This window comes from Rhizobium rhizogenes NBRC 13257 (genome assembly GCF_000696095.1).
GTDB classification, from domain to species: Bacteria; Pseudomonadota; Alphaproteobacteria; order Rhizobiales; family Rhizobiaceae; genus Rhizobium; species Rhizobium rhizogenes.
In genome coordinates this window covers 171503-229173 of the sequence record NZ_BAYX01000004.1, presented here as the reverse complement: position 1 = coordinate 229173, position 57671 = coordinate 171503, and the positions used below count along the sequence as shown (strand labels likewise).

General features: G+C 61.4%; 52 protein-coding genes (2 of these 52 running past the window's edge). 25 read left to right on the top strand and 27 right to left on the bottom strand.

Features of this window, described 5'->3' with window-relative positions; genetic code table 11:
* The 13 genes from RRH01S_RS10535 to RRH01S_RS10475 form a co-directional block, all read right to left on the bottom strand.
* A protein-coding gene (locus tag RRH01S_RS10535; protein WP_042471554.1) for a GNAT family N-acetyltransferase crosses the window boundary here: on the bottom strand, positions 1–92 show its start. 1057 nt of this gene lie to the left of the window's left edge; only the first 92 of its 1149 coding nucleotides appear in the window; the start codon lies at positions 90–92; its stop codon lies beyond the left edge, outside the window.
* On the bottom strand, positions 73–888 hold the full coding sequence (locus RRH01S_RS10530; RefSeq protein WP_034521777.1) for an alpha/beta hydrolase: 816 nt from the start codon (positions 886–888) through the stop codon (positions 73–75). The genes RRH01S_RS10535 and RRH01S_RS10530 overlap by 20 nt, the downstream gene beginning before the upstream one ends.
* Positions 875–1750, bottom strand: coding sequence for a fatty acid desaturase family protein (locus RRH01S_RS10525; protein ID WP_037219016.1), 876 nt, complete (start codon positions 1748–1750; stop codon positions 875–877). Before RRH01S_RS10525 ends, RRH01S_RS10530 begins: the two co-directional genes overlap by 14 nt.
* Positions 1747–2100 carry a DMT family transporter gene (locus tag RRH01S_RS10520; RefSeq protein ID WP_037219018.1) on the bottom strand — a complete coding sequence of 118 codons (354 nt, stop codon included), beginning with the start codon at positions 2098–2100 and terminating at the stop codon, positions 1747–1749. The genes RRH01S_RS10525 and RRH01S_RS10520 overlap by 4 nt, the downstream gene beginning before the upstream one ends.
* A complete protein-coding gene (locus tag RRH01S_RS10515; protein ID WP_007694604.1) occupies positions 2097–3050 on the bottom strand; it encodes an arginase family protein in 954 nt (317 codons plus the stop codon). Before RRH01S_RS10515 ends, RRH01S_RS10520 begins: the two co-directional genes overlap by 4 nt.
* A gap of 4 nt (positions 3051–3054) precedes the next feature.
* The gene (locus RRH01S_RS10510; protein ID WP_042471811.1) at positions 3055–4476 is read right to left on the bottom strand and encodes an aspartate aminotransferase family protein; all 1422 of its coding nucleotides are present in this window, start codon (positions 4474–4476) and stop codon (positions 3055–3057) included.
* A gap of 20 nt (positions 4477–4496) precedes the next feature.
* Positions 4497–5180 (bottom strand): MtnX-like HAD-IB family phosphatase, encoded by a 684-nt coding sequence (locus RRH01S_RS10505; protein ID WP_037219022.1) that lies wholly within the window; start codon positions 5178–5180, stop codon positions 4497–4499.
* Positions 5181–5282: 102 nt separating this feature from the next.
* The gene (locus RRH01S_RS10500; RefSeq protein WP_037219023.1) at positions 5283–6662 is read right to left on the bottom strand and encodes a sensor histidine kinase; all 1380 of its coding nucleotides are present in this window, start codon (positions 6660–6662) and stop codon (positions 5283–5285) included.
* Positions 6659–7315 (bottom strand): response regulator transcription factor, encoded by a 657-nt coding sequence (locus RRH01S_RS10495; protein ID WP_007694608.1) that lies wholly within the window; start codon positions 7313–7315, stop codon positions 6659–6661. The genes RRH01S_RS10500 and RRH01S_RS10495 overlap by 4 nt, the downstream gene beginning before the upstream one ends.
* A gap of 93 nt (positions 7316–7408) precedes the next feature.
* Positions 7409–8215 carry an amidohydrolase family protein gene (locus RRH01S_RS10490; protein WP_037219416.1) on the bottom strand — a complete coding sequence of 269 codons (807 nt, stop codon included), beginning with the start codon at positions 8213–8215 and terminating at the stop codon, positions 7409–7411.
* Positions 8216–8340: 125 nt separating this feature from the next.
* The gene (locus RRH01S_RS10485; protein WP_012652772.1) at positions 8341–9588 is read right to left on the bottom strand and encodes an MFS transporter; all 1248 of its coding nucleotides are present in this window, start codon (positions 9586–9588) and stop codon (positions 8341–8343) included.
* A gap of 58 nt (positions 9589–9646) precedes the next feature.
* Entirely contained in the window at positions 9647–10372 is a 726-nt protein-coding gene (locus RRH01S_RS10480; RefSeq protein WP_042471546.1) for a GntR family transcriptional regulator, read from the bottom strand.
* Positions 10373–10518: 146 nt separating this feature from the next.
* Positions 10519–11376 (bottom strand): LysR family transcriptional regulator, encoded by an 858-nt coding sequence (locus RRH01S_RS10475; protein WP_042471544.1) that lies wholly within the window; start codon positions 11374–11376, stop codon positions 10519–10521.
* 107 nt (positions 11377–11483) lie between these two features.
* On the opposite strand from RRH01S_RS10475, the gene RRH01S_RS10470 reads away from it, so the two are divergent.
* The gene (locus tag RRH01S_RS10470; RefSeq protein ID WP_034521795.1) at positions 11484–11912 is read left to right on the top strand and encodes a VOC family protein; all 429 of its coding nucleotides are present in this window, start codon (positions 11484–11486) and stop codon (positions 11910–11912) included.
* A gap of 2 nt (positions 11913–11914) precedes the next feature.
* Here the strand turns inward: RRH01S_RS10470 and RRH01S_RS10465 are convergent, their stop codons facing one another.
* The gene (locus RRH01S_RS10465) at positions 11915–13333 is read right to left on the bottom strand and encodes an aminotransferase-like domain-containing protein (RefSeq protein ID WP_042471541.1); all 1419 of its coding nucleotides are present in this window, start codon (positions 13331–13333) and stop codon (positions 11915–11917) included.
* A 108-nt stretch (positions 13334–13441) separates the two neighbouring features.
* On the opposite strand from RRH01S_RS10465, the gene RRH01S_RS10460 reads away from it, so the two are divergent.
* The 4 genes from RRH01S_RS10460 (at position 13442) to RRH01S_RS10445 (ending at position 16887) form a co-directional block, all read left to right on the top strand.
* Positions 13442–14305 (top strand): DMT family transporter, encoded by an 864-nt coding sequence (locus tag RRH01S_RS10460; protein ID WP_034521799.1) that lies wholly within the window; start codon positions 13442–13444, stop codon positions 14303–14305.
* Between the two features lie 79 nt (positions 14306–14384).
* Positions 14385–14849: a nuclear transport factor 2 family protein gene (locus tag RRH01S_RS10455; RefSeq protein WP_042471538.1), complete on the top strand. Its 465-nt coding sequence runs from the start codon at positions 14385–14387 to the stop codon at positions 14847–14849.
* 8 nt (positions 14850–14857) lie between these two features.
* Entirely contained in the window at positions 14858–15433 is a 576-nt protein-coding gene (locus tag RRH01S_RS10450) for a TetR/AcrR family transcriptional regulator (protein WP_042471537.1), read from the top strand.
* A gap of 128 nt (positions 15434–15561) precedes the next feature.
* Positions 15562–16887 (top strand): glucoamylase family protein, encoded by a 1326-nt coding sequence (locus tag RRH01S_RS10445; RefSeq protein ID WP_042471533.1) that lies wholly within the window; start codon positions 15562–15564, stop codon positions 16885–16887.
* Positions 16888–16895: 8 nt separating this feature from the next.
* Here the strand turns inward: RRH01S_RS10445 and RRH01S_RS10440 are convergent, their stop codons facing one another.
* On the bottom strand, positions 16896–17339 hold the full coding sequence (locus RRH01S_RS10440) for a MarR family winged helix-turn-helix transcriptional regulator (RefSeq protein ID WP_037219038.1): 444 nt from the start codon (positions 17337–17339) through the stop codon (positions 16896–16898).
* 151 nt (positions 17340–17490) lie between these two features.
* On the opposite strand from RRH01S_RS10440, the gene RRH01S_RS10435 reads away from it, so the two are divergent.
* Positions 17491–18225: an alpha/beta hydrolase gene (locus RRH01S_RS10435; RefSeq protein WP_042471807.1), complete on the top strand. Its 735-nt coding sequence runs from the start codon at positions 17491–17493 to the stop codon at positions 18223–18225.
* Positions 18226–18311: 86 nt separating this feature from the next.
* Here the strand turns inward: RRH01S_RS10435 and RRH01S_RS10430 are convergent, their stop codons facing one another.
* Complete coding sequence (locus RRH01S_RS10430) at positions 18312–19301, bottom strand: Ldh family oxidoreductase (protein ID WP_034521816.1); 990 nt, start codon at positions 19299–19301, stop codon at positions 18312–18314.
* A 253-nt stretch (positions 19302–19554) separates the two neighbouring features.
* Here RRH01S_RS10430 and RRH01S_RS10425 point away from each other — a divergent pair, with 253 nt between their 5' ends.
* The 3 genes from RRH01S_RS10425 (at position 19555) to RRH01S_RS10415 (ending at position 21898) form a co-directional block, all read left to right on the top strand.
* Positions 19555–19791: an Lrp/AsnC ligand binding domain-containing protein gene (locus RRH01S_RS10425; protein ID WP_034522129.1), complete on the top strand. Its 237-nt coding sequence runs from the start codon at positions 19555–19557 to the stop codon at positions 19789–19791.
* Positions 19792–20031: 240 nt separating this feature from the next.
* A complete protein-coding gene (locus tag RRH01S_RS10420; RefSeq protein ID WP_042471530.1) occupies positions 20032–20406 on the top strand; it encodes a VOC family protein in 375 nt (124 codons plus the stop codon).
* A gap of 289 nt (positions 20407–20695) precedes the next feature.
* The gene (locus tag RRH01S_RS10415; RefSeq protein ID WP_037219042.1) at positions 20696–21898 is read left to right on the top strand and encodes a glycosyltransferase family 4 protein; all 1203 of its coding nucleotides are present in this window, start codon (positions 20696–20698) and stop codon (positions 21896–21898) included.
* Here the strand turns inward: RRH01S_RS10415 and RRH01S_RS10410 are convergent.
* A complete protein-coding gene (locus RRH01S_RS10410) occupies positions 21865–22719 on the bottom strand; it encodes a glycosyltransferase family 2 protein (RefSeq protein ID WP_034521822.1) in 855 nt (284 codons plus the stop codon). The two genes, RRH01S_RS10415 and RRH01S_RS10410, sit on opposite strands and share 34 nt — an antisense overlap.
* Before the next feature lie 188 nt (positions 22720–22907).
* Here RRH01S_RS10410 and RRH01S_RS10405 point away from each other — a divergent pair, with 188 nt between their 5' ends.
* The 4 genes from RRH01S_RS10405 (at position 22908) to RRH01S_RS10390 (ending at position 28360) form a co-directional block, all read left to right on the top strand.
* Positions 22908–24422, top strand: a complete 1515-nt coding sequence (locus RRH01S_RS10405) for a lipopolysaccharide biosynthesis protein (protein ID WP_042471525.1) — start codon at positions 22908–22910, stop codon at positions 24420–24422.
* Between the two features lie 10 nt (positions 24423–24432).
* A complete protein-coding gene (locus tag RRH01S_RS10400) occupies positions 24433–26223 on the top strand; it encodes an alpha/beta hydrolase family protein (protein ID WP_042471804.1) in 1791 nt (596 codons plus the stop codon).
* Between the two features lie 63 nt (positions 26224–26286).
* Positions 26287–26955 (top strand): response regulator, encoded by a 669-nt coding sequence (locus tag RRH01S_RS10395; RefSeq protein WP_007694635.1) that lies wholly within the window; start codon positions 26287–26289, stop codon positions 26953–26955.
* Complete coding sequence (locus tag RRH01S_RS10390; RefSeq protein ID WP_041722850.1) at positions 26945–28360, top strand: sensor histidine kinase; 1416 nt, start codon at positions 26945–26947, stop codon at positions 28358–28360. Before RRH01S_RS10395 ends, RRH01S_RS10390 begins: the two co-directional genes overlap by 11 nt.
* Positions 28361–28400: 40 nt before the next feature.
* Here the strand turns inward: RRH01S_RS10390 and RRH01S_RS10385 are convergent, their stop codons facing one another.
* The 4 genes from RRH01S_RS10385 to RRH01S_RS10370 all read right to left on the bottom strand — a co-directional run bounded on the left by RRH01S_RS10385 (position 28401) and on the right by RRH01S_RS10370 (position 32203).
* Positions 28401–29114: a DNA helicase gene (locus tag RRH01S_RS10385; RefSeq protein ID WP_042471520.1), complete on the bottom strand. Its 714-nt coding sequence runs from the start codon at positions 29112–29114 to the stop codon at positions 28401–28403.
* A 270-nt stretch (positions 29115–29384) separates the two neighbouring features.
* Entirely contained in the window at positions 29385–30266 is an 882-nt protein-coding gene (locus tag RRH01S_RS10380; RefSeq protein ID WP_012652784.1) for an ABC transporter permease, read from the bottom strand.
* Positions 30267–30280: 14 nt separating this feature from the next.
* Entirely contained in the window at positions 30281–31099 is an 819-nt protein-coding gene (locus tag RRH01S_RS10375; protein ID WP_007694401.1) for an ABC transporter ATP-binding protein, read from the bottom strand.
* A gap of 90 nt (positions 31100–31189) precedes the next feature.
* On the bottom strand, positions 31190–32203 hold the full coding sequence (locus RRH01S_RS10370) for an ABC transporter substrate-binding protein (protein WP_007694402.1): 1014 nt from the start codon (positions 32201–32203) through the stop codon (positions 31190–31192).
* Positions 32204–32458: 255 nt separating this feature from the next.
* On the opposite strand from RRH01S_RS10370, the gene RRH01S_RS10365 reads away from it, so the two are divergent.
* The 7 genes from RRH01S_RS10365 to RRH01S_RS10335 all read left to right on the top strand — a co-directional run bounded on the left by RRH01S_RS10365 (position 32459) and on the right by RRH01S_RS10335 (position 38341).
* Positions 32459–32767, top strand: a complete 309-nt coding sequence (locus RRH01S_RS10365) for a hypothetical protein (RefSeq protein WP_042471517.1) — start codon at positions 32459–32461, stop codon at positions 32765–32767.
* A 191-nt stretch (positions 32768–32958) separates the two neighbouring features.
* Positions 32959–33417, top strand: coding sequence for a helix-turn-helix domain-containing protein (locus tag RRH01S_RS10360; RefSeq protein ID WP_042471514.1), 459 nt, complete (start codon positions 32959–32961; stop codon positions 33415–33417).
* Between the two features lie 320 nt (positions 33418–33737).
* A complete protein-coding gene (locus RRH01S_RS10355; protein ID WP_042471511.1) occupies positions 33738–35690 on the top strand; it encodes an AfsR/SARP family transcriptional regulator in 1953 nt (650 codons plus the stop codon).
* A gap of 70 nt (positions 35691–35760) precedes the next feature.
* Positions 35761–35979 carry a hypothetical protein gene (locus tag RRH01S_RS10350; RefSeq protein ID WP_042471509.1) on the top strand — a complete coding sequence of 73 codons (219 nt, stop codon included), beginning with the start codon at positions 35761–35763 and terminating at the stop codon, positions 35977–35979.
* 43 nt (positions 35980–36022) lie between these two features.
* A complete protein-coding gene (locus tag RRH01S_RS10345; RefSeq protein WP_042471802.1) occupies positions 36023–37243 on the top strand; it encodes a YcaO-like family protein in 1221 nt (406 codons plus the stop codon).
* Positions 37240–37965: a TfuA-like protein gene (locus RRH01S_RS10340; RefSeq protein ID WP_042471507.1), complete on the top strand. Its 726-nt coding sequence runs from the start codon at positions 37240–37242 to the stop codon at positions 37963–37965. Before RRH01S_RS10345 ends, RRH01S_RS10340 begins: the two co-directional genes overlap by 4 nt.
* A gap of 133 nt (positions 37966–38098) precedes the next feature.
* A complete protein-coding gene (locus RRH01S_RS10335) occupies positions 38099–38341 on the top strand; it encodes a hypothetical protein (protein ID WP_007694417.1) in 243 nt (80 codons plus the stop codon).
* A gap of 91 nt (positions 38342–38432) precedes the next feature.
* On the opposite strand, the gene RRH01S_RS10330 is transcribed toward RRH01S_RS10335, so the two are convergent.
* Positions 38433–39113, bottom strand: coding sequence for a TetR/AcrR family transcriptional regulator (locus RRH01S_RS10330; protein WP_007694419.1), 681 nt, complete (start codon positions 39111–39113; stop codon positions 38433–38435).
* Positions 39114–39210: 97 nt separating this feature from the next.
* On the opposite strand from RRH01S_RS10330, the gene RRH01S_RS10325 reads away from it, so the two are divergent.
* Both RRH01S_RS10325 and RRH01S_RS10320 read left to right on the top strand, forming a co-directional pair.
* Positions 39211–40512, top strand: coding sequence for an efflux RND transporter periplasmic adaptor subunit (locus tag RRH01S_RS10325; protein ID WP_131597834.1), 1302 nt, complete (start codon positions 39211–39213; stop codon positions 40510–40512).
* 8 nt (positions 40513–40520) lie between these two features.
* Complete coding sequence (locus tag RRH01S_RS10320) at positions 40521–43658, top strand: efflux RND transporter permease subunit (protein ID WP_042471499.1); 3138 nt, start codon at positions 40521–40523, stop codon at positions 43656–43658.
* A 182-nt stretch (positions 43659–43840) separates the two neighbouring features.
* On the opposite strand, the gene RRH01S_RS10315 is transcribed toward RRH01S_RS10320, so the two are convergent.
* The 4 genes from RRH01S_RS10315 to RRH01S_RS10300 form a co-directional block, all read right to left on the bottom strand.
* Entirely contained in the window at positions 43841–46948 is a 3108-nt protein-coding gene (locus tag RRH01S_RS10315; RefSeq protein ID WP_042471496.1) for an efflux RND transporter permease subunit, read from the bottom strand.
* Positions 46945–50064: an efflux RND transporter permease subunit gene (locus tag RRH01S_RS10310; RefSeq protein WP_042471493.1), complete on the bottom strand. Its 3120-nt coding sequence runs from the start codon at positions 50062–50064 to the stop codon at positions 46945–46947. The genes RRH01S_RS10315 and RRH01S_RS10310 overlap by 4 nt, the downstream gene beginning before the upstream one ends.
* Positions 50061–51536: an efflux RND transporter periplasmic adaptor subunit gene (locus tag RRH01S_RS10305; RefSeq protein WP_042471489.1), complete on the bottom strand. Its 1476-nt coding sequence runs from the start codon at positions 51534–51536 to the stop codon at positions 50061–50063. Before RRH01S_RS10305 ends, RRH01S_RS10310 begins: the two co-directional genes overlap by 4 nt.
* A 237-nt stretch (positions 51537–51773) precedes the next feature.
* The gene (locus RRH01S_RS10300; RefSeq protein ID WP_042471485.1) at positions 51774–52883 is read right to left on the bottom strand and encodes an RHE_PE00001 family protein; all 1110 of its coding nucleotides are present in this window, start codon (positions 52881–52883) and stop codon (positions 51774–51776) included.
* Between the two features lie 173 nt (positions 52884–53056).
* Between RRH01S_RS10300 and RRH01S_RS10295 the strand changes: the two genes are divergently transcribed.
* From RRH01S_RS10295 to RRH01S_RS10285, 3 genes are all read left to right on the top strand, one after another.
* Positions 53057–55555, top strand: a complete 2499-nt coding sequence (locus RRH01S_RS10295; RefSeq protein WP_042471482.1) for a heavy metal translocating P-type ATPase — start codon at positions 53057–53059, stop codon at positions 55553–55555.
* Between the two features lie 11 nt (positions 55556–55566).
* Entirely contained in the window at positions 55567–55953 is a 387-nt protein-coding gene (gene cueR, locus RRH01S_RS10290) for a Cu(I)-responsive transcriptional regulator (protein WP_012652795.1), read from the top strand.
* Positions 55954–56168: 215 nt separating this feature from the next.
* Positions 56169–56909, top strand: a complete 741-nt coding sequence (locus RRH01S_RS10285) for a glyoxalase superfamily protein (protein WP_042471479.1) — start codon at positions 56169–56171, stop codon at positions 56907–56909.
* Between the two features lie 67 nt (positions 56910–56976).
* Here RRH01S_RS10285 and RRH01S_RS10280 read toward each other — a convergent pair whose 3' ends face one another.
* On the bottom strand, positions 56977–57671 hold the 3' portion of the coding sequence (locus RRH01S_RS10280; protein WP_042471474.1) for an acetyl-CoA C-acyltransferase. 496 nt of this gene lie beyond the right edge of the window; the window shows 695 of its 1191 coding nt (coding positions 497–1191); its start codon lies beyond the right edge, outside the window — the gene reads right to left on this strand; its stop codon occupies positions 56977–56979.

Genomic DNA, 57671 nt, shown 5'->3' with positions numbered 1-57671 from the left:
GCATCGCAGCCGACAGCGCGGATGCTGAAATGCACCTCGGCGACAGGATCCCGGTCCGGCACGGGGAAATATCTAGGCAAGGGCTTGAGCATGGCTTGCCTCGAAAAAGTCGGCGGTAAAATCCGCCACCTGGCGATGCTGACGGTCGACATGGATCATGTGGTAGCTGTCCTTGATCCATCTGAGTTCGTGCGGACCGCCGATGTGATCGGAAATGTAACGCGCATGCTTCGGGCTGCTGAGGTCGTCATCCTCGGCATGCAGGATCAGCGTCGGCGTCTTCATCTGCGGCAGCCGGCCCCTCAGGGTCTTGCCCAGCCGATGCATTTCGACCAGCCCCTTGCCGGGAAATGTTTCAAGAACGCCCTCCCCGGACATATTCCCGATCAGCCGGCGCATGCGCTCGTCCTTGATCCCGAGGGATGCGGTCTCGCGGAAATTGAGACGGTCGAGAAAGGGAATGCGCGACAGCCAGCTGATCTGCGAGGACAAAAGCGGATAGTAGAAGGGCACATCCCAGCCGTCATAGTGAAAACAGGGGGAATAGATCGCCACGGCGCGGATCGTCTCCGGCTGGCGTTCGGCCGCCAGCATCGACAGCTTGCCGCCAACGCAGATACCGGCGGCGAAGACCTCTTGCGCTCTTTCCGCGAGCACCAAAGATGCCTGTACGACGCTTTCCAGCCAGTCCTCCCATCGCGAGCGCCGCAGCGTGCCCGCATCCACCCCATGGCCGGCCAGCAATGGCGCATAGACGCTGTAGCCCTTGCGGTTGAGGTGGCGCGCGACCAGCTTCATCTCGGCCGGAGCCCCGGTCAGCCCATGGATCAGGAGGACACCTTTTCCATTGGTGCCCTCCAGATAAAAGCTCAACTCATCGGCTTTCATGAGAAAGCTCCGCCTGCCGGTTCTCCTTGGCCATGAAGCCGAGGGCGTGGCAGGTGCTGATCACATGCGTACCGGCCTTTTCCTGCTCTTCCTTGATCTGCTCGTGCAAGGTCGGCAGTTTCGTCCAGTGGGTCTTCGGGCGGTAGTGATGTTCGGCATGATAGCCGTTGCCGAACCACAGCCAGTTGTAGAACGGTTTGTGGCTGCTGACGCCCCAGGCGATCGGCTCGTCCGGGTCGCCGTGCAGATGCTCGTAGTAGCCGTTCAGCGACGACAGACAGTTGCCGAGATAATAGAAGGGCACGAAGAACAGTACGGCCTTCCAGTCATAGATCAACGCGATCGCGGCGAGGCCCAGGAAGAAGAACAGCTCGAACCGACCCCATTTCGCATCGAAGGGACGGCGGCGGGCGATAGCCTCGTGAATGTCGCCAAGGCTGTCGCGAAAGAAGCTCAGGAAGGTGTAAGACCACACATTCTCCGGCTCGCCATTGCGGCCGTGGCGGTAGATCGACAGCATGTCGATCGTCTCGCCCTTATCATCCGGCCGGTCGCTGTTGCCGGAGTGATGGCGCATATGCACCCAATGATAATAGGTCTGCGAGAAGCCGATCGCGACAGATTCCAGCAGGCTGAAGGCATAGTTCATCCAGCGCGGCTTGAAGTAGGGCGTGTGGATGAAATTATGGGATATGCTGTTGATGTTCCAGGAGATCGACACGGCATAGAGGCAGCCGAGAACCGCCGAGAGCCACAAGGGTCGGCTTTCGAAGCCGACGATCAGGTAGACATCGAAGGCGAGATGCGCCACGGCGGCCAGAACCGGCGCCACATCCCATCTGGTATGAGCAAAGATTTTCATAGTCCGGTTACTCCCACGCAAGCCACGCCGGCGGTCACGAGGAACACGCCCGTCGCGTGGCGTAGGTTGATATTTTCTTTGAAGATCACGGCGCCGGCGAACACGATGACCACGTAGCTCAGCGCCATCAGCGGAAAGGCTATGGTGAGGGGAACGCGTTCGAGCACGGCGGTCCAGGCGAATAGCTCGACCGCCCAGAAGAGGATACCGAGCCATGTGACCGGCTTTGTGAGCGCGACCAGCAATGCGCTTTCGTTCGCCGATTGCTTGAAGCAGACCTCGCGCGCCGTTTCCGCCAGCACGCAGAAAAGGATGAGACCAAGTATCGGAAAGGTCAGGCTGCCACTCATGCCATGTACTCCGCCAGCACTTCGAGCAGCGCGTGATTTGCAGCGCTGTTGATGTTTCTGGTCGTCTCGACCTTCGGCCGGATGCGCGGCTGATCGATGAAGATCTCGGCCCGCTTCATCAGCTTGGTCCGAAGATCGCCGGCATAGCTCGGCGCGGAATAATCGCCGATGACATCCGCGCCGATGATACGATGCCGGCTACCAATTTCACTGATCAACGCCAGGAGATAGGGGAGCCGCATGCGGCCTTGATCCCAGTTGGTGACGGCATCGTCGGCGGCAAGCACATCCTTGTCGATCGTCAGATAGACGGCCTCGGTGCGAATCCGGCTCAGCATCCGGTCGATGAAATTGTCCTCACCGATCGCGGCGATGGATTTCCAGTGCAGCGCGCCCTTGTCCTGCCGATAGCTGGCGCCGCTGCCGTAGTCGGCAAGCACTCGGCTCGGCGGATGTTCGTAGGGGTAGAGTTCCAGCTTGCCTTCACCGAGCCAATGCAGATTGGCGCCCTTGCGCTCCGGGCTGCGGAGATCCCGGCTGCAAACGCCGATGGTGATGACCTTCTGGATATGACGATGGGCAAGAGCGCTGTTGACCCAGGATCCGCAATGCATGCCGCCTTCGAAGGTGACCCAGTCCGGATGATTGTCGAAATGGATGAGGGTCGTGGCAACAGGCTGTCGCTCCAGCGCTCCTTCGAGAAGCAGGGCTGTCACATGATGAAAATCGCCCGAGCCCATGAAGCAGAGCTGCGGATCCTTGCCGAGCGTCGGGGTGCTCTTGGCGATATCGCGGGCGAGCTCGGCAAGAGCATTCTGCCGACCCCAGAGCCGGACCGCTTGGCCGGCTCCCTTGTCGAAATACTGATGCGCGCCCGCAAGCTTGCAGGCGCGCACGAAATCGGGCTGCAGCTCCAACGCATCATCGAGATGAAGAAGAAGGAGCTGCACCGTCTTATCTCCGGGCTGCGCGCGTCAGAAGCTGGTCGAGCAGGGCAAGCGCCAGATCGATCTCCTCACGCGTGATAAGCAGGTTGGGCGCGAAGGTGATGACATTCTTGTGGTAGCCGCCGACGTCGAGCACGAGGCCGTACATCTTGGCGCCGACCTGCAGGTCGCCCTTCATGCCTTCGTCGCAAAGCCAATCCATCGTCGCCTTGTCCGGCGTGTAGCTGTCGTCCTTGCAGATTTCCATCCTGAGCGCGAGGCCGAGCCCGTCGACTTCGCCGACAATGGCATGACGCTGCTGCAACTGCTTCAGCCCGTCGAGGAAATAGGCGCCCTTGGCCATGATGGCGGTGCCAAAATCCTCTTCTTCCAACATTTTCATCGTTTCGAGAGCCACAGCGGTCCCCATCGGATTGCTGGCGAAAGTGGAATGCGTGGAGCCGGGCGGGAAGATGGTCGGGTTGATCATCTCCTCCCGTGCCCAGACGCCTGAAAGCGGGTTGAGCCCGTTGGTGACCGCCTTGCCGAAGACGAGAATGTCCGGCGAAACGCCGAAATGCTCGATCGACCAGAGCTTGCCGGTGCGATAGACGCCCATCTGGATTTCGTCGACGACGAGCAGAATGCCGTGTTCGTCCAGCACCTTCTTCAGCTCGACGAAGAAGTTCATCGGCGGAATGACATAGCCGCCCGTGCCCTGGATCGGCTCGATATAGAAGGCGGCATATTCCGACTTTCCGGCCTTCGGATCCCAGACGCCATTATATTCGCTCTCGAACAGACGGGCGAACTTCTGGACGCAATAATGCCCATACTCCTCCTTCGACATGCCCTTCGGGCCACGGAAGTGATAGGGGAACTCGACGAACTGCGCCCGGTCGCCGAAATGGCCGTAACGACGGCGATAGCGATAGCTCGAAGTGATCGCGGAGGCGCCGAGGGTACGGCCGTGATAGCCGCCTTCGAAGGCGAACATCAGGCTCTTGCCGCCGGTATAATTGCGCACCAGCTTCAGCGAATCTTCAACCGCCTGCGAGCCGCCGACGTTGAAGTGAACCCGGCCCTTGTGCCCGAACTTGCGCTCGGCATCCTGGGCGATCATCGCCGCAAGCTCCACCTTTTCGCGGTGCAGATACTGCGAGGCAACCTGCGGCAGCCGGTCAAGCTGGCGATGCGCGGCGTTGTTCAGACGCTCGTTGCGATAGCCGAAATTGACGGCGGAGTACCACATCTGCAGATCGAGGAACGGCGTCCCGGACCGATCGTAGACGAAGGAGCCTTCGCATTCTTCGAAGAATTTCGGTTTTGCCGTGTAGTGGACGGTATCGCCGTGGGAGCAATAGGCCTCCTCGAGGATACGCAGCTCCTCTTCGGACTTGATCGGCAATTGCGTCTCGCCACTGAAGGCTTCGGCTACATTGGTTTTCATTAGATGCCTCTTGGTCTTGTTCATGCGGTCTTGGAATGCAGCGGCGCGCGCTGTCCGCGCGTGACGCTGGGAAGAACGGCTTTCATTTTCGGAAGCAGGTCGGTGAAGGTTTCGAAGGCGACATAGGGAATGCCGCGGTCTTCGCAGTAGTCGATCAGCTTGGCTTTCGCGAAGACGAGATCGACCTTGTCGGACACGCAGAAATCGCTTCGCCCGTCACCGATGTAGATCTGCAGATCGGGGCTCTTGACGACCCGGCATTTGCAGACGCCGGACCCGGATAGACAGCCGCTTGCCGTCGGCGATGGGAAGAGAGAATAGGATTCCCGGTCATCGGCAAGGCAATAGCTCAGCACGTTGGCAACGATCGGTATGTCGCCAATGCCATGGCGCGCCAGGATATGACGAATGAAATAATCGACACCGTCGCTGACGATGGTAACAGGCAGATCGCTGCCGCGGCAGTACGCCAGGAACTCTTCAAAGCCGGGATCGATGGACGCCGTGTCCAGCAGGGCGTCGATATCCCGCCTGCTCGCCTGGACGAGGGCGATCTGGCGGCGCATGCACTCGCCCGACCCCATCAGCCCCTGCTTCCACTGGCGCTCTATATCTTCCCACTCGGGATCGGCGAAACGGGATAACACCATATCCGTCGCGTCTTCGATGGATATGGTTCCATCAAAATCGCAAAACACCTGCATGAAACGCCCTTTCGCCTTGTCCTTGGGTTGCGTTTAACAACCGTGGATGAGCCAGGCATGAGGGGAGAATGATGCGAAAATGAAATCGTGGTAAAGTTGACTCTATTCCGTCTTGGGCAATCGCAGGTCGACTCGCAACCCTGTGCCCCAGCGCGGGGTCGACAGCTCTATCGCGGCGGCAAGCCGGTCCGCCGTATCGGCGACGATTGCCAGGCCGAGCCCGGCGCCCTCGGTATGCAGCGTATCGATCCGGTAGAAGCGCTGGAAGACGGCTTCGCGTTCGTCGGGCGGAATACCCGGCCCGCTATCGCTGATCGATATCAGCCAGAGCTCGCTTCCGGCGGTGATCATGACCTCGATCCTGCCGGCGACCGGTGTGTATTTGATGGCGTTGTCCAAGAGGTTGCTGACCATCATGCGCAGCAGCGATTCATCCGTCTTGACCTGCGCCGCCTCGTCGCCCTCCAGTACGACATCGAGCTGCCGGCTGTTGATGATGTTGCCGAACTCCGCCAGCACCGACGCCACCATATGGTAAAGCGGCACCGGCGTCGGATTGAGAGGATGATGGCTGACCCTGGCAAGTCGCAACAATTGCTCGATCAGATGGATGGCGCGGTTGTTGCTGGCCACGAGATCGGCGACGATCGCCTGCCGCTCCTGCTCGCTGTCGCTATTGCCCAGCATCTGCAGTAACAGCTTCACGCTGGCCTGCGGGGTGCGTAGTTGATGTGCCGCGAGATCGGAGAAACGCCGCTCGAGCGTCAGGGAATGGCCAAGCTTCTCGAGAAGCTGGTTGATCGAGCGGCCGAGCGGCAACAGGTCCCGTGGCAGGCCTTCGACGGGAATCGCCGAGAGATCATCGGGCGAGCGGGTGCGGATCTGACGCACCAATCCGTGGATCGTCCGTAGACCACTGTTGATGCCGAGCCAAATGAGAAAACCGATGACCGGCACCAGCACCAGCAGCGGAAAGAAGAGATTGAGCAGGATGTTGGAAACCAGCGTTTCGCGAAGGGCGATCTTTTCGCCGACCTCCATCACGATCGTCGAATTCGGTATCGGCAGCGAATAGACGCGCCATTCCTCGCCGCGATAGGTGATGGTGGTGAAGCCAACCTTCTGCTGCGGCACATCCGACAGGAACGCCGTGCTGCTGTAGAAGCGGATATGGCCGTCGTCCCAGGCACGGAACATATGGGCATCGGCATAGTCGTCAGCGTCCTCGTTGAAGGCGAGCTGATTGTCCATGTTGAAATCGATATCGTCGATCTGCCTCGGGGCGCGGTCGGGCTCCCTTTCCAGCGGCCGGCGCAGCAGGCCCCAGATGATATTCGCGTCGTTTATAAGCTGGGCATCGTAGATATTGTCGATTTCGCGCGTCGCGCTGTTGAACGCGAAGGCGCCGACTACAACGATCGTCACCACCACGACCGGCGCGATCCTGAGGAAAAGCTTGCGGGTAAGTGTGGAATTGCTCATCGCTCGATCATGTAGCCAACGCCGCGGATCGACTTGATGAAATCGCTGCCGAGCTTCTTGCGCAGATTGTAGATCGTCACCTCGATCGTGTTGCTCTCGACCGTGCTTTCGGCATCGTAAAGTGCATATTCAATATCGTTCTTGGTCACATATCGGCCGCTGCGCTCCATCAGAAGCTTCAGCAGGTGGAATTCCTTGGCCGTGGTGTGAACCTGCACATCACCCTTGCGGGCAACCATCGCCGAGGGGTCGACCTCGATATCGCCACAGCGGATGACGCTTTCTGTTCGTCCGTCGCGACGGCGGATCAGCGCGCGCATGCGGGCCAGCAGCTCATCGAGATCGAACGGCTTGACCAGATAATCATCGGCGCCCTCGTCGAGCCCCTCGACCTTCTGGCGCACGGCATCGAGCGCCGTCAGCAGCAGGACCGGCACCGAATTGCCCCTCTGCCGAATGCCTCTCAAGACCTCCATGCCACTGAGCCGCGGCAGGTTGATATCAAGCACGATTGCCGCGAAATCCGAATGCTGGGCAGCTTCCAGACCGGACTCGCCGTCGCGCATCCAGTCGACGCCGTAGGCGTGCTTCTCCAGGGCCTTCTTCAGGGATGACCCCAGAATATTGTCGTCTTCAACTAGCAGAACACGCACGGTCGATCTCGCTTCGCCGATGGGAATTATGCACCCGATGTGAACCGCAATTGGAGCGGCCTTGTGGCAAAGCCATCGAGCTTGCGCACCGGCTCAATACTTGAACAGATTTCGCGGCATAGCAAGAATCCGGCTTTTTTCGCCCTCGTCTGTCGCCAGCTCGCCCAAAAAAGCCAGGTTGCCGGCATAGGTCTGCGCCGCCTCATGCTGTGTATGCGGCCAGTCGCTGCCCCACATGAGGTGGTCCAGACCAAAGGCATGACGCAGCAGGGGATAGGCCTGCCGGGCGAAATCTCTGCCTTCCAGTCCATTGCGATAGGAAGCGGAGAGCTTGACGTAGACGCGTCCCGAGGCGCCGAGCGACAATAGGGCGAGGAAGCCCGGATCGGCAATGCCGAGCTTGGGATCGGGCAGGCCGAAATGGTCGACGACCACGTTCATCCCATTGTCCACCAACATTCGTGCGAGCGGCACGAGGTCGGCTGCGTTGCGCTGGATCTCGATCTGCCAGTCGAGCGACTTCAGTTTCGCGAGCAAATCCCGCCATTCCTGTGCGGAAAAATCCGGCAGGGCCTGCCCAACGAGGTTGAGACGGATACCAACCACACCGGCTTCGTCATAAGCGACGAGCTGCTCCAGCGAGGTGCCGGGGTCGATCACCACAATGCCGCGCAGTCGGCCGTTCGCCGCTTTCAGGCAATCGAGAAGATAAGAATTGTCGGTTCCGAGGAAGCTCGGCTGCACGAGCACGCCATGGGTCAGCCCGTTCTCGTCGAGCTGATGCAGATAGGCATCCAGGGGGGCATCGTACTCCGGCGCGTAGCGCCTGCCCGGCGCCAGCTTCAGCCTGCGGTCAAAGACATGCGCGTGGGTATCGATACGAAAGGAGGATACAGTCATGATGTTGATCGCTATGCAGCCCGGACCCATGAAGACCATGGATCCGGGGCCATCGAGAAGCAAGCCACGGCGGCGGTGACTGAGCTTTCAATCATGGTGGTATCTCGCGACATTCGGTTGCAAGCCTATGATTGCGCCGAGGAGGAGGGCTGTTCGAATACTTTGCCCCGCGTTTCCGGCAGCATGAACACGGCAACCAGCACCAGGGAATAGGCGAAGGCTGCATCGATGCCAATGGCCGGACCGAGCCCGATCCTGTCGCTCAGATACCCGACGAGCAGCGGGAACCCGGCGGAGACAATCCTGCCGAAATTATAGCAGAAGCCCACCCCGGTTCCGCGAACGCCGGCGGGGTAAAGCTCGCTGAAAAGTGCGGCCATACTCGCCGGAATACCGGCCGAGAAGAACCCGAGAGGAAAACCCAGAATCAGCATCTGCCAGTTCGACAGCGGTGCGAAGATGTAAATCAGAACCGTCGCCACGCAGGCACCGGCAAAAAGGGTCACATTGACGCGCCGGCCCAGCCGGTCGCTGAGCATTCCACTGACAATGCAGCCGCAAAAGAAGGCAACGATGATCACGGCGAGATAGGCGCTGGAGCCGAGCACCGAAAGCTGACGGACCTCGCGAAGATAAGTCGGCAAGAAGGTCGTGAGCGCCGCATAGCCGCCATGTGCCCCTGTACCGAAAAGCGCGCCGATCAGGGTGAAACGCAGCACGTCCGGACGAAAGATACCGGCAACCGTCTGCCAGAACGGCGGCTGGTCGGCTTTCGCCGTTGCCCTCCGCGGCTCCGGAATGCCGCGGCGAATGAAGATGATCAAAAGCGCCGGCAGCAGCCCCAACGCGAAGAGCAGGCGCCATGCGATCTCATGCTCGACAAAGGTGAAGACGATGGCGGACAGCAGAACCGCCACCCCCCAACCAACCGCCCACGCACTCTGGACTGCGGCAAGCGCCCTGCCCCGATTTTCCGGCCGGATGATCTCGGCCATCAGCACCGCACCGCAGGCCCATTCCGCACCAAAGCCGAGGCCCTGTATCGCCTTCAGCACCAGAAGCTGGTTATAGCTTGTGACAAAGGCGCAGGCGAAAGTGGCAAGCGCGAAGGTCGCGACCGTGATCTGCAATGCCTTGACCCGACCGAAACGGTCGCCAAGCGCGCCACCGAACCAGCCGCCGATGGCGCCGAAAAACAGGGTAATCGAGCTGAGGAGACCGGCATCGGCTTTCGTGATGTCGAAAGCGACGATAAGCGCCGGAATGGCCAAGCTGAACATCTGAACGTCGAGCGCATCGAGCCCCCAGCCCCCGAAACTCGCCCAGAACGTCTTGCGTTCCACCGGCGAGCACTCCTTGTACCAATTAGACATTATTCTCCTCCCCGCGCCTTGTTCCAGCGCGCCAGTTCATGTTCCTAAAGATTGCAGATCAGCGTATGTCGACGTGATAGCGGAAGCGGTCGGCGGGACCGCGTGAACGCCGCCATTCAAGGGGTCGTCGCTCCAGATCGAAGGCTACGCGTTCGATGACGACCAGAGGCGATCCCGGTTCCAGCCCCAGCAGGCGCGCCTGAAGCGGCGGCGCGATCTCGACGGTCAGCGTTTCCTCCGCCGATACGACCACCTGCTCGCAACGTTCCTCATAAAGCGGATAGAGAAGATCGCCGAATTCGGACGTATCGATTGTCAGCAGCGCTTCGAAGCGTGACCTCTCCAGCCAGATTTCTTCCGCCAGCAACGGAACGCCGCCGATGAGACGAAGGCGTGAAAGGGAAATGACAGGATCTCCCTCGCGCAGGCGCAGTGCCGAGGCAACGGCCGAGGGCGCAGCGATACTTTCACGCCGAAGAATGCGGCTCTCGGGCACGCGGCGCTCGCCGCTCTCCGACTGGAAACGGAAAAACCGGAAAAGCGAGGAGTTGAAGCGAGCACGCCGCACATAGGTGCCCCGCCCCTGGTGACGTTCGACGACGCCGTCGGCCACGAGCTGATCGATCGCCTTGCGGACTGTGCCCACGGCGACGCCGTAGGTTGCTGAAAGTTCCGCCTCGGACGGAATCGATTCGCCAGGCCGCCATTCCTGACGATTGATCCTCGCGGCGAGATCGTCGCGCAGGCGTTGATAGCGGGGAAGTCTGTCATCTAAAGAGGTCATACAGTCATATAGATGACTAAATGACATGTTGTCAATTCAGTAGCGTTGACGCTGGATATGACGAATCAAACGAAACCCGCACTCGATCGACTCCCTGATGCGGAAATGCAGGGAGCGACTTGAAAAATAGCTCTATCTGAAAAGAGTCAGAACACGGCTGCGGTTAGACAATCGGCGAGATGCGCGGTCACCGGCTGATCCGCCTGTGGTTTCAATATGCCGATCTCCCGGTAAAAGGTCCTGTCGGCCAGCGACACCACGCGGACCGACGGCGGAAGAGGCAAATTCCCCTCGGTCATCGGCAACAGCGCCACACCAAGTCCCTGTCCAACCAAGGCCGCCATCGCGGATATGTCATCGATCTCCACCGATTCCCTAGCCGTGACGGATAAGGACCGCAGGAATCGGTCGACCTGCCGGCCGCCGAACGAGCTGCGCTCATAGCGAATGAACGGTTGCTCCTGCAGCAGGGCCAGCCAGTCGTCGCCTTCGATCCAGCTCGGGACCGCCAGCACATACGGTTCACGCAACAAGGGTTGCCAAACGAAATCCTTCGGTATGCCGAAAGAGGGTTTGATGACTACGGCGAGGTCGAGTTCGCCCGCATCGAGCAGATCGAGCAAATGAAGGGAAATCCCCGGTACGATATGAATATGGTGTTTCGGAAATCGATCGCGAAACGGCACAAGTGCGCGGGCAAGAACGGTTGACTGGACGGAGGCGATAGCGCCAATACTGAGGCGCCCGCCGCTATCCTCATCCGCCGGATCAGCGATCGCCTCGAATTTCGCGATGATGTCCTTCGCCCGCTCAAGCGTTCTCAGCCCGGCGGCATTCAGCGTTGCCGAGCGGCCTGTTCTCTCGAACAGCTGAACGCCGAGCTTTTCTTCCAGCCGCTTCATCTGGCCGCTGACCGCCGCCTGCGTCAGCCCGATCCGATCACCTGCGGCGGCAAAGGTTCCGAAGCGGGCAATCGCCACCAGCGTTTTAAGTTCCGAAATCACGATTGATAATTTTTCCTGTCTCTCAGACTCATTATATATCGTTTTTCATCAGAAAGAATGTTTCTTATAGGTCGCCGCATGGAATTTCACCTCAATGGAGATGAGCAATGACCACGGCACCCCTTCACCCTTTCCATCTTGCCTTTCCCGTCAACGACCTCGCGGCTGCGCGTGCCTTCTATGGTGGCCTCCTCGGCTGCTCCGAAGGCCGGAGCTCTCCCGACTGGATCGATTTCAACTTTTATGGGCACCAGGTCGTTGCCCATCTGGCCCCGCAGGAGACCGGTGAAGTCACAGCAAACGCTGTCGATGGTCATGGCGTTCCGGTACGCCATTTCGGTGTCGTTCTGTCGATGGAAGAATGGGAAGCCGCAGCGGAGAGGCTGACCAAGGCGAATATCGAATTCGTCATCAAACCCTATATCCGTTTCCGGGGCGAACCCGGCGAGCAGGCAACCATGTTCTTCAAGGATCCGAGCGGCAATGCCGTCGAATTGAAGGCGTTTGCCGACATCAACAGCCTGTTTGCCAAATAAGGCTAAGCGCGGCGACGCAAAGTCCGCATCGCCGCCGCCAGCACATCGAAAATCCTTGGATCGGCGGATTGCGCGACGTTGAAGCGCAGGAAGCTGCCGGCCGTATCCATCAGGCTGAAGGCGTTGCCGGGGGCGAGTATGACGCCCTCGGCGAGGCAGGCACGGGCGATATCGGCCGCCTCGATCCCCTCCGGCAGCCGGCACCAGAGGAACATGCCTGCTTGCGGCTTCAGCCAGGGGACAATGCCGATCGCCTCCAGGCGCGCGGCAGTCTCGCTCGTCGTCTTGGCAAGCCGTGCCCTGAGCGCCTCCATATGCTTGCGGTAACTGCCGTCCTTCAACGCCGAAAACAAAAGTTCTGCCGCAAGCTGGCCGCTGCTGAAGCTGGTGGCGACCTTCAGGTCGACAAGGCCATCGATCCAATCCGGCCGCGCGGCGATGAAGCCGCAACGCACCGAGGCCGACAAGGTCTTGGAGAAGCTGCCGATATGGATCACCCGGTCGAGCCCGTCATAGGCGGCGAGCCGCGGCGCCGGCATCTGCTCGAAATCGGCGAAAATATCGTCCTCGACAATGATGAGGTCGGATGCATCCGCCAGCTTCAGCAGGCGATGCGCCGTTACCGGCGACAAGGTCGCGCCCGTCGGATTGTGGACGGCGGAATTGGTGATGTAGAGGCGCGGCCTGTGCTTTTCGAGCGCCTCGCCGAACAACGCGATATCCGGTCCTGTCGGCGTAAAGGGCACGCCGACGACATTGGCCCGATGCGCGCGCAACAGCGCATGAAAATTGAAATAGCAGGGATCGTCGACCAGGACGGTGTCACCGGGCTCGAGCAGGAAGCGGCAGATGAGATCGATCGCCTGCGTGCCGGACTCCGTCAGCAAGATCTGATCGGGCGATGCGGCAATGCCGTGTTCAGTCATGCGCCGCGCCAGAAGCTGGCGCAAGGGCGGCAAGCCAAGCTGCGTTCCATAGTCGGTGAGAACACCGCCTTCCGTGCGCGCCAGGTTGCGCATCGCGCGACGTAGCGCCGCCTGTGGCATCCAGGACGGCGGAAGCCAGCCGCAGCCGGGCTTCAGCACATCCTCGCCCACCTCTAGCGATTGCCGCGAAATCCACAGCGGATCGACATCGCGGTCAAGCCGGGGGCCGATCTCGGACAGAGAAAGCGGCGCAAGCGGCCCGCAGACATAAAAGCCGGAACCGGGCCGCGAGCGGATCACGCCCTCAGCCGCCAGGCGCTCATACGCCTCGACCACAGTGGAGACCGACACCTGCATGGTCTTGGCAAAGCTGCGCACCGAAGGAAGCCGCGCGCCGGGCGGAAGGCTCCGTGCGGCGATCCGCTCCGAAATCGCCGCCATCACGCCCTCGATGCGCGTGACGCCACTCCCGTTTGCCGCAATTAAGCCGTTCATCCGTACCACACCTCATACCATAACAGTTCGTACGAATTGTACTGCACCGTCTCTGGAATAGCCAGCCGACTTCGCCGATATCGCGGACGACAAACCAGGAGCATAAACATGGACAAGACAACGAGTGGCTGGATCTATGGACTGACGGGCGTGCTGATCTTCAGCGCCTCGCTGCCGGCAACGCGGGTGGCGGTGATGGATTTCGATCCCGTCTTCCTGACCGTCGCCCGCGCCGCGATCGCCGGCATCCTGGCGCTCTGCCTGCTGTTCGCCTTCCGGGAAAAGCGGCCGGTTCGGGGCGATCTCGTGCCCCTCATCATCGTCGCAATCGGCTGCGTCATCGGCTTTCCGCTGCTGACAGCCCTGGCGCTCAAGCATGTCACCTCGGCCCATTCGATCGTTTTCATCGGATTGCTGCCGCTGGCGACGGCCATATTCGGCGTCTTGCGCGGCGGCGAGCGGCCGCGGCTGGCCTTCTGGATATTTTCAGTGATTGGCAGCGCCATCGTCTGCGGCTACGCGCTCGCGCAGGGCATCTCCGCCTCGCCGGTCGGCGACCTGCTGATGCTCGCGGCAATCCTGGTCTGCGGCCTCGGCTATGCCGAAGGCGCGGTGCTGTCGCGCCGGCTGGGCGGCTGGCAGGTGATTTGTTGGGCACTGGTGCTGTCGCTGCCGGCCATGATTGCGCTTTGCCTCTTCACCATGCCGCAAACCATCGCCGGCATTGGCGGGCCGGCCTGGATTGGCCTGATCTACGTCTCGCTCTTCAGCATGCTGATCGGCTTCATCTTCTGGTATCGCGGGCTGGCGCAAGGCGGCATCGCCGCTGTCGGGCAATTGCAGCTGCTCCAGCCCTTCTTCGGCCTGGCGCTTGCCGCCACCCTGCTGAAGGAGAGCGTCAGCTGGTCCATGTTCGCGGTAACCCTTGGCGTCGTCGCCTGCGTGGTGGGCGCGAAGAAATTCGCGCGATAGCCCTGACCTCAAACATGCTCTTGTTCGACTAGACTGATCAGTCTATAATAAACCTACAAGTATAGTCGAGGAGCAAAACATGGCCATCCCCCTCATACCGCCATTCACCCGCGAAACCGCCATAGCCAAGGTCCGCATGGCCGAGGATGGTTGGAACAGCCGCGATCCGGAGCGCGTCTCGAAGGTCTATACCGAAGACAGCCAATGGCGGAACCGCGCCGAATTTCCGCGCGGCCGCAATGAGATCGTCGAATTCCTTACCCGCAAATGGACGAGAGAGCTCGATTATCGGCTGATCAAGGAATTATGGGCCTTCGATGGCAACCGGATCGCCGTGCGCTTCGCCTATGAATGGCGCGACGACAGCGGCCACTGGTTCCGCTCCTATGGCAACGAGAACTGGGAATTTGACGCCGATGGCCTGATGCAGCGCCGCTTCGCCTCGATCAACGACATGCCGATCAAGGAAGAAGACCGGAAATTCCATTGGCCGCTCGGCCGCCGTCCCGACGATCATCCCGGTCTGTCCGATCTCGGCCTCTGAGGCGGATCATGACACGCACCGTCTTTGAAAAGTCGGACGCCATAGCCTTGGTCGCCGAAGTCTTTCGCGAACTCGGCTACGAGGGCGCGTCGATGAGCAGCATCACGGCACGCACCAAGCTGTCGAAGGGCAGCCTCTATCACTTTTTTCCCGGCGGCAAGGAAGAGATGGCGGCGGAAATCATGGCCAATATCGATGCCTGGTTCGTCACGCAAATGTTCAGGCCGCTCGAGGAAGACGAACCGCGCGCCGCCATTGCCCTGATGTGGGAAACCACCAACACCTATTTCCGCTCCGGCCGCCGCATCTGCCTCATCGGCGCCTTCGCGCTGGACGAAACGCGTGACCGCTTCTCAAGCGCGATCCAGGGCTATTTCAAACGCTGGATCAAGGCGCTTGCCGGCGCCTTGATGAGGGCCGGCGTGGGGGCAGCGGAAGCGCGGGAGCTTGCCGAGGAAGCAGTTGTTGGCATCCAGGGCGCGCTGACGCTTGCGAGAGCCTTGGGGGATGATTCGATTTTCGGGCGGACACTGGGAAGATTGAGGGAGCGGCTGATGGAGCCTCTCGGAAGGAGAGGCCCGTAAATCGGGTACGGAGCCCCAATCTTAAACAATCATCCACAAAAGCGTGGCAGCATTAATCATCTTTGATTTGCAACTGTCCAAGCTCCTGTGCTCAGCAGAAAACGGGAGCGCCGAGGAGATGGATAGAGATGCTGCAACAGACCAACGACACCGATGATGCACTGATCGACCGCCTGCAACGGTCGGCCTTCGACTATTTCATGCTCCACACCAATCCGCAAAACGGGCTGGTGGCGGACACTTCGATCAAGACGAGCCACTGCAGTATTGCCGCCGTCGGCTTTGCGCTTTCGAGCTATCCGGTCGCCGTCGAGCGCGGCTGGATCAGCCGCGCGGATGCGGCGAAGCGAGTGCTGACCGCGCTTGATTTCTTTGCCGAGAGCCAACAGGGCGAGGAACGTGGCGCCACCGGCCATCGGGGCTTCTATTATCACTTCCTTTACATGGAAACCGGCAAGCGCGCCTGGAACAGCGAGCTATCAACCATCGACACCGGCCTGCTGCTGATCGGCGTCCTGACGGCGGCCGCCTATTTCGATGGTTCCAGCCAGGCCGAGAAGAGCATTCGCGGGCAGGCGAAGTTCCTCTATGAGCGTTGCGACTGGAACTGGGCGCTGAACAAGGGCCCGACGATCAGCATGGGCTGGAAGCCGAGCAGCGGCTTCCTGCGCTGGCGCTATCAGGGCTATGACGAGGCGATCTTCCTCTACGTTCTGGCACTTGCCTCCCCGACGCACGCCATCCCCTCTTCCAGCTACGAAGCCTTCGCCTCGACCTACACCTGGATGATGTTCAAGGACACGCCGTTTCTCTATGCGGGACCGCTGTTCATCCACCTGTTCTCGCATGCCTGGATCGATTTCCGTGGGATCAGCGACCGGCATGTCGCCGAGAAGGAAATCGATTACTTCCGCAATACGCAGACGGCGATCGCCGTTCAGCGCGATTACAACGATCGTAACCCTGGCCATTTCGTCGGCTACACCAAGGACATCTGGGGCCTGTCGGCCTGTGACGGACCGAACCCGACCGGTACCAAGCACAGCCGGCGCTATAGCCCGAAAGTTCTGGGCTATGCGGCGCGCGGCGCGCCGCTCGGTCCCGATGACGGTACGATCGCGCCCTGGGGGCCGCTTTCCTGTCTGCCGTTCGACCGCCAGGCGGCACTCGACGGCACCAAGGCCCTGCTTTCAACCTATCCGAACCTGCTCCTCGAAGGTCGCTTCCCCGGCGGCTTCAATCCGAGCGTCAAGGGGTCCGGCCCGGAAGGCTGGGTCGACGACCGCTCGGTCGCCATCGACCAGGGCCTGCTCGTGATGATGATCGAAAACGAACGTACGGGCATGATCTGGAACCTGATGCGCCAATCGCCGATCCTGCGCCGAGGGCTCGACCGCGCCGGCTTTACCGGCGGCTGGCTGGACGAAAAACAGGCAAGGCCCGCGATCGCCTAACGGCCCAGTTAAACCTCCGCCTTGGTCATACCGTCCCGAAGTAGCTGGACCTTGTGGTTGAGATCGATCATCTCCGGCACCGTGAAGCCGGAGCGACGGAGCAGCGTCTCCGTGAGGCAACCCGTCTTTGCGTGAAGCTCGGCCCCCTTCGGGTTCAGGTGCACCTGAACCTGCCTTTCATCCGAAGCATTGCGCCGACGTGTCACAAACCCGGCGCTTTCCAGCCGCTTCACCGCCGGCGTGATCGTGCTTGGCTCCAAGGCCAATCTGTCGGCAATGGCCGAAATGGTCAGGCCGTCAGCCTCCCAAAGCGTGCTCAGCACCAGATATTGCGTGTAGGTAACCCCGAGTTCATCGAGCATCGGCTTGTAGACGCGATGGATGGCGATCGACGTTGCGTAGATCGAGAAACAGAGTTGGCTGTCGAGCGGTAGTGTCGGGGCATCGGTCATCGTCGTCTCCTGGATTCAGCTTGGTCCGCAATCATTATCACAAAAAATGATATCGCGATAAATAAATCGCTTTACAATGGTCGAACCGCGGCGTACTAAAATAATTATCGCGATAATGATTATCGATGACATCAAAAAAGGAGGCAAGCACATGACCAACACCCTGATCGCAAACGCCCTCAATCCCGTCCATGCCGCACCCGTCGGCGCCAAGAACATCGTCCTTGTCCATGGCGGCTTCGTCGATGGTTCCGGCTGGAAAGCCGTCTACGACATTTTGAAGAAGGACGGCTACAATGTCAGCATCGTCCAGAATCCGACCAACTCGCTTGCCGATGACGTGGCCGTCACCAAGCGGACCATTGCGCAGCAGGATGGCCCCGTAGTCCTGGTCGGTCATTCCTACGGCGGCGTCGTCGTCAGCGAAGCCGGCACCGACGAGAAGGTAAAGGCCGTCGTCTATATCGCCGCATTCGCACCCGACAAAGGTGAGTCCGTGTCGTCGCTGATCGCCAATCCGCCAGCTGGCGCAGCCGTGCCTCCGATCCTGCCGCCGGTTGACGGCTACCTGTTCCTCGACAAGGCGAAGTTTGCGGAAGCTTTCGGAGCGGACATCGATCCCGCAACGGCCTCATTCATGGCCGACTCGCAGGTTCCGTGGGGTGTCGAGGCCCTGGCCGGCGCGGTGACCAATCCGGCCTGGAAGAGCAAGCCGAGCTACTATCTGGTCGCAACCGACGACCACATGATCCCGCCGCCCGCACAACGCCTGATGGCCAAACGCGCCGGATCGACTGTCGTGGAAACGGCTGGTAGTCACGCCGTCTACGTTTCCAAGCCGGACGTCGTTGCCGCCCTCATCGAGCAGGCCGCAACCGCCAAGTAATGCCAGGTGAGTATTCGTTCTTTCCAATACCGGAGCGCCCCAGGCGCTCCGGTATTGTCTTGTCCTGACGACCGCCGTCGAGCGCCTCAAAGCCCCTTAATCATCTCGATCACATCGTCCTCGACGGAAATCCCGTTTGCCAGCGCTTCATGCCGCGCCGTCTGGCCACGACGTCCAGGCAGGCGGACATTGGGGTCGCTGGTAATCTCGCCTGCCAGCAGTGCCAGCCGCTTTGCCGTGTCGGCAACGCTCATCGCGGCCGGATTGATGGCGATGATCGTCTGGCCGAGCGCCGGTGGCAAACCCTGGTCGTCAAAAAGCGACGAGGCTTCGAAGGCGTAGTTGGCGCCGGTCAGGCCGGCCGACAGGATCTCCACCATCAATGCCAGCGCAGCACCCTTCGCCTCGCCGGCGGGTATCATCGTGCCGGCCAGCGCCTCCTCGGCATCGGTGGTCGGCTTGCCGTCGCGGTCGAAGGCCCAGTCGTCCGGGATCGCCACGCCCTTCTGCCGCGCGGCCATCACCTTGCCGCGCGCCACCCTCGACAGCGCCAGGTCGATGACGATGGGATCGGCGTCCGGCAAGGGTGCGGCAAAGGCGATCGGGTTGGTGCCGAAGACCGGCGTCTTGCCGCCCCAGGGCGCCATCGAGGCGGGAGCATTGGCGACCATCAGCGCCACCAGCCCCTGATCGGCAAAACGCTCCACCGTCAGCCCCATCACGCCGGCATGATGCGAGCGGCTGATCGCGGCAAGCGCAATCCCCTGTTCGCGGGCAACGATGGTAAGCTCGGCAACCGCAAGATCGAGCGCCGGATAGGCATAGCCGTTGCCGGCATCGATGCGCAGCACGGCAGGATAGGGGCGCGTCAGGTGCGGCTTGGCGAAACCATCGGTCTTGCCGGCTTTCGCCTGCGAAGCATAGGCCGGCACACGGCGCAAGCCATGGCCACCCTGCCCGGCGGCCTCCGCCGCAACAAGCGCAATGGCGACCGCGCGGGCATTCTCCGGGCTAACCCGATTTCGCAGCAACGCCTCCACGACCAGCGTTTCGGCTTCGGCGAGCGACAGATGCATGATGAGAGACCTTGGAATGAATGAGGAGAGCGAGATATTCCTACGCCCTGATCTTTCTTATCGCAATGCAACAACGACCGGCTTCACCGCACGCGACGATGAACCTGCCGGCTGGCGGTCCCTCCCGATTGCGGAAATCATAAAAGCGACATCCGGTGGACAGAGAAAAACTTGCATGGCCATGGGGCTTTCGACCATTATAGAGCAAAGCGTCGGCTACAATCGCGGCCGCGGACAGAAGCAGGATCGTCTCATGAAGCCCATTTTCGTTCAGCTCCAATGCGCCCCCGGCAAGACCTACGAGGTCGCCGACGCCATCTACCAGACGGAGCTGGTCTCGGAACTCTATTCCACCAGCGGTGACTACGACCTGCTGCTGAAGGTCTACATCAAGGACGAGCAGGACATCGGCAAGTTCATCAACGACAACATCGCCAATATCCCCGGCATCGTTCGCTCGCTGACGACGCTGACATTTCGGGCGTTCTAAAAGGCCCAGAAGATGGACGGGCATCGCTTCCGACGCCACACTTTCCACGAATTGTGAGCAAATACCACCAGCCTGTTTCGCAAATGTGAGATCGGTTGGATTGCGCCAACACCGGACATTGCGGCCGGCGCAAAAGTCCAGAAAACAAGTGACACTTTAATTCTGAATTTCGCAACTGACCAATGGCCAGATTAGGTACACCAAGAAGCGGCCCATTGCGTGCCCTACCGGAGATGAAGCATGTTCACCCACGTCATGATCGGCAGCAACGACTTGGAGCGGGCCAGAGCCTTCTACGACGCCACATTCGCTGCACTGGGAGGCAAGCCCGGCGAGATGGATGCTAGGGGCAGGCTGATCTATGCCCACGAGGGCGGTCGGCTGATGATCACGAAACCGATCGACGGCAAGCCGGCGACCGCGGCCAACGGTGGGACTATCGGAATAGCCGCCGCAAGCCAAGACCATGTTCTAGCTTGGCATGAGGCTGGTACCAAGCATGGTGGCACAGCGATCGAGAGCCCGCCCGCAGAGCGTCCGAACGGGTCCTTCGTTGCCTATCTTCGCGATCCGGACGGAAATAAACTCACCGCACGGACTCAGCGGACGAAGTGAGATCGGCGTCAGCAGCGCGTAGTGGACAGCGTGATCGATAAGTTGCCGTTTGTGGCATTTGCTGCATAACACCACACTTTCCGACATGACCCGACAGCGGCAGGCCCACCTGACATTCCCTAAGCAGTCCCGATATTAACCCTCTTTCCCGAAACCGCTTGGCTTTTCGCCCGCGATTAAGTCCTTTTTAACCGTCCGCTGAGCAGCGTTGCGTGCTGATCAACGGATGGCGCTTGCGTGCGCCTGATCGCCGCGGTGGTGCGCGGCCCAAGGATCGAGGGCGGGATCGATGACGTCGGCAATTTCAGATATTCAGGCACAGAAGCCGGGCGGGCCGCTGATCGTCCATGTCGTGCGCCAGTTCCTGCCCAACAAGGGCGGGCTGGAAGATGTGGTTGCCAATCTCTGCCGGCAGCTGATCTGCCGTGGCTACCGCGTCCGCGTCGTGACCTGCAACAGCCTGTTTTCCGATCCGGCCCGCGAACTGGCACCCAGCGAAACCATCGGCGGCATGGAGATCGTCCGCATCCCCTGGTCCGGCTCCAGCCGCTACCCGGTGGCGCCGAAGGTGTTCAAGCATATTGCCGACGCCGACCTCATCCATGTTCATGCCGTCGACTTCTTTTTCGACGCGCTCGCCTGGGGCAAGCTGTTTCATGGCCGCCCGATGGTCGCCACCACCCATGGCGGCTTCTTCCACACGCCGAAATTCGCAGCCATCAAGAAGCTCTGGTTCAACACCGCGACCCGGATCTCGGCGCTTGCCTATGCCGAGCTGATCTGCTGCAGCCAGTCGGACGAACGGCTATTTTCCAGCATTGCCGGACGCCGTGCCCGCCTGATCGAGAACGGTGCCGACGTCGCCAAATTCGCCAATTGCGCAGCGCTGGAAGCCCGCCGCCGCATCGTCACCATCGGCCGCTTCTCGGTCAACAAGCGGCTCGATCGTATGCTGGATGTCATGAGGGTACTGGCCGACCGCGATCCGGACTGGCATCTCGACATCATCGGCGCCGCCTCCGACCTCGATCAGCCGACGCTGGAACAGGAAATTGCCGACCGCGATCTCGGCCGCCATGTGTCGCTGCATGTATCGATCGACAACAGCGCCATCCGCAACATCATTGCCCGCGCCTCGCTCTTCGCTTCCGCTTCGGAATATGAAGGCTTCGGCCTGGTGGCGATCGAGGCAATGAGCGCCGGCCTGCTGCCGGTGCTGCACACGAACGACGCCTATGTCGCGCTGGCCGAGACCCATCCAGCGCTGATGCTCTCCGACTTCTCGGATCCGCAAGCGGCTGCCGATACACTGACCACCGCTTTCGAGCGCCTTGAGACAGATGGCCTCGACTTACGCGAGGAACTGATCCGCGACGCCCGCGCCTATGCGTGGGATGAGGTGGCGGAGCGTTATATCGATGCCTATGCCGAGGCGATGACCCCGAAGGGCGAACGGCATCAGCCGCTGCCCCAGCGCGGCCAGGTGGCATAACCCTCGAGAATACCCATGAGCCAGGCGCGCTTGTAACGCGCCGCATCCGCGTTGAACCGGACAAGCGCCGCCAGCCAGCCGCCGACGGGCCGCAGGAGGCGATAGCCGACATAGACGAGCGGAAAACGCTGCTTGCGCATCAGCGCACCGAAACCGCGCCCATACTTGCGTGCCCGCTCGACCTGACGCGGACCATATTCGTCGGTGACCTGATCGTGGTGGACGATCAATTCCGGAAAGAACATCAGCTGCTTGCCCGTTGCCAGCGCACGCAGCAGAAAATCCGCCTCCTCGCCGCTCTGGAACGGCGTGTCCGAGCCGACCCCGAGGTTTTCGTCGAAGCCGCCAATATCGGCCAGCGCCGCACGGCGAACGAAGATGCCGTTGGAATTGCCGCACTTCAGATAATTCCAGCGCGTTACCGCAAGCGGGACCTCACCCGTCGGGCTGACGGAGGCCATGCCACCGGCGTCGAGCGTGCGGCCGGTGACGATGGCAAGTTCCGGATGCGCGACGAACAGCCGCTCGGCCATCTCGAGCGTATCGGGCTCGTACCAGCAGTCATCGTCGGGAAAGCAGACATAGTCGCCGGTCGCCGCCGCCATCCCATTGTTGCGTGCCCGCGAAAGCCCCTTGGCCGAGCGGATATGCCGGATGGTGAAAAGAGGCGAAAACCGCCCGACCAGCTGGGATAGCCTGTCGTCCGGATTCTGGTCGACGACAACGACCTCGAAATCCTGATATCGCTGACTGCTCAGCGACAGGAACAACCGTTCCAGCTGGTCGAAGCGATCGATCGTACAGACGATGAGGCTGAACAACGAAGATCCTTTTGGCAAGCGGCAAGGCAGCCAATATCAGGAAAATTGAATATTAGCTGAAGTAAAAACAAAATTTACATTAGGAATAGACGGTAAATATTAAGGCATATGAAATAGAGCAGACGCTATTTCCATGAAGAGCCGGATAGTCTCGGCCACTTTCTGCGACTTTTAGAACGGTAATCTTCATGACGAAGAGCATCATGGCGAATTCGGCGCTGAACGCGGCAGCGGGGCTGACCCTGCTCGCGACCGGCTTTGTCTGTTCGATCATCGCCGCCCGTCTGCTCGGCCCCGAGGCCAACGGCATCATTGCCTTTTCGCTGTGGCTGACGACGACGGGCGCGCTCATCGCCGAACTCGGCGCCGGCGTCACGCTGCTGCGCATCCTGCCGCAATTGAAGGCACAGGGCTATTCGACCGAGGACCGGCGTGGCTTTGCCGCCTATCTCCTGCAGCCGACGATCCTGGCAACGCTGATCCTGCTCGCCGGCTATGCCGCCTATTATTGGGATACGGAGCGGTTGCATTGGGCCGGCAACGCATCCGCCGTCATAGCCATCACCGGCGTGTTCTTCGTCCTTCAATCCTTCGGCGCCTATAGCAAGAATTACCTGATCGGCGAACAGCAACTCGGCACGTTCCTGCGCATCACCCTGACGAGTTCTGCCCTGCAGCTCGCCACCGTGCTACTGGGCGCCGTCTTCTTCGGCGTCAGCGGCGCTCTTGCCGGCTACGCCATCGGCCAGCTGCCGATGTTCTTCGCAACCCTGAAGATCGCCATCGCGCGCCGTAACAGTTGCGGCGTCGGCCTCGGCGCCCTCGTCAGCTCCTCGCTCATTCTCTCGATCGAACTTATCAACAGCTCGATCTTCCTCAACCGCATCGAACTGCTTTTCCTGCAGCATTTTTGGGGCATCGAAGCGGTCGGCTTTTATGCCGTTGGCCTGTCGCTCGCCAATCTCGCGCTCCAGCTTCCGGTGCAGCTGAGTGGCAGCCTCTTGCCCTATTATTCCGAACAGATGCATGCGCAGCCATCCGGCAAGCTACCGATCCGCGTCTTCGAAGGCGTGGCGCGCAGCATTGCCTATATCACCCTGCCGATGAGCTTCGGTCTTGCCGCGATTGCGCCCGAGCTGGTGGTCACCATCTTCGGCAAGCCCTTTGGCCCGAGCGGCCGCATGGTGGCACTGCTGTCGCTGACGGCCGCACCTTACGTCTTCATGCAGATCTGCACGCAATATCTCTATTCCATCGACCGCACGCGCGAACGCACGATCATCGGCGTCGCAGCCAGCGTCATCATGGTCGTCGGCTGCCTGATCGCAGTGCCCCTCTATGGCGGTGAGGGTGCCGCTTTGGTGCGGTTCTTGGCCTTCACCGCTATGTGCCTGTTGATGGTGCGCCTGATGAAATTCGAAGGCTCGATGCGCAGCATGTTCGTCGGCCTCGCCAAGGTCACCGCCGCCGCCATGCTTTGCGCGGCTGCCGCCTATGGCTTCCTGCATGTCCTGCCGGGCATTCCGGGCCTTGCCGGCGCCATCATCGCCGGCGCGCTGGTCTATGGCCTGGCACTCCGGCTACTGAACGCCGTACCGCCGGAGGATATCGCCGTTATGCAACAGATTGCCGCGCGCCTGCCACGGCGCGCCCATCCGATTGCCGTTCACGCGCTGGCGCTATTGGCGCCGCGCCGAATGTGAGGAGACGATCATGGCTGGTTGGGGAGCCGCCGAATACGTGGACACAATCAAAGAGATCACGGCCGCCGCCGTGCCAGTGACCTTCGCCGGCACCGTCGGCCTGTTCGTACCCGCTGCCGCGCCGCCAAGCGCTACAGCCGTGCTGTTCCTCAGCCCCTGGGGTTTTGAGGAAATGTGCGCCCGCAAGTTCTGGCGCATCCTCGCCGAGGACTTTGCCAAGGCCGGCATCGCCAGCCTGCGTTTCGACTATGCCGGCACGGGCGACGCGCTCGACGTCGCCGAGCAAGGGCAAGGATTGGCGCTTTGGGAGGATACGGCACTGGCTGCTGCCGCCATGCTGCGATCGCTGTCAGGCTGCGAGCGGCTTATCCTTGTGAGCCAGGGGCTCGGAAGCACCATCGCCCTTGATATTGCCGAGCGGCTTGACGCCGTCGACGGCATCGCTCTCCTCGCGCCGACGATTTCTGGCCGCGCCTATCTGCGCGAATTGACTATCTGGTCGAAGATGATCGACGAAAGCATGGGGCTCGACGAGACACAGCGCCAGACCGAGGGCGTCACCGTCGCCAGCCTGCGCATGCCGGACGGCATCGCCGCCACGGTCAAGACGCTCAACCTTATGACGCGCGGCCATGTCAGCGCGCCGGACTGCCTTGTCCTGACCCGACCCGGCAGGCCGGGCGATGCCGACTTCGCAACCCATCTCGGGACGCTGGGACCGCGCATCGAACAGGCCGTCTATGACGGCTATGACGAACTGGTTTCGAACCCGACCATCGCCGCCATGCCGCTTGAGGCCGGCCGCAAGATTCTGGATTGGGTGCAGTCGATCGCCACCAAGCCTGTCACGACCACACGCAAGATTCTCCACGCACCGCGCGCCGAAGCACTTGAGGGCGACGGCTTTCGCGAGACGCCGCTCCGCTTCGGCGAGGGGGATCGCCTTTTCGGCATTCTCTGCGAACCCTTGGGCGAGCGGACGGGCGCAACCGCGCTGCTCCTGACCACCGCCTATGACCGGCACGCCGGCTGGGGCCGGACATCGGTGACCATGGCGCGGGCACTTGCCCGCGACGGCATCGCCTCGCTGCGCTTCGACACCGCCAATGTCGCCGATAGCCCGCCTTTGCCCGACGCCCCCGACCAGGTGCTCTATTCTCGTGACCAACATCGGGATGTCAGCGCCGCACTCGACATGCTCGAGGCGAGAGAGTTGCTGCCAGCCTTCGCCGTCGGCCGTTGCAGCGGCGGCTATCTCGCCTTCCAGACCGCAATGAGCGATGAGAGATGCCACGGCCTGATCACCGTCAACCCCTACGCCTTCTTCTGGGATGAAACTCAATCGGTCGACGAAGCCCTGCGCTTCGTACCGCGCTCGCTTGAAACCTATGGCCAGAAATTTCTGCAACTGGAAACGCTGAAGCGGCTCTATGGCGGCCAGATCGACGCTAAAAGTGCTGCACGCAACATCGTCACGGCACTGGCAAGGCGCGCAGTTCGGCTCGGCCGCCCCCTGCTCGGCGTCCTGCCTTTCTTCGCCGGCGAGCACGAAATCGTCATGGGCGGCTTCCGCACGCTCGCCAGGCGTCGAGTCGACATATCGCTGATCTACAGCGCCCATGACATCGGCCTCGATCATTTCCACGAGCACTTCGGCGAGGACGCAGCCGCGCTACGGAATTTCCCCGATATCCGCCTTACAATCATCCCCGGCGCCGACCACAATCTGACGCCGCCCTATGCACGCAAGGTGTATTTGCGGGAGGTGAGGGAGATGGGATTGAGGCTGGGCAGGCGGTGAAATAGGGCGCATGCATTGCCCCGAAACACTCGCAACATCCGATACTTGCTGTATACTCGCCGCATGAGGCTCCTGATCGTCGAAGACAACCGCGAACTGGCGTCCTGGCTCGGCAAGGCGCTGCGTCAGGCGCAATATGCCGTCGACATCGCGCATGACGGCGAGGACGGCGAACATATGCTAAAAGTGGCGAGCTACGCGGTCGTCATCCTCGATCTCTCCCTGCCGAAAATCGACGGATTGACGCTGTTGAAGCGGCTGCGTCAGGGGGGCAACAAGGTGCCGGTCATCATCCTCACAGCCAACGCCAGCCTGGACGGCCGCATTACCGGACTCGACAGCGGCGCTGACGATTATCTCGCCAAGCCCTTCGAAATCGCCGAGCTGGAAGCCCGCATTCGCGCCGCCGTCCGCCGCGGCCATGACCGCGCCGCCCCCGAAATCGCCGTCGGTGACCTCGTGTTCGATGGCGGCACACGGCAATTCTCTCTCGGCGGCGAAACCCTGGCGCTGACGCCGCGCGAACATGCCGTGCTCGAACATCTGGTCATGAAGGTCGGCACGACGGTGACCAAGACAGCGCTCTCGGAAAGCGTCTTCGGCTTCGACGATCTCGCCGATACCAGCGCCATCGAAATCTACGTGCATCGTGTTCGCAAGAAGCTCGAAGGCAGCGCCGTGCAGATCGCCACGCTGCGCGGCCTCGGTTATCTCCTTCGCCATGCGCAATGATGAAAGCCTCCCGCAGGAAGGACGCCTCGGCCACGCTATAGCGGGGCTGACCGCCAGCCTGCGGGCGCAATTGTTCGCCTGGGTGGTGCTAACACTGATCGGAGCGATCTGCGTCAATCTCTATCTCAGCTACCGGTCGGCCAACGCCACCGCCGATCTCGTTATCGACCATACGCTGCTCGCCTCAGCCCGCGTCATCGCCGAGGCCGTGCATGTCGACCCCAGTGGTACCGTCCAGCTCGACATTCCGCCCGCCGCCCTTGAAATGTTCGACACAGGCAACGGCGATCGCGTCTTCTATCAGGTGATCACCGCCTGGGGGAATCTCATCGCCGGCTATCCCGACCTGCCGCAACCGAAAAGGCAGCAGACCGGCGAAGACACAACGTTTCGCACCGACGATGTGCGGCTGATGCTGCTGAACCAGCCGATCGTCGGGCTCGGCGAGGACAGCACGATCTCGGTCACTGTCGCCGTCACCCATCACAGCCAGTACGCCATGCGCCGCAAGCTGTGGCTATCGGATTTCACCAAACAGCTCGTGCTGGTGCTGATCGCCGGCCTGGTGACGATCATTGGTCTGCAGCGCGGTCTGGCGCCGGTGCTGCGGCTGCGCGATGCCGTGCGCGAACGCGGCCGCGAGCGGCTGGACCCGCTGGAACCCGACATGGTGCAGAGCGAGCTGCGACCGCTGGTCCACGCCCTCAACGATCATATGGAGCGGGTCCAGAACCAGATGGCAGCGCAACGCCGCTTCGTCTCCAACGCCGCCCATCAGCTGCGCACGCCGCTCGCTTTGATCTCGACGCAGGCAAGCGTTGCTGCACGCGAGGCCGACAATGCCAGGCGCGACGAGGCGCTGCAGGCGCTGCGCTCCAGCACCAAGCAGGTGACACGGCTGGCAAGCCAGCTTCTCACTTTGTCACGCGCCGAACCGGGCAGCCGCAGGCCGCGCAGCGATACGATCGAGCTCGCCGCCACCGCCCGGCGTGTGCTGGAAAACCTCGCCGAGGAAGCGCTGCGGCACAATATCGATCTCGGTCTGGAGGCCGGCAGCACGCCGATCCATGTCGAGGGTGACGGCATGATGCTGCGCGAGATGCTGGTCAATCTCGTCGACAATGCGCTGCGCTACACCCCGGCGAACGGCCGGGTCACAGTCGGCGTCGCCCGCGATGGCGATGATGCCGTGTTGACGGTGGAAGACAACGGCCCAGGCATTCCGGAGAGCGAACGCGCCCAGGTGTTCGAGCGCTTCTATCGCATCATCGGCACGGAACCGGAGGGCAGCGGCCTCGGGCTTGCCATCGTCCGCGAGGTGGTCGACGGCGCCGGCGGCTCGGTCACTCTCGGCGACGCAGCCGAGGGTGGTCTGCTGGTGACCGTAAGGCTGCCGGCGGTCTGACTGATTTCAAACCACCGGCAACCGAAAACCGGCGAGATTACTATCCAGCTGCCCGGATCTGAACCTCTCCCTTGTTCAGGAAGAACGTTTTGTCGAACAAGCCAAGATCCAGCGGGTTGGGCAGGCGGACATCTTCCAGATCAGGATAGGTCTTCGCCGACGATTCATAGGACCGGTCGATCTGCGAGATGAAGACGATAACCAGCCCTTTCTCGCGCGCAAAAGCCTTCAACGCTTGGACCTGAACCATCAATTCCGGTTTCCGTCGGTTCTGGTCGAGTATCTGCAGATAATCGACGACCACCAGAGTTCCCTTCGGCGCCGATGCCAGCCGCTCTATGATATAGTCGGCGCTGATCGCGTCGGAACTGTCGAATTCGAACAGACCCCTGAAATGCTCGAACTCCGCGCCGATCGCCTCAAATCGGTCGACGACCTCCCTTTCGGTATATTCCAGCGTGAAGAAGATGCCGCGATTGCCGGATTTCATTGCTTCGACGGCGAGCCTGAGACTCATCAAGGTCTTGCCGTGGCGCGGACGAGCGCCGAGAAGCACCAGGTCGCCGAGCTTCAGCCGGGAAAATATCTCGCCGGCGGGCGTAGTCTCATCCGCACGGGTAGCGAGCAGGCTCCAGCTACGAAAACCCTCTTCGGCGGCAATCCGGTCGAGGGCCTGATGCAACGGGATATTCTCCTGGCGCGACAACAGCCGCGCCTTGTGTTTCAGTCGATACAGTGGGGCGGAAAGCCTCATCTCAAAAAACCTCCTATTGCGAGCTGCGATTGCAATCCCTCCTTATGCTTGGCGCTCGAACAGTCGGTTCGATGGTTGGTCAGCCCCGCATGAATGATACTTTCCCGGTCGGAGGGGGGAGGCATGGGCTTTGCCTGAAACCGAAGATAAGCTGATTCTCTCCCAAAGAAAATCGCCCACACCCGGCGCCGCAACGGTTCCTCGAAACGCAAAAGGCCGGGCATTTCGCCCGGCCTTTTGCGTTGGGAGGTGCTGGACTGTCCAGCTGGCTTAATGCATGTCCATGCTCTGCTGCGGCCGCCAGCGGGTGATGCGGTTTTCGACCAGCGTCATCACGTATTCCGCGCCGAGCGTCACCACCATCACCAGGATGATCGCTGCATAGAGGCCGGCGGCATCGTAGGTGCCCTTGGCGATCGAGATCAGGTAGCCGATACCGGCCAGCGAACCGACGAACTCGCCGACGATCGCACCGATGATGGCAAACGAGAAGGAGACGTGCAGGCTTGCGAAAATCCAGCTCATCGCCGACGGCAGGATGACGTTGCGGGTAACCTGCCAGTTCGACGCACCGAGGATGCGGGCATTGGCGATCATGTTACGGTCGGCCTCACGCACGCCCTGGAAAGCGTTGGCGAAAACGACGAAGAACACCATGATGAAGGCCAGAGCCACCTTGGAGGGCAGGCCGAGGCCCATGATCATCACGAAGATCGGCGCCAGCACGACGCGCGGGATCGAGTTGATTGCCTTGATGTAGATCGACAGGATATCGGAGGCCAGCTTGTTTCGGCCAAGAGCGACACCAACGAGAACGCCGGTGACCGAACCGATGACGAAGCCGATCAGCGCTTCTTCCATGGTGACGCCGAGATGATACCAGAGCGAACCGTTTTCGGTGCCTTCCGTGACCCATTCGTAGAGCCTGTAGCCGATGGCAGTCGGGCTGGAATAGAAGAAGGGGTCGATCCAGTGCAGGTCCGAGGCAAGCTGCCAGACGCCGAGGATCGCGACGAGGATCGCCACCTGCCAGAAGAGAACGACATATTTGCGCTTGGTGATGGCCTTCAGTGCCGCCGCTTCGATTTCCACGTCCGAGGTACCGGCGCGGAAGATCGGCGCATTGCCTGTCTCAAGGGCTGTATTTGCCATGATCAATCCTCCCCTTATGCCGCTTGAGCCGCGCGGCGATAGCTGGTCTCGACCTCTTCGCGAAGGTCGTCCCAGATCGTCTTGCAATAATCGATGAAGGTCTGCTCGTAGCGGATCTCCGAGACGACGCGCGGACGCGGCAGGTCGATCTTGTAAACCGACTTCACTGTCGCGGGTCCTGCCGTCAGCACATAGACCTTGTCGGCCAGTGCCACTGCCTCTTCGAGGTCGTGCGTGACGAACACCACCGAAGCCTGACGCTCGGCCCAGAGCTTCAAAAGCTCCTCGTGCATCACCGTGCGGGTCTGCACGTCGAGCGCCGAGAATGGCTCGTCCATCAGCAGGATTTCTGGCTCGTTGATGAAGGTCTGCGCCAGCGAAACACGCTTGCGCATGCCGCCCGATAGCTGATGCGGATAGTGATGCAGGAATTTCGTCAGGCCGACGCGGGCGAGCCAGTCCTTGGCGGTCTTTTCAGCCTCCGCCTTCGACTTGCCGCGAAACAGCGGGCCGGACATGACGTTGTCGATGACGTTCTTCCAGGGGAAAAGCGCATCCGTCTGGAAGACGAAGCCGACGCGCGGATCGATGCCGTCGACCGGACCGCCCATGAGGCGAACCTCGCCGGCGCTCGGCTTGGCAAGGCCGGTGACGAGATTGAGCGTCGTCGACTTGCCGCAGCCGGTCGGCCCGACGACGGCGACGAATTCGCCGCGCTCGACGGTCATGTTGAAATCGCGCAGCGCCGTCAGCGATTTGCCGGTCGGCGAGACGAAACGGCGGCTGACATTGATGAGCTCGATCGCCGGTGCCCGGCGTCCATCCTGTTGCATGGTGCTGATCCTGACGCGTGCCTTCAGGCGTGCACGCAAAGCCCGTGAGATACCGCCTCCGGTTCGAACCGGAGGCGAAGCGATGAATGCTTACTTGACGTTCTTGACGAACTCGGTCGTGTAGGTCTTCGACAGGTCGATCGTCTTGCCCTTGACGTTCTTCGAGAACTGCGAGAGCACGGCGAGAACCGTCTTCGGACCGTCTTCCGGCATCACGCCGTCCGGCGTGAACATTTCCTTGCCGGCGTCGAGAGCCTTGATGTAGCCGTCCTTGTCGCCGACGTAGAAATCCTTCGGCATCTTGTCGGCAATCTCGGCGGCGGAATGGGTGTTGATGAAGCGCAGCGTCTTGACGAAGGCGTTGGCGAGCTTCTGCACCTCTTCCTTATGGGCATCGACCCAGGCCGCGTCCATGTAGAGCGAGGCGGCCGGATAGGTGCCGCCGAGAGCTTCTTCCGTGCCCTTGAGCGTACGCAGATCGACGAGGATCTTGGCTTCGCCGGTCTTCAGCATGCGCGAGATCGTCGGCTCGGTGGTCATGCCGGCCTGGATGGCGTCCTGCTGCATGGCCGCGATGAACGTCTGGCCGGCACCGACCGGAACCGTGGAGACGTCAGAGGCCGAAAGGCCCGCCTTGGACGCCATGTAGAGCGTCAGGAAGTTGGTGGACGAGCCGAGACCGGTCACGCCGAGGCTCTTGCCCTTCAGATCGGCGAAGGACTTGAGTTCCGGATGCTTGGTCGAGACCAGCTCGACTTCGCCAGGCGCCTGGCTGAACTGCACGATGGACTTGATGAACTTGCCCTTGGCCTGCAGGTCGACACAGTGATCGTAGAAACCGACGACGCCCTGAACCGCACCGGCCAGCAGCTGATTTTCGGCATCGACGCCAGCGGATTCGTTCAGAAGCTCGACCTCGAGGCCTTCATCCTTGAAGTAGCCGAGAGATTCGGCGAGCTTGGCCGGCAGATAGATCTGCTTTTCGTAGCCGCCCACCATGATGGAAATTTTGTCGGCGGCATGCGCCACTGTCGCACTGAGCGAGGCGGCGGTCATGACGAGGGAAAGGGCTACGGTATGAAAAAGCGTGCGCGATGAACGCATGGGTATCTCCTCCTGTTAGATGCCTGCGTCATAGTGTAATCGCACGGCATGCGCTTCCTCCACGAAGCTGGGCAAGCCTAGCGCGGGCAACCTTTCAGTCAGCTTTCAGTGAGAAATCCCGCAAGTCGATACTCCCGATTTTATTGGGCCGCTGCCCTGCCTGTTTTCCGAACGAAACCTCATCATACGTCATACCCTTGGCAAGACGCTCTTGGCGCCTATGTAAAATAGCCGTTGCCACGAAAAGGACGAACTATGAAAGCAATAGCCGCAGCGCTCATTCTGTCGACGGTCGCCGCCGTCGGCCCGGCTCAGGCTATTTCCCGCTATGATTCACTTCGCCAGAGCTGTGCATCCGTGCAGCAGATCATTTCGAGAGAGCGGGCGGTATTGCTGCGTTATCCCTCGAGAAGCGGCAATGTCATCCTTTACGACCGCTACGTGGTGAACGACGGCCAGTGCGGTACGGGCAACTATGCGGCGCGCGCGAGCGTGCCGACCAAGGATAACCCGCTATGCCCCGTCTACAATTGCAGATCGTCTTCCGTCTTCAATCCACATTGATGCCACGCTTCTTTCCTACCGCTACTCAAACGGCCGATAACGGACAAATCTTCGCCACCAAGGACTTTTAGTTGAATTTCGCCACCATTTAATACACACTGAGCGGGCAGACTGGGGCATGTTCCTTGCCTTTCCCCGGGCATCTGCAAGGTGCGTCCGCTGGGTCCCCGTTCACATGAGGAGATTATACAGTGAGTGCAAAAGTACCAAATCCGATTGACGCCTATGTCGGTTCACGCGTGCGAATGCGCCGGCTTATGCTCGGCATGAGCCAGGAACGACTTGCCGATCAGATCGGCGTCACGTTTCAGCAGGTACAAAAATACGAGAAAGGCACCAATCGCATCGGCGCCAGCCGGCTGCAGGCGATTGCGAGCGTTCTGGCGGTGCCAGTCGCCTTCTTCTTCCAGCAAGACAATTCGCAACCGCTGGCGACGGACGGCCTCGGCGCCATCAGCGGTCTCGAGGATCTCTCCGACTTCCTGACCTCCAAGGAAGGCCTGAGCCTCAACAAAGCCTTCATGAAAATCAACGATCCGAGCGTCCGCCAATCCGTGCTGATGCTCATCAAGTCGCTGGCCAACACCGCCGAGCCGACAATTGTGCGTGCGCCGCCGGCAGCAGAGGTTCAATTCGGCCTGCGGAACTAAGCGCTGCGCCTCACCTGCCCCAACGGTGAGGCACGGACCGCGATTGCGACATACGCAATCGAAACGACACTGGAGCACCCCGTATTCGCTTAAACGCTGAGGGATAGCTCCAGTTTTCTATCCGGATCACCTTGTCTGCTTGCGGGTTTTTCAACCTGAAAGCAGGATACGTAGGTGATTGCGATAGAGTTGCACTCATCGTAATGTAGGATTCTCGATCGTGGGTGACCGCCCGCAATCGCCGACCGTGAAGATGATTGCAGGCAATACCGGCATGGCGCTTGCGATGCCGGAATTTTGCCGGACGCAGTTGGGGATGCATGAACTTCAAGCTACTGACATTCGGAGATCTGCGTCTAGTCGACGGTACAGGTTCAACCGCTTCTTTTCCGGAAAAAGGCCTGCTATCGGCCTGCTTTCTGTTGACAGGTTCCTCGCCGCACAAATCCCGCACGGAACTTGCTGAATTCCTCTGGGGCGACATTCCCCTGGACAAGGCGCTTGCCAATCTGCGGCAGACGCTATCGCGCGTCAAAAACCGTCAGGACGAGCTCGGGATCGAGCTGCTGCTGATCGAGCAGGCGACCGTGAGTGTGAATATCGGCGCATTCACCAGCGATCTCTCCCTCCTGAGCGCCGTCTCGCAAAGCGCGCCCCATGCCGCGCTGGAGGAATTGCTGCAACTCGGCCGCTGGGATTTTCTCGCCCGCACCGAAGTCATCGGCGGCCTCGCGCGCATGTGGCTGCGCACGCAGCGGGATCACGTCAAGACACAGATGCTGACGGCGCTCCGCGGTGCCATTGCAGCCATGAGCAAGGATACAGACCCGACCATCGTCAAAGAGGCAGCGCTGCGGTTGTTCGAGACCTATCCCGAAGATGAGGCGGTCTACCAGATACTGGCAGACACCTATGCTGGCGAACCCCAACTCGATAACGCCCGCCAGATTTTCGAGAGCCGCAGAAAATATCGTTGGGGCGAATTGCCAGTCGATCCCGACCCGCAGACGCTCAGCGTCGCGCGGCGACTGTTCGAACGCCAGCGCAGCGTCGCGCCTCAGCTTCGAGGGGATGCGGGTCCATTGTTGGAAATCGTTCCGCCCGTACCCCGCGGACCACCGAAACTCGTTCTGCTTCCGCCAGTAAACCTAGCGCGAGGCCACCGGACGGCCGTCGTCCTTGCTTCCGCGCTTATGGAAGATATCACGGTTGGTCTTTGCGTACTGAAGACCGTGACAATGGTGGCGCCCTACACAGCTGAGAAGATCGCACTCGACACCGACCGGATCGCGACTCTGGAGAAGTATGGCATCAGCTACATGCTGGACACCAAGCTCAGCCTTGATGGCGATGCCTATGGCCTGTTTGCTCAATTGATCTACGTCGGCAATGACGAAGTGGTCTGGGCCGAACGCTTCAGCATGGATGCCCATGCCCTGCCGCGCCAGCACCGGGAAATCGCCCAGCGCATCGTCGGGACGGCCGCCAGCCATATCGAGCGCAACGAATTCTCACGGGATTATTTCGAGCGCAATCCGGAAGCCTACCATCAGTATCTGCTCGGCCAGCGATATCTGAAAAGTCTCGATCTGCCGGACATCCGCCGCGCCCGCAAGGCCTTTCAAACGGCACTGAAGGAAAATCCCTATTTCTCGCCAGCGCTTAGCGGCATGGCCCGTACCTTTCATCTCGAATGGGTGTTGACCGCGCGTGGCGATATGAATCTGTTGAAGCGCGTCGAGGAGGAGGCCGGGAAAGCGATCGCCGCAGGCCAGGATCTCGCCAACGGCTACCGCGAATTCGGTGCAGCGAAGCTTTACCAGGGCGATTTCGACGAAAGCCTCAGCGCCTTCGAACTCGCCGAGACCATCAGCCCGCACTATGCTGATGTCATCATCGATTATGCGGATGCGCTGGTTCACGCCGCCCAGCCGGCCAAGGGTCTGGAGAAGATTGAGCGTGCCATCAAGCTCAACCCCTTGTGTCCGGACGTCTACTACTGGGCGGCCGCCGGTGCCAACTTCTTTTTGGAACAATATGAGCAGGCCACGTCCTATATTGACCGCATGTCTGATCCTGCGCCGGCGGCGCGGCTGGCCGCTGCCGTGGCCGCCATGGCCGGCGACACGCGCAAGGCGAAACGCCTCGTGCATAAGGTCCGGGAAACCTATCCGGATTTCGAGGTCGACAAATGGCTCTCTATTGTGCCCATGCGTGAGCAATGGCAAAAGGAACACTATAGGGAGGGGTTGCGACGCGCGGGCTTTAGTTAAGCACCGATAAGAACTAATTCACATTTTCCTCAGCTCATTCTTAATTATCAATCAAAATGGAGATTTAGAAATGGCAAATGTTGTTGTGATAGGCATCCCGGGCGATCCGCAGCTTTACCTCGCCGACCTCAAGGCCGGTACCGTCACACCGCTGTCGCCACAGGCGGGCGGCACGCTCGGCACCGCCGATCAGTTGCGCAATGCTGGGGCAACCATCGTCAAGGGCGTCAATCTGGCCGTTGCTGTTGGCAGCGCCGAGAAGGCTGCAAGCGGCCTGTTCGACGGCTGACCTTCCTGTGACGGCAGACCCGTCCCGGTTTCCTGCCGAATTCCTGGCGCGGAATTCCGGCGGGCAGGATTTTGCGGCCACCTCGCATTATTCGGATCGCGTCTGTGCAGCCGAAGAAACGTTCCGGCGCATCGAGCCCTGTCTTGCCGGCCACGGCGTTACCCGCCTTGGCCGGCTGACGGCTCTTGACCGAATCGGTATTCCGGTCTGGCAAGCTGTCAGTCCCAACGCCAGGTCAATCGTCATCAACAACGGCAAGGGCATTACCGATCTCGACGCCAAAGTTTCCGCGGCCATGGAGGCGCTGGAACGAACGGTCGCCGGCGCTCCTGCGGTCAAGACAGTCTCTGCCAGGCGGCAGGAACTCTTGGCCAAAGGACAGCATGCCGATCCGCTTCCGTCTCTCATCGCCAGCGGCCAAGCCGACATTGCCGATGACGAAGAAATTGCCTGGGTTGAGGGTCACGATCTCATCGCCGATCGAAACGTCTGGATTCCCTTCGGCGCCGTCACGCTCGACCGAACCTGTCGCAACCCGCGCTTCTGGCAGTCCTCCGACGGCCTCGCTTCCGGCAATATGCTGACCGAGGCGATCCTGCACGGCCTGCTTGAACGCATCGAGCGGGACGCCAAGGAACTGTGGGATGTTTCCGAGCCCGCCCTGCGCATGGACACCTGCATTGAGCCCGCTTCGCTGGCAGATCCGTTGTTGAACGAATTGCTCCGAAAGATCGCAGGCGCCGATCTGACGCTCAAGCTGTTCGACATGACGAGCAATGTTGAAATACCGGCCTTTGCCGCCTTTCTCGGCCCGGTCGAAATAAGCCGGGCAAAGTATGTCCGTTATCTCGATGTGACTATGGGTTGCGGCGCCCATCCATCGTCGGTGCGGGCGGCGATCCGCGCTGTCACTGAGGCGGCGCAATCGCGCCTCACTTTCATCAGCGGCGCCCGGGACGATATTCATCCGGATGATTTTACTCGCAAATTGCCGGAAAGCATCCGCCGTTGCTTCGATGCAGTGGCAAAGCCGGTGGCAAGACCGGACGAAGCCTTGGCGCATGGCGCTGAAGCCCTGCTGCACCTGACCTTGGAAAGGGTGCACAAAGCAGGCATAAACTCCGCGATCGCGGTTTCGCTTGGCGACCCCTCGCTTCCCTTTGCCGTCGCCAAACTCGTTGTGCCTCAACTGGAAAATCCGGCCGGGGACCGCAAGCGCCGCTTCGGCTACCGCGCCATCTCGAAGACGTTGCAACTGCTATGAAGATCCTGTTTGTCGGCCCGACGCTTCCCGATGCCGCGGAGATCATCGATCCCGGTATTGCGCTGCGCCCGCCAGCGCAAAAGGGCGATATCGTCAAAGCCGTCGAAGACGGCGCCAATGCTATCGGCTTGATCGATGGATTTTTCGAGAATGTCGCGCCCGTGTGGCACAAGGAAATCCTGTTTGCCCTGTCGAAAGGCGTTCACGTCTATGGCGCCGCCAGCATGGGAGCGCTGCGCGCCGCGGAATGCGCCGCCTTCGGCATGGTCGGCATCGGCTGCATCTTCGAGGCCTATGCCTGCGGGGTGCTTGCCGATGATTCCGCCGTGGCGCAGATCCATGCGCCCGCCGAGCTCGGATACCGCGCACTCAGCGAGCCGCTCGTCAATGTGCAGGCAACATTGCAAGTGCTTGTCGAGACCGGCGCAATCAGCGAGCCGGAGCGGGCAGCCCTCCAGGCTTGCGCCGAGACCATGTTCTTCAAGTCGCTCACCTATCGCTCGATGACCGCGTCGGCCGCCCTGCCGGACCCGGCGCGACGGCCGGCAATTGCCGATCTGCTGCGCGCCAATGCGGTCAACCAGAAGCGCATCGATGCACTGCAATTGCTGAGTGCGCTTGCCGACTGCCCCGACGAGTGCCGGCAACCACCGCGCGACTGGACCTTTCAGGCCAATAGTTTGTGGCATTCCGCCTTTCACCACCTTGAAATTGCATTGTAAATTCCCCGCGCAATCTCGCCTCGTGTCACGCTGTATGTCACGCGCCAAGGCCCCGGACATACGCTAGGGTCTCCTCATGTTTCCGGCGACGGGTATCGCGTCCGCTAGAAACAGGGGGCAAAAGGGGCGTAAAATGACAGCAATACTTCCTATCGAAATGGCAGCTCACGATTCCGACTCGCTGAAAGAGTTGGCATCCATCGCACGGCTGATCACCTATGCGCGTCAAAGCGCCAAGAGCCTGGAGGCCGAGTTTCCGGTCTGGTGCCTGGATCTCGCGCTCGGAGCCGTGTTGCAGGAAATGTATGCAAATGGCCTGCCAATGCCGCTTTTTGAAGAGGGCGCGGAGAAGGCGAACATGGCCGTTGCGCATTAAGCGTTATCGCTCGAATATTCTGTCTTCGGGGGCGGAGACAGAAACAATGCCGGCATGGTCCTGAACCCTGCCGGCATTGCTGTTTTACCAGTCAGTTGCACCGACGCGGCTGGACGCCCGCCACGAAGATCGCAATGCATTGCCGCAGATGCCGCAGGCGGGTTTCGCGGTCCGGCCAATCGTTCGTCTTGCCGGGAAGTGTTATCATCGCGCCGAAGATCATGTTCATCAGCATGCGCGCACCACTTCCGGCATCGGCAATTTCGATCAAACCGCGCTGCTGCTGCAAATCGAGCCAGTCGACCAGCAACTGTCGTGTCTGCTCGGCTCCCTGCGTGCGCAGCAGCGCCGCGATCTCGGGAAATCGCTGCGCCTCGCTCATGACGAAATGAATGAAGGCCTCGCGGTCACGCTCTGCCGCTTCATCGATATCGATCATGAAAATCTGTTCGAGCGCTTCGGTGAGCGGCAGATTTTCCTTGGGGTCGCGTGGCAGGGCCAGCATCGAGGCGCGATGCTCGGCCATGAGCGCCATGAAAAGCTCTGTCTTGCTCGAAAACAATCGGTACAGGGTCTGCTTCGAAATCTTGCATCGTGCGGCCACGAGATCCGTGGTCGTGCCACCGTAACCGAGCTCATGAAACGTCGCACGGGCCGCCGCGATGATCTCCGCCCGCCTTGCGTCGTCGCTCACCGTTTTCGGGCGACCGCGTTTGCGAGGAGCAGCGGCCTGCTCCGCATCGCCCGCTCTTGCTTTCATCCGCACTTCCATCTTAACCTAAAAAAGCCAAATGAGATTGACATTTACGGTGGTACAAATATTTTCTGTACTAATTGGTACTGTAAATAAGGCAATGGGAAATAGCAACGTGGGAAAGCTCGTCTCTTCTACCCCTGTATCCGCACGTCCGGCGCGAAGCGGACGTTTTCCGGCTGCCCGGATCTCGCTCCTCGTCGCAGGGGCCGCCGCCACGATGCTGCTGGCCGGCTGCAACGAGCAGAAGGCTGCGCAGGGTAGCGCGCCCGCCATCAAGACCGAGGTCAGCGCCATGACGCTGCACCCTCAATCCGTGGCGATCACCGCCGAACTGCCCGGCCGCACAAGCGCCTATCTGATCGCCGAAGTCAGGCCGCAGGTCGGCGGCATCATTCGCAGCCGCAACTTCAAGGAAGGCAGCGAGGTTACCGCCGGCGACGTGCTCTACGAAATCGACCCGGCCTCCTATCAGGCATCCTATGACAGCGCCGTTGCGGCCTTGCAGAAGGCGCAGGGCGCCGTGCCGAGCGCCCAGTCGAAGGTCGACCGCTACAAGAGCCTGACGGCGCAGGACGCGGTCAGCAAGCAGAATCTCGACGATGCGCTGTCCACCCTGGCCCAGGCGAACGCCGATGTCGCATCGGCGAAGGCAGCCCTGGAGACCGCACGCATCAATCTCGACTACACCAAGATGCGCGCACCGATCGGCGGCCGTGTCGACGCCTCGGCGGTCACCGTCGGCGCCCTCGTCACCGCCGACCAGACGACGGCGCTCACCACCATCCGCCAGCTCGACCCGATCAATGTCGATGTCACGCAGTCGAGCACCAACCTGCTCGAATTCCGCCGCGCCATTGCCGACGGGCGGTTGAAGACCAGCGGTGACAACGTTTCCGTCCATCTGACGCTGGAAGACGGTTCCCAATACAAGGAAACCGGCAAGCTCGAATTTGCGGAGGCCGCGGTCGCCGAAACCGTCGGCACCATCACCGTACGCGCCGTCTTCCCCAATCCGGACCGCATATTGTTGCCCGGCATGTATGTTCGCGCCACCATCCAGGAGGGCGTCGCCGAAAACAGCTTCCTCCTGCCGCAGCGTGCCGTCACTCGCAACACCAAAGGCGAACCGATAGCGATGTTCGTGACTGCCGAGAACAAGGTGCAGCAGCGGGTGCTGAAAGTGCAGCGGAGCATCGGCAATAGCTGGCTGGTGAACGAGGGCATGACCGACGGTGATCGTGTCATCGTCGAAGGCGGCCAGCGCGTCCGCGACGGCCAGGATGTCAACGCCACCGCCGTGACCATCGATGACGCGACCGGCGAGGTGAAGCAGGCCGCCGCCGACAGCAAGCCCGCCGAGCAGGCCGAGCTGGAAAAGACCGATACCAAAGCCGGATCCGGCGCCCAGAAGTGAGGTAAGCGATGTCGCGTTTTTTCATCGACCGGCCGATCTTTGCCTGGGTCATTGCCATCGTCATCATGCTTGCGGGCGCGCTGTCGATCCTGACGCTGTCGATCTCGCAATATCCGCAGATCGCCCCGACCACGGTGAGCATCAACGCAACCTATTCCGGCGCCGATGCCGCGACCGTTGAGAACTCGGTGACCAAGGTCATCGAGCAAGGCATGACCGGTATCGACAATCTCGACTATATGACGTCAACCTCGACCTCGACAGGATCTGCGTCGATCTCGCTGACCTTCACCAACAAGGCCGATCCCGACGTCGCGCAGATGCAGGTGCAGAACAAGCTGCAGCTCGTCACCGCGCAATTGCCGCAAACGGTGCAGACGACGGGTATCGTCGTTTCAAAGTCGACAGCGAACTTCCTGATGGTCGTCGGCTTCGTCTCCACCGACGGCAAGCTGAACTCCAACGACCTTGCCGACTATGTGTCCAGTACGCTCAATGACACGCTGAAGCGTATCGAAGGTGTGGGCAACACCCAGATCTTCGGCGCCGGCTATGCCATGCGCGTCTGGGTCGATCCGGACAAGCTCGCCAAATACCAGCTGATGGTGAGCGACGTCACCACCGCGATCCAGGCGCAGAACTCGCAGGTTTCCGCCGGTCAGCTTGGCGCCCTACCACAACGCAAGGGCCAACAGCTCAATGCAACAGTGACGGCCAAGAGCCGCCTGCAGACGCCGGAGCAGTTCAACAACATTATCCTGAAGAGCCTGTCCGATGGCTCGCTGGTACGCCTCAATGATGTCGCGACCGTCGAGCTTGGCGCCTCGTCCTATACCACCTCGAGCACCTATAACGGCCACCCTTCGGCCGGTCTCGCCGTTATGCTCGCCTCCGGCGCCAACGCCATCAATACGGCAGAGGCGGTGCGGTCGACCATCGACAGCGTAAGGCAGACGCTGCCGCCGAACGTCGAAATCGTCTATCCCTATGACACAACGCCCTTCGTCAAGCTGTCGATCGAGGATGTGGTCAAGACGCTGTTCGAAGCCATCGTGCTCGTCTTCATCGTCATGTTCGTCTTCCTGCAGAACATCCGCGCCACCTTGATCCCGACGCTTGCCGTCCCGGTCGTGCTGCTCGGCACCTTCGGTGTACTGTCGCTGTTCGGCTATTCGATCAATACCCTCACCATGTTCGGCATGGTGCTGGCGATCGGCCTGTTGGTGGACGATGCCATCGTTGTCGTCGAAAACGTCGAGCGCGTGATGGAGGAAGAGGGGCTTTCGCCGCGCGAGGCGACGATCAAGTCGATGCAGGAAATCACCGGTGCTCTGATCGGCATCGCGACGGTGCTCTCGGCCGTGTTCATTCCGATGGCCTTTTTCTCCGGCTCCGTCGGCGTCATCTATCGGCAGTTCTCGGTGACGATCGTCTCGGCGATGATCCTGTCGGTCATCGTCGCATTGATCCTGACGCCGGCACTCTGCGCCACCATTTTGAAGGCGCCGGAGCATGGATCGAAGCAACGCGGTGCCTTCGGCTGGTTCAACCGCAATTTCGAACGTGCGACGCTTCGTTATCAGAGCAGCATTCACGGCATGATACGCTGGAGTGCCGTCTTCCTGCTGATCTTCGTATTGATCGGCGGCGCCGTCGCTTACCTGTTCAACCGCCTGCCGAGTTCGTTCCTGCCGGATGAAGACCAGGGCATCCTGTTGACTGCGATCCAGCTCCCTCCAGGCGCTGCGGATTCCCGGACATGGGCTGTGCTCAATCAGGTGAAGGACTATTACCTCAACAACGAGAAGGACTATGTCGAAGGCGCATTCGCCGTCGCCGGCTTCGGCTTCAGCGGCCAGGGCCAGAATGTCGGTATCGTTTTCGTCCGGCTGAAGGATTTCGCCGAGCGTTCAACCCCGCAATCGAAGGCGCAGGCGATCGCCGGCCGCGCCATGGGCGCCTTCTCCAAGATCAAGGATGGCAGCGTCTTCGCGCTGGCACCACCGGCCATTCCCGGCTTCGGTAGTTCGAGTGGTTTCGACTTCTTCATCAAGGACATCAACGGCGCCGGCCACGCCAGCCTGATCGCCGCCCGCAACCAGTTGCTGGGCGCTGCCGCAAAGAGCCAGAAACTGTTCGGCACCCGCCCGAACGGTCAGGAGGATACACCGCAATATTCGGTCAATATCGATCAGGAAAAGGCGAGCGCGCTGAATATCAGCCTGGCGGATATCGACTCCACGCTGTCAACCGCCTGGGGCGGCACCTACGTCAACGATTTCATCGATCGCGGCCGCGTCAAGCCTGTCTACGTCCAGGCCTATCAGGATTTCCGCATGCAGCCGGAGGATTTCGGCCGCTGGTATATCCGCAACTCCGGTGGCGACATGGTGCCCTTCTCGGCCTTCTCCAGCGGCGAATGGACCTATGGCTCGCCGCGTCTGGAACGCTATAACGGCTCGTCTGCCGTCGAAATTCAGGGGGCTGCCGCTCCCGGCGTCTCCTCCGGCGATGCCATGAACGAGATCGACCAAATCATGGCGACCCTGCCCCCCGGCTTCAGCCATGAATGGACCAGCCTGTCGGCCCAGGAAAAGCTCTCCGGCAATCAGGCAAGCCAGCTCTATGCCATCTCGATCCTCGTCGTCTTCCTGGCGCTCGCCGCTCTCTACGAAAGCTGGTCGATCCCCCTTGCCGTCATGCTGTCGGTGCCGATCGGCATCTTCGGTGCGCTGTTGGCCGCGACCATCTTCGGCCAGTCGAACGACGTCTACTTCAAGGTCGGCCTGCTGACGACCATAGGACTGGCGGCCAAGAACGCCATCCTGATCGTCGAGTTCGCCATCGAGCAGCAGAACAGCGGCAAGAACCTGATCGACGCGACGCTGGAGGCATCGAGGCAGCGTCTGCGGCCGATCCTGATGACCTCGCTCGCCTTCATCCTCGGCGTCATGCCGCTGGCGATCGCCAATGGTGCGGGCTCGGGCAGCCAGAACTCGATCGGCATCGGCGTCATGGGCGGCATGATCTCGGCGACCGTGCTCGGCGTCTTCTTCATCCCGCTGCTCTTCGTCTCAGTGCGCCGCATCTTCAAGGGCAAGGCGCAGGCGACAGGCGCGACAACGCCGGAGGCCACGCAAGCTTGACGCGCTGCCCCGACGGACGATAGTCCGCCAGGTTCCAAACATCGTAAAAACACCGCAGGCTACGGCGATATCACCGTAGCCTGCGGTGTTTTGGCCTGGATATGGACGATCATCAGACAGCAACATATGCACGCTCAGGGGATTACCAAAGCTGGCAGATCAAGCTGCTGTCCATAGCCGGTTCAGATCGATGAGGAAATGACCGGCGGTGCCGGCTCCTGCTTCGCCGACCACCGGCTGTGGAGCTTGGCAAGCATCAGATAGATGATCGGCGTCGTATAAAGCGTCAGGATCTGCGAGACGACCAGGCCGCCGACGATGGTGATCCCCAGGGGACGGCGCAGTTCCGCCCCCGGGCCTGTGGCGATGATCAGCGGGATGGCGCCCATGAGTGCTGCAAGCGTCGTCATCAGGATCGGGCGGAAGCGTTTGAGGCAGGCCTGGTAGATCGCCTCCTCGGAGGGCAGGCCGAGCTTGCGCTCGCCCTGCAACGCAAAATCCACCATCATGATGCCGTTCTTCTTGACGAGGCCGATCAGCAGGATGATGCCGATGAAGGCGATGATCGTCAGCTCAGTGCCGCTGATGACCAGCGCCAGCAGCGCGCCGAGACCGGCAGACGGTAGCGTCGAAATGATCGTCAGCGGATGCGCCAGGCTCTCGTAGAGAATGCCGAGGACGATATAGACCGTCAGCAGCGCCGCCAGCAGCAGTAGCGGCTGGCTGCCCGAGGACTGCGTGACGCTGGCGGCATCGCCGGCAAAATCCGCATGCAGTTCGTCGGGCAGATGCATCTCCAGCACCGCCTTCTGAATGGCATCATTCGCCACTTGCAGCACGCCGTTGAGCGCCAGATTGTAGGAGATCGTCACGGAGGGATATTGCCCCTGGTGATTGACCACCAGCGGCGCCAGCGTCCGCTGGATCGAGGCGACAGCACTGAGCGGAACCTGGATGCCGCCGGACGCCGGGACATAGAGCTTGGAGATATCGTGAGGATCGCGCGCGTAGTCGGGATTGGCCTCCAGCACGACACGATACTGGTTGCGCTGGGTGTAGATCGTCGAAACCTGCCGCTGCGCGAAGGCATTGTTGAGTGCCGCATCGATCGACTGGATGCTGACCCCCAGCCGCGAGGCTTCGCTGCGATCGATGTTGACCGTCGCCTGCAGACCGTTCGGCTGCCGGTCGGTGGCCACATCGGTCAATTCCGGCAGCGCCTGCAGCCGTTCGAGCACTTTCGGCGCCCATTCCACCAGTTCATCGTAATTCGCGCCCCAGATTGTGAATTGATATTGTGACTGCGATTGACGCGCGCCGGCGCGGATGTCGCCAGGTGAAAACAGGAATGTGCTGAGGCCCGGAATGGCCATCAGCTGCTTGCGCAGCCGATCGATCACCTCGGCGGTCGATCCGCGCTCCGATTCCGGCTTCAGCGAAATGAACAGCTGCCCGCGATTGACCGAGCTGGAAAACCCGCCGCCACCGACGGAGGAGCCGACACCGGAGACGGCCGGGTCCTTGCCGACAAGATCGGCGGCCTGCAACTGCAATTTGACCATGGCAGGATAGGAGATATCGGTCGCCGCCTGCGTGCCGCCCTGAATGAAGCCGGTATCGTCCTGTGGGATGAAACCCTTCGGCACCTTGACGTAGAGATAGGCGGACATCACAACACAGGCGAAAATGACGAGGACGGAAAGCACGCGGTGATGCAACACCGCCTTCAGCGTCCGGCCATAGAAATTGGTAACCGCGCCGAGCGTCCCCTCGACAATCCGGGCAAACAGGCCCGGTTGGGCTTCCATGTCATGAGAGCGCAGGCGATGGCCGCAGATCATCGGCGTCAGCGTCAGCGATACCAGGGTGGAAACGACGATGGTGAAACCGAGCGTCAGCGAGAAGGTCTGGAAGAACCGACCGACGATGCCGCCCATGAAGAAGAGCGGAATGAAAGCGGCGAGCAGCGACAGGCTGATCGAAACCACAGTGAAGCCGATCTGCTTCGCACCCTCGAGCGCCGCCCGCATCGGCTTCATGCCGCTCTCAAGATTGGCATAAATGTTCTCGATCATCACGATCGCATCGTCGACGACGAAGCCGACGGAGACCGCGAGCGCCATCAGCGACAGATTATCGATCGACAACCCGAAGAGCCACATGGCGGCAAAGGTGCCGCACAGCGACAACGGCACGGTAACACCAGCCGCAAAAGTGGGCGTGGCGCGCCGAAGAAACGTGAAGACCACCGCCATGACCAGGCAGATGGTGGCCACCAGCGTCCACTGCATGTCGGTGACGCTGGCATGGATCGTCGTGGTGCGGTCGGAGAGAACGGCAATGTGGATACCGGCCGGGATCAGCCGTTGCAGCTCCGGGATCAGCGTCTTGACGCCATCGACCGTGGCGATGACGTTGGCGTCCGCTTCCTTGGTGATGTTCAGCAGCACGGCAGGCTTGCCATCGAACCAGGCATCGGAGCGGCTGTTGCGCACGCCGGGCTCGACCGTGGCAATATCGGAGAGGCGAACAGCCGTACCGTCGCCGCTGCGCACGACGAGACGGCCGTAGGCCTCGGGTGTGCGCAACTGGCTGTTCAGGGAAATCGAGAAGGCGGCGCTGCTGCCGTCGATCGAGCCGGCCGGCCCGAGCGTACTGGCATTGACGATTGCCGTGCGGACATCGTCCAGCGCCAGACCCATGGCTGAGAGACGGTCAGGATCGAGCCTGACGCGAACGGCCGGCTGATCGGCGCCGCTGACCGACACCTGACCGACGCCGTCGACTTGCGAGATGCGCTGCACGGCGATGGTATCAGCCGCATCATAGATCGCGCTTGCCGGCACGGTGTCCGAGGTCAGCGCCAGGATCAGGACGGGAGCCGCGGCCGGATTGATCTTGCGGAAGGAGGGCAATGTCGGCAGGTCGCCGGGCAGGTCGGTCGCCGCCGCATTCAGCGCCGCCTGCACGTCCTGCGCCGCACCGTCGACGCTGCGCGACAGATCGAACTGGGCGACGATGCTGCTCGACCCGAGCGAGCTGACGGAGGTCAGCTGCGTGATGCCGGCGATGGTGCCGAGATGCCGTTCAAGCGGTGCCGCCACGCTCGCCGCCATGCTGGCGGGATCGGCGCCGGGACGGCTGGCCGAAACGACGATCGTCGGCAGGTCGACGGTCGGCAGGCTTGCCACCGGCAGGAAGCGATAGGCGACGATGCCGAGGATCACCAGCCCGATTGCCAGAAGCGTCGTGCCGACGGGACGTTTGATGAACGGCTCGGAGAGGTTCATGTCTCGCCACCCACAACATCGTCCAGCTCCGGAGCCGGCGTGCCGGTCGGCCGACCGACGATGCGGGCACGCAGGTTTTCGAAGGCGAGATAGATCACCGGCGTCGTATAGAGCGTCAGCAGCTGGGACAGCACCAGGCCACCGATGATGGTGATGCCGAGAGGGATGCGCAGCTCCGCTCCCGTGCCTTGCGCCAACGCCAGGGGCAGTGCACCGAAGAGTGCCGCCAGCGTCGTCATCATGATCGGGCGGAAGCGCAGGATCGAGGCTTTCAGGATCGCTTCGCGCGGCGGCAGGCCCTCTTTGCGCTCGGCCTCGAGCGCAAAGTCGATCATCATAATCGCATTCTTCTTGACGATACCCATCAGGAGAACGATGCCGATCAGCGCGATGATCGACAGGTCCTGACCGAACAGCATCAGCGCCAGCAGTGCGCCGACACCCGCCGACGGCAGGGTCGAGAGGATTGTTATCGGATGCACGGCACTTTCATAGAGCAGGCCGAGAACGATGTAGATGGTCACGACGGCCGCGAGGATCAGCCAGGGCTCCCCGGCCAGCGACGAGGCAAATTCCTCGGCATCGCCGGAATAGCTGCGCTGGATGGTATCAGGCATGCCGATATCCTGCTCGGCGGTCTGGACCTCGGCCACGGCGTCACTGAGCGAAGCGCCCTTGGCGAGATCGAAGCTGATGGTCACGGCCGGAAACTGCTCATCGTGACTGATGACCAGTGGCGCTGTGGCAAACGTCGCCGTGGTGAAGGCATTGAGCGGCACCTGCGTGTCGCTGGCACCGGCGACATAGAGCTTGTCGAGCGACTTCGGGTCCGCTTGGTATTGCGGCGCCGCTTCCAGGATGACACGATACTGGTTGGCCTGACCATAGATCGTGGCGATCTGCCGCTGACCGAAGGCGTCGTTCAGCGTATCACTGACAGCCTGCATCGAGACGCCGAGACGCGAGGCGGTTTCACGATCGACATCGACGAAGATACGGCCGCCGCCCATCTCGACTTCCGAGGAAACGTCGATCAACTTCGGGCTTTGCTGTAGCCGCTGCGCCAGTTTCCCAGCCCAGTCGACCACAGCCCCCGTATCAGTCGCGGTCAGCGTATATTGATAGGGCGCGCGGCTGGCACGCGTGCTGATCGAAATGTCGCGCACGCTCTGGAAGGTGACGTGGATGCCGGGCAGGTCGGCCACTTCACCGCGCATACGGTCGATGATGTCAGCGGCAGAATCGCTGCGCTGGTTCCTCGGCTTCAGCACAAGACTGAGGTTGGCGGTATTGAGCGTCAGATTGCTGGCGCTGGTGCCGATGACCGAGACGACGCCCGAGACATCAGGGTCCTTGCGTAGCCGGTCGGCCACCGTCGCCTGCGTCTGCTTCATGGCTTCGAAGGAGGTGGTCGGCTCCGTCTCGATGACGGCGGTGATCAGGCCGGTATCCTGCGGCGGCAGGAAGCCCTTGGGGATGACGATATAGAGAGCGACGGTGGCGGCGAGCGTTACCATCGTAATGATCAGCATCAGCGCACTGCGGTCGACCGCCCAGACGAGGCTGCGGCGATAGCCTTCGATCAGCCACTCCATGAAGCGGTCGGCTCCCGCCAGGAAACCGCTGCGATGCTCCTTGGGCTTACGCAGGATGCGGGCGCACATCATCGGCGTCAACGTCAGCGAAATCACCGCCGAGACCACGACGGCGATGGTCAGCGTCAAGGCGAATTCGCGGAACATGCGCCCGACGATGCCGGTCATGAACAAGAGCGGGATGAAGACGGCAACCAGCGAGACGGTCAGCGAGATGATGGTGAAGCCGATTTCGCCGGCACCCTTCAGCGCCGCCCGCATCGGGTTCTCGCCCTCCTCGATGTGGCGGGCAATGTTCTCGATCATCACGATGGCATCGTCGACGACGAAGCCGGTGCCGATGGTGAGCGCCATCAGCGAGAGATTGTCGAGGCTGAATCCGGCAAACCACATGACGCCGAAGGTCGCGATCAGCGACAGCGGCAGGGCGACACCGGCGATGAAGGTCGCCGTTACCGTGCGCAGGAACAGGAGAACGACGAGGATGACGAGACCGATGCTGACGACAAGCGTCCATTGCACATCATGGATCGAGGCACGGATGGTCTCGGTGCGATCATTGACGATGTCGATCGAGATACCGGCCGGCAGGGCCTGCTTCAGCCGCGGAATCTGCTTCAGCACGCCCTCGACCGTCTGGATGACGTTGGCGCCCGGCTGGCGCATGATGTCGAGGATGACGGCAGGCTTGCCCTGATACCAGGCGCCGACGCGGGTATTCTCCAACCCCTCGACGACGGTGGCGACATCCTTCAGCTGCACGGGCGCATTGTTGCGATAGGCGACGATGATGGAGCGGTAGATGGCGGGATCGACGATCTGGTCGTTGGCGGCCAGCGTGAAGCTCTGGTTCGTGCCGTCGAGAGCGCCCTTGGCACCGGCAACGCTGGCATTGGTGATCGCCGTGCGCAGATCCTCCAGCGCCAGCCCATAGGAGGCAAGACGCGGCAGGTCGGCCTGGATGCGGATTGCGGGCTTGACGCCGCCCTGGATGTTGACGTCGCCGACGCCGGTGACTTCGCTCAGCCGCTGCGCCATCATGGTGTCTGCGAAATCGCTGAGTTCGCGGATCGAATAGCTGTCGGAGCGCAGCGCAAGCGTTAGGATCGGCGTATCGGCCGGGTTTACTTTCGAATAGGTCGGCGGATAGGGCAATGTGCGCGGCAAGGTCGAGCCGGCGGCATTGATCGCCGCCTGCACGTCTTGCGCCGCGCCGTCGATATCGCGGCCGAGATCGAATTGCAGGGTGATCTGGCTGATGCCGAAGGCACTCGAGGAGGTCATCGACGCCAGCGACGGGATCTGGCCGAGTGGCCGCTCCAGCGGCGCGGTCACCAGTGCCGCCATCGTATCGGGATCAGCTCCGGGAAGCTGCGTCGTCACCTGGATCGTCGGAAAATCCACCTGCGGCAGCGGCGCGACCGGCAGAAAGAGAAAGCCGAGAATACCGCCCAGCAGGACGGCCACCCCAAGAAGCGAGGTGGCGACCGGCCGGGAGATGAAGAGCGACGAGACGTTCATTGCTGTGGCGCTGGCGTGGCGGTTGAATTGGTGGAGGCGGCCGCACCGCCATCCGCATTGGGAGCGGGATTGGCAGCATTGCCGCCCTCGGCGTTTTGTTTGCGATGACCGCCATTACCGCTGCCCTGGCCATTGTGCTGGCGATGCGGCCGCTGCCCGTCATTGGCTGTATTTCCGTCGGCCTGGGTCGCGGCACCGGCAACAGGCTGCCCATTGGGATCAGGTTTCGCTGCATCCGGCACTGCCGGAGCAGTACTTGCGGAAATCTGCACTTTCGACCCATCCTGCAGACGAGCAAAACCGGTCGTCACCACCTTGTCGCCTGCGGCCACACCATTGGTGATGACGGCCTGCACATCATCCTGCTGGCGCACCGTCACCGGCTTCATGGCGACCGACTGATCCTGCTTGATGATATAGACGAAGGTGCCGTTCGGTCCGCGTTGCACGGCAGCGGTCGGAATGACCGTGACACCCTTCAGCGTTTCGACCAGCAGGCGGGCATTGACGAAGGCGCCCGGCCAGAGTGCCAGCTTGTCGTTGGGGAAATTGGCCTTCAGCCTGACCGTACCGGTCGTTGGATCCACCTGATTGTCGACCACCGCCAGCGTGCCGTTATCGACCACCGTCTGACCGTCGCTCGCCATCGCCTGAACGGAAAGCGCGCCGGCGGCACTTGCGGCGTTGACGCGAGCAAGCTGCTGCTGTGGGACGGAAAAGAGCACGGAGATCGGCCGGATCTGCGATAGCGTCACGATGCCCGTCGTGTCGGAGGAACTGACAAGATTGCCGATATCGACATTGCGGATGCCGGTGCGCCCGTCGATCGGCGCCTTGATCGTTGTATAGTCGAGCGTCGCCTGCGCACTTTCGATGGTCGCCTGATCGACCTGGACCTGTGCCGTATATTGGGCGACCAAGGATAGCTGCGTATCCACTTGTTGCTGGGTGCCGGAGGCGCTCTTGACCATGAGCTGATAGCGGACAAGATCGCGCTGGGCGCCGGCGAGCAGGGCTTCGTCCTGCGCTTTCTTGGCGATCGCCTGGTCGAGCTGGGCCTTGTAGACCGCATCGTCGATGCGGGCGATCACGTCACCCTTCTTGATGTCCTGGCCTTCGTCGAAATCGATTTCGACGATCTTGCCGTTGACCTGCGCGCGCACCGTGACCGTGTTCAGAGCCTTCACCGAGCCAACGCCGTCGATATAGACCGGTACGTCGGTGCTTGTCGCATCCGCCGCCAACACAGGAACAGGCCCGCTGAACTGCGAGAGGCCGCCGCGCCGTCCGCCGCCGCCCTGGCGCTGACCACTCCGGCGTTCGCCCTGGGCCTGCTCGCCGGGCGCAGCCGTGCCTTGAATGCCAAGCAGGCGCCCCGCACCGCCAAGCCAGCGATCCCGCGTCGCGTAGGCGCCGTAAGCCACGGCGCCAATCACGACTACCGATATCAGGACCCGAAATGTCCGAGCCATCAATACACCTTCCTTCAGGGCGCCCGGCTTTCAAACAATCCGCCGACGCAATATGAGCGCGACTTTAACTTGCATCGCCCCATTTAGGAATTTGGTTAGGCCATTAAATTTTGTCCATTTTCGCGTGGCTTAGCTTAACAAACTGTCACATTGAGCAAAAACTAGGGTTGTGGTTGCAAAAAGACAGACGACAGCGCACGTCCCCGCTGTCCTCTCGAAAATCCGGTTCTTGCCGGCCTAAAGCACGCCCCAGCCGCGATAGCGCCCGCGCCCGGTCATTTCGCGCACGCCGAGCTCAGCCACGAGGTTAAGCGCGCCGCGAGAGGTGACGCCGGCATGGCGAGCGATCATCTTGGCGGAAACGATCGGCCGCGACAGAACGATCTCGATGACACCGGGCAGGCTGCTGTTCGACCTGCGATCCTTCAGCCGCCTTTCCATCTGCAGCTTGGCAAGCGACAGGCGATCGAGCTCCTTCAGCCCCGCATCGGCCGAGAGTGTCATGGCTTCGAGAAATGCCATCAGACGCGTGGTGCGATCGGGCGCGCGGCGGCGTTCGTGGCGAACGGATTTCAGACCGACATTCAGGCAGAGAAGATGCGAGGCGACCTTGCCGCGGCTGCGCAGATAGGCGCTGACGAGCAGGCTGCCCAGCCAATGCTGCCGCCGCAACGGCTCGATCCGCTCCCAGGCATCGAAGAGCACGGCGGCACCCAGGGCCGGCGGCAGAAGATCGGCCTGGCGGATGACGGCACGCCAGCTCTCCAGCCGCTCGCCTTCATCCCAGTCCTCGTCATGAACCAGCCCCAGCGGATCGTCCACGGTCTCGGGCCGCGCATCCGGAATTTCTCCGTTCAGCACCTGGTCGGAACGGGCAATCACCGCATCGATCTCAGCAAAGTCCACGCCGAAATCATCTTCGTCCTCGTCATTTTCTTCCAAGTCCGCTTCCATGCTTGGGACGGGCGCAGGACGCGGCGTAGCGGTTTCCTCGACCTCGCCGATATCGCCGCGCAGCGTCGCGAGACCGGCGGCCTCCAACCCCCAGGAAGGCTCGGCATTCCATAACCGTCGCCGAGTGCGCAGCACGGCATGGGCAATGGTCAGCTCATGCGTCGGCGTGCGGGCATCCATGCGAGCATCATGCAGCACCAAATCCTCGACATGCACCAGCTCGCCGCCAACCCAGAGCGCGCCGACCGCATCGAAAAAATGCCCGCGCTCCCGGAAACCGTCGGCGACCACATGCCGCAACACCCGCTCATCCAGCCGCGCCAGCATATCCTCCGCCCTGGTCATCGCGGGCAGCAACGTCGTCAACGGCAAGGCGGAAAGATCATATCGCATTGGAATCACATCATTGCTTCGATCTTGCGGAACTTATCACTGTGCGAGGCATCGGACCAGAAAACACCCTCTTTCAACTGTGGACAGGATTTCCTATTTTTCCACTTGACCTTCCAGTAACAGGAAGGTTCATAACCCTATCCGACGCTCACTTCCGGGCACTGGAGTTTTCCATGGCATTGCATGACGAACATGATCACAGCCATCACGACCACGATCACCATCACGGCGAACAGCAGGATACGGTGATCCGCGATCCTGTCTGCGGCATGACCGTCGATCCCAAGGCGGGCAAGCCGTCGCTCGAGTATAAAGGCCGTACGTTCCATTTCTGCTGCGACGGCTGCCGGAAGAAATTCGAGGCTGCGCCGGAAAACTATCTGACCGCCAAGGATCCAGTCTGCGGCATGGATGTGGACCGCGCCAGCGCGCGGCATTTCCTGAAACATGAGGGCGAGAAATTCTATTTCTGCTCCGCCGGCTGCAAGGCCAAGTTCGAGGCTGAACCCGCCGCCTATCTCGACGGTAACAGGCCAGCGCCGAAACCGGTGCCGAAGGGCACACTCTATACCTGCCCGATGCATCCCGAGGTCGTCAGCGATCATCCGGGCGATTGCCCGAAATGCGGCATGGCGCTGGAACCGATGGGCATCCCCGCCGCCGATGAAGGCCCGAACCCGGAGCTTGTCGATTTCACTCGCCGGCTCTGGGTCAGCGCCGCGCTGTCGCTGCCCCTTTTGATCCTCAGCATGGGTCCGATGCTCGGCCTGCCGCTGCGCGACTGGATCGGCGAGCCCACGGCCACATGGATCGAGCTTGCGCTGGCAACGCCGGTCGTGCTCTGGGCCGCTCTGCCCTTCTTCCGCCGCGCCTGGAATTCGCTGGTCAACCGCAGCCCCAACATGTGGACGCTGATCGGCCTCGGCGTCGGCACGGCCTATCTCTACAGTCTGGTCGCCACATTGGCACCCGGCCTGTTCCCGATGGGCTTTCACGGCCACGGCCAGGCCATACCCGTCTACTTCGAGGCCGCCTCGGTCATTGTCGCGCTGGTCTTCGTCGGCCAGGTGCTGGAGCTAAAGGCGCGCGAGCGCACCGGCTCGGCCATTCGCGCGCTGCTCGACCTCGCCCCAAAGACCGCGCGGCGTATCGGCTCCGACGGCAACGAGACCGATATGCCTGTCGATCAGATCCAGGCCGGCGACCGGCTGCGCGTGCGCCCCGGCGAGCGCGTGCCGGTGGACGGCTCCGTCGTCGACGGCCAATCGACCATCGACGAATCGATGATCACCGGCGAGCCGCTGCCGGTCGAAAAGACCAAGGGCGATGCACTGACCGGAGGGACGATCAACAGGAACGGTACGCTGATCATGCTGACCGAGAAGGTCGGCGCGGACACGACGCTGTCGCGCATCGTCGAACTCGTCGCCAAGGCACAACGCTCGCGCGCGCCGATCCAGACGATGGTCGACAGTGTCTCGGCCATCTTCGTGCCCGCCGTCGTCGCCTCCGCCATCGTTACCTTCATCCTGTGGGCTATGATCGGACCGGAGCCGCAGTTGGCGCATGCGCTGCTCGCCGCCGTCGCCGTGCTGATCATCGCCTGCCCCTGCGCGCTCGGGCTCGCAACCCCGATGTCGATCATGATCGCCACCGGACGTGGGGCGCAGGAGGGCGTGCTGGTGCGCGACGCCGTGGCGTTGGAGCGCTTCGCCAAGGTCGACACTCTGATCGTCGACAAGACCGGCACATTGACCGAGGGCAAGCCCAACCTCACCGACGTCATCACCACCCCCGGCACGGACGAAGCCCGGCTGCTGTTGCTCGCCGCCAGCCTGGAGCGCGGCTCCGAACATCCGCTGGCCGAGGCCATCGTCGCAGGCGCCGAGGAGCGTGGCACGACCTTTGTCGACATAACGGGCTTTGCCGCGAAAACCGGCAAGGGCGTTGAAGGCCGCGCCGGCGATACCGCGATCGCGCTCGGCAATGCCGCGATGATGGCCGATCTCGGCATTGCGACCGATATGCTACAGGCTGAAACGAAACGCCTACGCGGCGAAGGCAAGACGGTGATGTTCGTCGCCGTCGATGGCCATTTGGCCGGCCTCGTCGCCGTCGCCGACCGCATCAAGCCGACGACTGCGGCCGCCATCAAGGCGCTGCACGACAGCGGGTTGAAGATCATCATGGCGACCGGCGACAATGCCCAGACCGCCAAGGCCGTCGCCGCAAGTCTCAGCATCGACGATGTCCGGGCCGACCTGTTGCCGGAAGGCAAGAAGGCGCTGATCGACCAGCTGCGCACCAAGGGCCGCATCGTCGCCATGGCCGGCGACGGCATCAACGACGCGCCGGCGCTCGCCGCCGCCGATGTCGGCATCGCCATGGGCACCGGCGCCGATGTCGCCATGGAAAGCTCCGGGATCACGCTGGTGAAGGGCGATCTCAACGGCATCGTGCGGGCGCGGCATCTGTCCGAAGCGACGATCCGCAACATCAAACAGAACCTCGCCTTCGCCTTCGGCTATAATGCGCTTGGCGTGCCACTCGCTGCCGGCGTGCTCTACCCGGTCTTCGGCCTGCTGTTGTCGCCGATGATCGCAGCGGCAGCCATGAGCCTGTCCTCGGTCTCGGTCATCGCCAATGCGCTGCGGTTGAGACTGGCGAAATAAGGAGAGTTCAGATGAATATCGGCGAAGCATCCGGCCGCTCCGGCCTGCCGGCCAAGACCATCCGTTACTACGAGGATATCGGCCTCATCCGTCCCGACCGTGGCGGCAACGGCTACCGCGACTACGGCGCCGACGACGTGCACAAGCTGCGCTTCCTGCACCGCTCCCGCAGCCTCGGCTTCTCCGTCGACGAGTGCCGGCAATTGCTGGCCCTCTACGAAGACAAGAGCCGCGCCAGCGCCGACGTCAAGGACATCGCCTCGTCAAAGCTGACCGAAATCGACCGCAAGATCCGCGAGTTGACCGAACTGCGGCGTACATTGGAGCACTTGGTGCATGCCTGCCATGGCAATGCGCGGCCGGATTGCCCGATTTTGGAGGAGTTGTCGGAGGGGTGATGAGCCTTTTTCGACTTATTCCCGAACCAGAAATTTCTGCCGTTGTAGTTGACCCTCACGACCCCGGCGATATTCTGAGAATCAGGCCGTGCAGCCTGCCGCTCGCTCCTTTGGAATGGTGAATGCACATTTCCATCGTTTGACCTCGCCCGGCGAGCCATTCAGCAATGCGAGCACTGATACTCTTCTGAGAACCGCCGGCAGGAGGATCAAACATGCATAGCGTTCTCGATTCGAAAGCGATGGCCAAGGTTTTGCGTCAGTCTCTGGCGATGCGCGGCCTTAATCTTTCCCACAGCGAATGCCTGGAAATCGTGGCTCATCAGTTTGGCTTAGCCGACTGGAATACCCTTTCAGCCATCATCCTGGCGGCGACGCCGAAGGAGAAGAAATATGGGATGGCCGATAATTGGGTTACTGTCGGAAACTCCGAATATTACCGCATGGGCCTGGATGGGTCGTCGCCGGGCGTTGCTGTGATCGAATGCGTGATCGAGCGCAAAAGCGGCATCGACCTGAAACAAACTGGGTTCTTGACCATGATGCAGAGTGTCAGAGCCGATCATTACCGAGGCAGAAAAATACAGTTGCTGGCGCGCATTCGTGCCGAAGATGCCGATACTGGCACAGCATGGCTACGCATCGACAAAGCGCTGGGCTCACCCCTTCGCTTCGACAATATGATGCAACGAAAGAGTGACGGAGCCATCACGGGAACGACTGGCTGGGTCGAACGAAAAATCGTTCTCGATGTCCCCGAGGAAGCAGAAAGCATCCACTACGGCTTCTTTTTGAAGGGTTATGGAAAAGTCTGGGCTCGAGGATTCCGCCTGGACATCGTTCCGGAGGAGACGGCTTCGACCGACACTCCACATTCTCTCTCCAACTTGGATAAGAGGTATATCCTCAGCGAACCGAGAAACCTCGATTTTTCTGCGGAGATGCGCAGCACTTGATCCTATCGAAAGGGCGTTCGCTTTTCGGCGAACGCCCGAGCCAGCCATCAGACTGCATCCATGCCCCTCAGTTCACCCGCTCCACCGCAATCGCCGTCGCCTCGCCGCCGCCGATGCACAGCGCCGCCACGCCGCGTCTTGCGCCCTGCCGCTTCAGCGCGTGCAGCAGCGTCACGATCAGCCGTGCGCCGGTGGCGCCGATCGGGTGGCCGAGTGCGCAGGCGCCGCCGTTGATGTTGAGGCGGTCGCGGGCGATGCCGAGGTCCTTGGCGGCGGCCATGGCGACGACGGCGAAGGCCTCGTTGATCTCGAAAAGATCGACATCGCCGACCTTCCAACCGGTCTTTTCCAGCACCTTGCGGATCGCCGGGATCGGCGCGGTCGTGTACCAGGCAGGTTCCTGGGAATGGGTGGCATGCGCCTTGATCTCTGCGAGGATCGGCAGACCTTCGCGCTCGGCGATCGAACGCCGGGTCAGGATCAGGGCAGCGGCACCGTCGGCATTGGCCGAGGCGCTGGCGGCGGTGATCGTGCCATCCTTGCGGAAGGCCGGTTTGAGCGTCGGGATCTTTTCCGGCGAAACCTTCTGCGGATGCTCATCCTTGCCGATCGTCACCGGTCCGCCCTTGGCAGCGACCGAAATCGGGGTGATCTCGGCCTCGAAAGCGCCGCTCTCGATCGCCTTGCGGGCACGCGTCAGCGTCTCCACGGCATAGGCATCCTGATCGTCGCGGCTGAACTGATAGGCTTCGACCGCCAGTT

Bases quoted from the DNA above. Each gene is read 5' to 3' on its own strand.
- RRH01S_RS10400 (WP_042471804.1), top strand. From the start codon at position 24,433: ATGGCTGGTTGGGGAGCCGCCGAATACGTGGACACAATCAAAGAGATC.
- RRH01S_RS10295 (WP_042471482.1), top strand. From the start codon at position 53,057: ATGGCATTGCATGACGAACATGATCACAGCCATCACGACCACGATCAC.
- RRH01S_RS10305 (WP_042471489.1), bottom strand. From the start codon at position 51,536: ATGGCTCGGACATTTCGGGTCCTGATATCGGTAGTCGTGATTGGCGCC.
- RRH01S_RS10395 (WP_007694635.1), top strand. From the start codon at position 26,287: ATGAGGCTCCTGATCGTCGAAGACAACCGCGAACTGGCGTCCTGGCTC.
- RRH01S_RS10470 (WP_034521795.1), top strand. From the start codon at position 11,484: ATGACCACGGCACCCCTTCACCCTTTCCATCTTGCCTTTCCCGTCAAC.
- RRH01S_RS10405 (WP_042471525.1), top strand. From the start codon at position 22,908: ATGACGAAGAGCATCATGGCGAATTCGGCGCTGAACGCGGCAGCGGGG.
- RRH01S_RS10460 (WP_034521799.1), top strand. From the start codon at position 13,442: ATGGACAAGACAACGAGTGGCTGGATCTATGGACTGACGGGCGTGCTG.
- RRH01S_RS10320 (WP_042471499.1), top strand. From the start codon at position 40,521: ATGTCGCGTTTTTTCATCGACCGGCCGATCTTTGCCTGGGTCATTGCC.
- RRH01S_RS10455 (WP_042471538.1), top strand. From the start codon at position 14,385: ATGGCCATCCCCCTCATACCGCCATTCACCCGCGAAACCGCCATAGCC.
- cueR (WP_012652795.1), top strand. From the start codon at position 55,567: ATGAATATCGGCGAAGCATCCGGCCGCTCCGGCCTGCCGGCCAAGACC.
- RRH01S_RS10420 (WP_042471530.1), top strand. From the start codon at position 20,032: ATGTTCACCCACGTCATGATCGGCAGCAACGACTTGGAGCGGGCCAGA.
- RRH01S_RS10505 (WP_037219022.1), bottom strand. From the start codon at position 5,180: ATGCAGGTGTTTTGCGATTTTGATGGAACCATATCCATCGAAGACGCG.
- RRH01S_RS10300 (WP_042471485.1), bottom strand. From the start codon at position 52,883: ATGCGATATGATCTTTCCGCCTTGCCGTTGACGACGTTGCTGCCCGCG.
- RRH01S_RS10435 (WP_042471807.1), top strand. From the start codon at position 17,491: ATGACCAACACCCTGATCGCAAACGCCCTCAATCCCGTCCATGCCGCA.
- RRH01S_RS10375 (WP_007694401.1), bottom strand. From the start codon at position 31,099: ATGCAACAGGATGGACGCCGGGCACCGGCGATCGAGCTCATCAATGTC.
- RRH01S_RS10480 (WP_042471546.1), bottom strand. From the start codon at position 10,372: ATGACCTCTTTAGATGACAGACTTCCCCGCTATCAACGCCTGCGCGAC.
- RRH01S_RS10285 (WP_042471479.1), top strand. From the start codon at position 56,169: ATGCATAGCGTTCTCGATTCGAAAGCGATGGCCAAGGTTTTGCGTCAG.
- RRH01S_RS10370 (WP_007694402.1), bottom strand. From the start codon at position 32,203: ATGCGTTCATCGCGCACGCTTTTTCATACCGTAGCCCTTTCCCTCGTC.
- RRH01S_RS10355 (WP_042471511.1), top strand. From the start codon at position 33,738: ATGAACTTCAAGCTACTGACATTCGGAGATCTGCGTCTAGTCGACGGT.
- RRH01S_RS10450 (WP_042471537.1), top strand. From the start codon at position 14,858: ATGACACGCACCGTCTTTGAAAAGTCGGACGCCATAGCCTTGGTCGCC.
- RRH01S_RS10380 (WP_012652784.1), bottom strand. From the start codon at position 30,266: ATGGCAAATACAGCCCTTGAGACAGGCAATGCGCCGATCTTCCGCGCC.
- RRH01S_RS10310 (WP_042471493.1), bottom strand. From the start codon at position 50,064: ATGAACGTCTCGTCGCTCTTCATCTCCCGGCCGGTCGCCACCTCGCTT.
- RRH01S_RS10500 (WP_037219023.1), bottom strand. From the start codon at position 6,662: ATGAGCAATTCCACACTTACCCGCAAGCTTTTCCTCAGGATCGCGCCG.
- RRH01S_RS10425 (WP_034522129.1), top strand. From the start codon at position 19,555: ATGAAGCCCATTTTCGTTCAGCTCCAATGCGCCCCCGGCAAGACCTAC.
- RRH01S_RS10365 (WP_042471517.1), top strand. From the start codon at position 32,459: ATGAAAGCAATAGCCGCAGCGCTCATTCTGTCGACGGTCGCCGCCGTC.
- RRH01S_RS10315 (WP_042471496.1), bottom strand. From the start codon at position 46,948: ATGAACCTCTCCGAGCCGTTCATCAAACGTCCCGTCGGCACGACGCTT.
- RRH01S_RS10490 (WP_037219416.1), bottom strand. From the start codon at position 8,215: ATGACTGTATCCTCCTTTCGTATCGATACCCACGCGCATGTCTTTGAC.
- RRH01S_RS10335 (WP_007694417.1), top strand. From the start codon at position 38,099: ATGACAGCAATACTTCCTATCGAAATGGCAGCTCACGATTCCGACTCG.
- RRH01S_RS10485 (WP_012652772.1), bottom strand. From the start codon at position 9,588: ATGTCTAATTGGTACAAGGAGTGCTCGCCGGTGGAACGCAAGACGTTC.
- RRH01S_RS10525 (WP_037219016.1), bottom strand. From the start codon at position 1,750: ATGAAAATCTTTGCTCATACCAGATGGGATGTGGCGCCGGTTCTGGCC.
- RRH01S_RS10340 (WP_042471507.1), top strand. From the start codon at position 37,240: ATGAAGATCCTGTTTGTCGGCCCGACGCTTCCCGATGCCGCGGAGATC.
- RRH01S_RS10445 (WP_042471533.1), top strand. From the start codon at position 15,562: ATGCTGCAACAGACCAACGACACCGATGATGCACTGATCGACCGCCTG.
- RRH01S_RS10440 (WP_037219038.1), bottom strand. From the start codon at position 17,339: ATGACCGATGCCCCGACACTACCGCTCGACAGCCAACTCTGTTTCTCG.
- RRH01S_RS10510 (WP_042471811.1), bottom strand. From the start codon at position 4,476: ATGAAAACCAATGTAGCCGAAGCCTTCAGTGGCGAGACGCAATTGCCG.
- RRH01S_RS10385 (WP_042471520.1), bottom strand. From the start codon at position 29,114: ATGAGGCTTTCCGCCCCACTGTATCGACTGAAACACAAGGCGCGGCTG.
- RRH01S_RS10530 (WP_034521777.1), bottom strand. From the start codon at position 888: ATGAAAGCCGATGAGTTGAGCTTTTATCTGGAGGGCACCAATGGAAAA.
- RRH01S_RS10330 (WP_007694419.1), bottom strand. From the start codon at position 39,113: ATGGAAGTGCGGATGAAAGCAAGAGCGGGCGATGCGGAGCAGGCCGCT.
- RRH01S_RS10520 (WP_037219018.1), bottom strand. From the start codon at position 2,100: ATGAGTGGCAGCCTGACCTTTCCGATACTTGGTCTCATCCTTTTCTGC.
- RRH01S_RS10430 (WP_034521816.1), bottom strand. From the start codon at position 19,301: ATGCATCTGTCGCTCGCCGAAGCCGAAACGCTGGTCGTGGAGGCGTTG.
- RRH01S_RS10390 (WP_041722850.1), top strand. From the start codon at position 26,945: ATGCGCAATGATGAAAGCCTCCCGCAGGAAGGACGCCTCGGCCACGCT.
- RRH01S_RS10465 (WP_042471541.1), bottom strand. From the start codon at position 13,333: ATGAACGGCTTAATTGCGGCAAACGGGAGTGGCGTCACGCGCATCGAG.
- RRH01S_RS10415 (WP_037219042.1), top strand. From the start codon at position 20,696: ATGACGTCGGCAATTTCAGATATTCAGGCACAGAAGCCGGGCGGGCCG.
- RRH01S_RS10350 (WP_042471509.1), top strand. From the start codon at position 35,761: ATGGCAAATGTTGTTGTGATAGGCATCCCGGGCGATCCGCAGCTTTAC.